Source organism: Microbacterium alcoholitolerans, from assembly GCF_050408615.1.
GTDB lineage: Bacteria > Actinomycetota > Actinomycetes > Actinomycetales > Microbacteriaceae > Microbacterium.
The window spans coordinates 2595747-2650622 of sequence record NZ_JBNTKD010000001.1 but is presented as its reverse complement, the minus strand read 5'-3'; the positions used below and the strand labels follow the sequence as shown (position 1 = coordinate 2650622).

62 protein-coding genes, 1 tRNA gene and 1 pseudogene (1 of these 64 cut by a window edge) are annotated in these 54876 nt (G+C 67.8%); 43 read left to right on the top strand and 21 right to left on the bottom strand.

Annotation, left to right across the window (positions count from 1 at the left end; translation table 11 throughout):
* Positions 1 to 73, bottom strand: partial view of a DUF6766 family protein gene (locus tag ACQUSX_RS12740; RefSeq protein ID WP_428907284.1) — the beginning only. Its footprint begins 605 nt before the window's first position; only the first 73 of its 678 coding nucleotides appear in the window; it begins with the start codon at positions 71 to 73; its stop codon lies off the left edge, out of view.
* Positions 74 to 354: 281 nt separating this feature from the next.
* Between ACQUSX_RS12740 and ACQUSX_RS12735 the strand changes: the two genes are divergently transcribed.
* The 15 genes from ACQUSX_RS12735 to ACQUSX_RS12665 all read left to right on the top strand — a co-directional run bounded on the left by ACQUSX_RS12735 (position 355) and on the right by ACQUSX_RS12665 (position 13396).
* Positions 355 to 768: a CBS domain-containing protein gene (locus ACQUSX_RS12735; protein WP_428907283.1), complete on the top strand. Its 414-nt coding sequence runs from the start codon at positions 355 to 357 to the stop codon at positions 766 to 768.
* Positions 769 to 807: 39 nt separating this feature from the next.
* Positions 808 to 1290, top strand: coding sequence for an FHA domain-containing protein (locus tag ACQUSX_RS12730; RefSeq protein ID WP_428907282.1), 483 nt, complete (start codon positions 808 to 810; stop codon positions 1288 to 1290).
* 13 nt (positions 1291 to 1303) lie between these two features.
* Positions 1304 to 1441 carry a hypothetical protein gene (locus tag ACQUSX_RS12725; protein ID WP_428907281.1) on the top strand — a complete coding sequence of 46 codons (138 nt, stop codon included), beginning with the start codon at positions 1304 to 1306 and terminating at the stop codon, positions 1439 to 1441.
* A gap of 12 nt (positions 1442 to 1453) precedes the next feature.
* Positions 1454 to 1726, top strand: a complete 273-nt coding sequence (locus ACQUSX_RS12720; RefSeq protein ID WP_428907280.1) for a DUF6412 domain-containing protein — start codon at positions 1454 to 1456, stop codon at positions 1724 to 1726.
* Between the two features lie 93 nt (positions 1727 to 1819).
* On the top strand, positions 1820 to 2560 hold the full coding sequence (locus ACQUSX_RS12715; RefSeq protein WP_428907279.1) for a YidC/Oxa1 family membrane protein insertase: 741 nt from the start codon (positions 1820 to 1822) through the stop codon (positions 2558 to 2560).
* 52 nt (positions 2561 to 2612) lie between these two features.
* Positions 2613 to 4220: an HNH endonuclease signature motif containing protein gene (locus ACQUSX_RS12710; protein WP_428907278.1), complete on the top strand. Its 1608-nt coding sequence runs from the start codon at positions 2613 to 2615 to the stop codon at positions 4218 to 4220.
* 70 nt (positions 4221 to 4290) lie between these two features.
* Positions 4291 to 5577 (top strand): M18 family aminopeptidase, encoded by a 1287-nt coding sequence (locus ACQUSX_RS12705; RefSeq protein ID WP_428907277.1) that lies wholly within the window; start codon positions 4291 to 4293, stop codon positions 5575 to 5577.
* Positions 5578 to 5773: 196 nt separating this feature from the next.
* Positions 5774 to 6121, top strand: a complete 348-nt coding sequence (locus tag ACQUSX_RS12700; RefSeq protein ID WP_428907276.1) for a metalloregulator ArsR/SmtB family transcription factor — start codon at positions 5774 to 5776, stop codon at positions 6119 to 6121.
* Positions 6122 to 6159: 38 nt separating this feature from the next.
* Complete coding sequence (locus tag ACQUSX_RS12695) at positions 6160 to 7638, top strand: purine-cytosine permease family protein (protein ID WP_428907275.1); 1479 nt, start codon at positions 6160 to 6162, stop codon at positions 7636 to 7638.
* Positions 7638 to 8228 (top strand): cysteine hydrolase family protein, encoded by a 591-nt coding sequence (locus ACQUSX_RS12690; RefSeq protein WP_428907643.1) that lies wholly within the window; start codon positions 7638 to 7640, stop codon positions 8226 to 8228. The genes ACQUSX_RS12695 and ACQUSX_RS12690 overlap by 1 nt, the downstream gene beginning before the upstream one ends.
* A gap of 53 nt (positions 8229 to 8281) precedes the next feature.
* Positions 8282 to 9331 carry an alpha/beta hydrolase gene (locus ACQUSX_RS12685; RefSeq protein ID WP_428907274.1) on the top strand — a complete coding sequence of 350 codons (1050 nt, stop codon included), beginning with the start codon at positions 8282 to 8284 and terminating at the stop codon, positions 9329 to 9331.
* A 64-nt stretch (positions 9332 to 9395) separates the two neighbouring features.
* A complete protein-coding gene (locus ACQUSX_RS12680) occupies positions 9396 to 10244 on the top strand; it encodes a tryptophan 2,3-dioxygenase (protein WP_428907273.1) in 849 nt (282 codons plus the stop codon).
* The gene (locus tag ACQUSX_RS12675; RefSeq protein ID WP_428907272.1) at positions 10241 to 11275 is read left to right on the top strand and encodes an amidohydrolase family protein; all 1035 of its coding nucleotides are present in this window, start codon (positions 10241 to 10243) and stop codon (positions 11273 to 11275) included. Before ACQUSX_RS12680 ends, ACQUSX_RS12675 begins: the two co-directional genes overlap by 4 nt.
* 1 nt (position 11276) lies before the next feature.
* The gene (locus ACQUSX_RS12670; protein WP_428907271.1) at positions 11277 to 12497 is read left to right on the top strand and encodes a kynureninase; all 1221 of its coding nucleotides are present in this window, start codon (positions 11277 to 11279) and stop codon (positions 12495 to 12497) included.
* Positions 12498 to 12604: 107 nt separating this feature from the next.
* Positions 12605 to 13396: a PaaX family transcriptional regulator gene (locus ACQUSX_RS12665; RefSeq protein WP_428929982.1), complete on the top strand. Its 792-nt coding sequence runs from the start codon at positions 12605 to 12607 to the stop codon at positions 13394 to 13396.
* A gap of 22 nt (positions 13397 to 13418) precedes the next feature.
* Here ACQUSX_RS12665 and ACQUSX_RS12660 read toward each other — a convergent pair whose 3' ends face one another.
* A complete protein-coding gene (locus tag ACQUSX_RS12660) occupies positions 13419 to 13901 on the bottom strand; it encodes an FBP domain-containing protein (protein ID WP_428907269.1) in 483 nt (160 codons plus the stop codon).
* A gap of 159 nt (positions 13902 to 14060) precedes the next feature.
* On the opposite strand from ACQUSX_RS12660, the gene ACQUSX_RS12655 reads away from it, so the two are divergent.
* From ACQUSX_RS12655 to ACQUSX_RS12615, 9 genes are all read left to right on the top strand, one after another.
* Complete coding sequence (locus ACQUSX_RS12655; RefSeq protein ID WP_428907268.1) at positions 14061 to 14498, top strand: nitroreductase family deazaflavin-dependent oxidoreductase; 438 nt, start codon at positions 14061 to 14063, stop codon at positions 14496 to 14498.
* Positions 14499 to 14555: 57 nt separating this feature from the next.
* The gene (locus ACQUSX_RS12650) at positions 14556 to 15932 is read left to right on the top strand and encodes an MFS transporter (RefSeq protein WP_428907267.1); all 1377 of its coding nucleotides are present in this window, start codon (positions 14556 to 14558) and stop codon (positions 15930 to 15932) included.
* Complete coding sequence (locus ACQUSX_RS12645) at positions 15929 to 16291, top strand: hypothetical protein (RefSeq protein WP_428907266.1); 363 nt, start codon at positions 15929 to 15931, stop codon at positions 16289 to 16291. Before ACQUSX_RS12650 ends, ACQUSX_RS12645 begins: the two co-directional genes overlap by 4 nt.
* Before the next feature lie 10 nt (positions 16292 to 16301).
* Positions 16302 to 17138, top strand: a complete 837-nt coding sequence (locus tag ACQUSX_RS12640; protein ID WP_428907265.1) for a nitroreductase family protein — start codon at positions 16302 to 16304, stop codon at positions 17136 to 17138.
* A 10-nt stretch (positions 17139 to 17148) separates the two neighbouring features.
* Complete coding sequence (locus tag ACQUSX_RS12635) at positions 17149 to 17994, top strand: transposase (protein WP_428907264.1); 846 nt, start codon at positions 17149 to 17151, stop codon at positions 17992 to 17994.
* 156 nt (positions 17995 to 18150) lie between these two features.
* Entirely contained in the window at positions 18151 to 18879 is a 729-nt protein-coding gene (locus ACQUSX_RS12630) for a hypothetical protein (protein WP_428907263.1), read from the top strand.
* Positions 18857 to 19270, top strand: coding sequence for a phage holin family protein (locus tag ACQUSX_RS12625; RefSeq protein ID WP_428907262.1), 414 nt, complete (start codon positions 18857 to 18859; stop codon positions 19268 to 19270). Before ACQUSX_RS12630 ends, ACQUSX_RS12625 begins: the two co-directional genes overlap by 23 nt.
* Entirely contained in the window at positions 19267 to 19830 is a 564-nt protein-coding gene (locus tag ACQUSX_RS12620) for a DUF3618 domain-containing protein (RefSeq protein WP_428907261.1), read from the top strand. Before ACQUSX_RS12625 ends, ACQUSX_RS12620 begins: the two co-directional genes overlap by 4 nt.
* 74 nt (positions 19831 to 19904) lie before the next feature.
* Positions 19905 to 20990: a YihY/virulence factor BrkB family protein gene (locus tag ACQUSX_RS12615; RefSeq protein WP_428907260.1), complete on the top strand. Its 1086-nt coding sequence runs from the start codon at positions 19905 to 19907 to the stop codon at positions 20988 to 20990.
* On the opposite strand, the gene ACQUSX_RS12610 is transcribed toward ACQUSX_RS12615, so the two are convergent.
* Positions 20956 to 21663, bottom strand: coding sequence for a TetR/AcrR family transcriptional regulator C-terminal domain-containing protein (locus ACQUSX_RS12610; RefSeq protein WP_428907259.1), 708 nt, complete (start codon positions 21661 to 21663; stop codon positions 20956 to 20958). The genes ACQUSX_RS12615 and ACQUSX_RS12610 overlap by 35 nt on opposite strands.
* A gap of 157 nt (positions 21664 to 21820) precedes the next feature.
* On the opposite strand from ACQUSX_RS12610, the gene ACQUSX_RS12605 reads away from it, so the two are divergent.
* From ACQUSX_RS12605 to ACQUSX_RS12595, 3 genes are read left to right on the top strand one after another with little or no spacing between them, the layout of a single operon-like run.
* Positions 21821 to 22030, top strand: coding sequence for a hypothetical protein (locus ACQUSX_RS12605; protein WP_428907258.1), 210 nt, complete (start codon positions 21821 to 21823; stop codon positions 22028 to 22030).
* Between the two features lie 3 nt (positions 22031 to 22033).
* Positions 22034 to 22510 carry an SRPBCC family protein gene (locus ACQUSX_RS12600; protein ID WP_428907257.1) on the top strand — a complete coding sequence of 159 codons (477 nt, stop codon included), beginning with the start codon at positions 22034 to 22036 and terminating at the stop codon, positions 22508 to 22510.
* Positions 22507 to 23982 (top strand): phytoene desaturase family protein, encoded by a 1476-nt coding sequence (locus ACQUSX_RS12595; RefSeq protein WP_428907256.1) that lies wholly within the window; start codon positions 22507 to 22509, stop codon positions 23980 to 23982. Before ACQUSX_RS12600 ends, ACQUSX_RS12595 begins: the two co-directional genes overlap by 4 nt.
* A gap of 44 nt (positions 23983 to 24026) precedes the next feature.
* On the opposite strand, the gene ACQUSX_RS12590 is transcribed toward ACQUSX_RS12595, so the two are convergent.
* Positions 24027 to 24566 (bottom strand): YaeQ family protein, encoded by a 540-nt coding sequence (locus ACQUSX_RS12590; protein ID WP_428907255.1) that lies wholly within the window; start codon positions 24564 to 24566, stop codon positions 24027 to 24029.
* A gap of 27 nt (positions 24567 to 24593) precedes the next feature.
* On the opposite strand from ACQUSX_RS12590, the gene ACQUSX_RS12585 reads away from it, so the two are divergent.
* Positions 24594 to 24791 carry a hypothetical protein gene (locus ACQUSX_RS12585; protein WP_428907254.1) on the top strand — a complete coding sequence of 66 codons (198 nt, stop codon included), beginning with the start codon at positions 24594 to 24596 and terminating at the stop codon, positions 24789 to 24791.
* A gap of 3 nt (positions 24792 to 24794) precedes the next feature.
* On the opposite strand, the gene ACQUSX_RS12580 is transcribed toward ACQUSX_RS12585, so the two are convergent.
* Entirely contained in the window at positions 24795 to 25871 is a 1077-nt protein-coding gene (locus ACQUSX_RS12580) for a 3-deoxy-7-phosphoheptulonate synthase (RefSeq protein WP_428907253.1), read from the bottom strand.
* A 315-nt stretch (positions 25872 to 26186) separates the two neighbouring features.
* Here ACQUSX_RS12580 and ACQUSX_RS12575 point away from each other — a divergent pair, with 315 nt between their 5' ends.
* The 11 genes from ACQUSX_RS12575 (at position 26187) to ACQUSX_RS12525 (ending at position 37225) form a co-directional block, all read left to right on the top strand.
* Positions 26187 to 27956 (top strand): ABC transporter substrate-binding protein, encoded by a 1770-nt coding sequence (locus ACQUSX_RS12575; protein ID WP_428907252.1) that lies wholly within the window; start codon positions 26187 to 26189, stop codon positions 27954 to 27956.
* A gap of 68 nt (positions 27957 to 28024) precedes the next feature.
* Positions 28025 to 29665 carry an ABC transporter ATP-binding protein gene (locus ACQUSX_RS12570; RefSeq protein WP_428907251.1) on the top strand — a complete coding sequence of 547 codons (1641 nt, stop codon included), beginning with the start codon at positions 28025 to 28027 and terminating at the stop codon, positions 29663 to 29665.
* The gene (locus ACQUSX_RS12565) at positions 29662 to 30618 is read left to right on the top strand and encodes an ABC transporter permease (RefSeq protein WP_428907250.1); all 957 of its coding nucleotides are present in this window, start codon (positions 29662 to 29664) and stop codon (positions 30616 to 30618) included. Before ACQUSX_RS12570 ends, ACQUSX_RS12565 begins: the two co-directional genes overlap by 4 nt.
* Entirely contained in the window at positions 30615 to 31580 is a 966-nt protein-coding gene (locus ACQUSX_RS12560; RefSeq protein WP_428907249.1) for an ABC transporter permease, read from the top strand. The genes ACQUSX_RS12565 and ACQUSX_RS12560 overlap by 4 nt, the downstream gene beginning before the upstream one ends.
* Positions 31581 to 31597: 17 nt before the next feature.
* A complete protein-coding gene (locus tag ACQUSX_RS12555; protein WP_428907642.1) occupies positions 31598 to 32899 on the top strand; it encodes an alpha/beta fold hydrolase in 1302 nt (433 codons plus the stop codon).
* On the top strand, positions 32896 to 34383 hold the full coding sequence (locus ACQUSX_RS12550) for an aminopeptidase P family protein (RefSeq protein WP_428907248.1): 1488 nt from the start codon (positions 32896 to 32898) through the stop codon (positions 34381 to 34383). Before ACQUSX_RS12555 ends, ACQUSX_RS12550 begins: the two co-directional genes overlap by 4 nt.
* A 54-nt stretch (positions 34384 to 34437) precedes the next feature.
* Entirely contained in the window at positions 34438 to 35343 is a 906-nt protein-coding gene (locus ACQUSX_RS12545) for a dihydrodipicolinate synthase family protein (protein ID WP_428907247.1), read from the top strand.
* 68 nt (positions 35344 to 35411) lie between these two features.
* Positions 35412 to 36086 (top strand): GntR family transcriptional regulator, encoded by a 675-nt coding sequence (locus ACQUSX_RS12540; RefSeq protein ID WP_428907246.1) that lies wholly within the window; start codon positions 35412 to 35414, stop codon positions 36084 to 36086.
* A 6-nt stretch (positions 36087 to 36092) separates the two neighbouring features.
* Complete coding sequence (locus ACQUSX_RS12535) at positions 36093 to 36497, top strand: arsenate reductase ArsC (RefSeq protein WP_428907245.1); 405 nt, start codon at positions 36093 to 36095, stop codon at positions 36495 to 36497.
* A gap of 102 nt (positions 36498 to 36599) precedes the next feature.
* On the top strand, positions 36600 to 36809 hold the full coding sequence (locus ACQUSX_RS12530) for a hypothetical protein (protein ID WP_428907244.1): 210 nt from the start codon (positions 36600 to 36602) through the stop codon (positions 36807 to 36809).
* Positions 36806 to 37225: a PRC-barrel domain-containing protein gene (locus ACQUSX_RS12525; protein ID WP_428907243.1), complete on the top strand. Its 420-nt coding sequence runs from the start codon at positions 36806 to 36808 to the stop codon at positions 37223 to 37225. Before ACQUSX_RS12530 ends, ACQUSX_RS12525 begins: the two co-directional genes overlap by 4 nt.
* Before the next feature lie 18 nt (positions 37226 to 37243).
* Here the strand turns inward: ACQUSX_RS12525 and ACQUSX_RS12520 are convergent, their stop codons facing one another.
* The 9 genes and pseudogenes from ACQUSX_RS12520 to ACQUSX_RS12480 all read right to left on the bottom strand — a co-directional run bounded on the left by ACQUSX_RS12520 (position 37244) and on the right by ACQUSX_RS12480 (position 45800).
* Positions 37244 to 38587 (bottom strand): serine/threonine-protein kinase, encoded by a 1344-nt coding sequence (locus tag ACQUSX_RS12520; RefSeq protein ID WP_428907242.1) that lies wholly within the window; start codon positions 38585 to 38587, stop codon positions 37244 to 37246.
* 134 nt (positions 38588 to 38721) lie between these two features.
* Positions 38722 to 39366 (bottom strand): vitamin K epoxide reductase family protein, encoded by a 645-nt coding sequence (locus tag ACQUSX_RS12515; RefSeq protein ID WP_428907241.1) that lies wholly within the window; start codon positions 39364 to 39366, stop codon positions 38722 to 38724.
* Positions 39367 to 39502: 136 nt separating this feature from the next.
* Positions 39503 to 39832: pseudogene (locus tag ACQUSX_RS12510) on the bottom strand (formate dehydrogenase accessory sulfurtransferase FdhD); the annotation flags it as partial.
* Between the two features lie 88 nt (positions 39833 to 39920).
* Entirely contained in the window at positions 39921 to 40985 is a 1065-nt protein-coding gene (locus tag ACQUSX_RS12505) for an HIRAN domain-containing protein (protein WP_428907240.1), read from the bottom strand.
* 174 nt (positions 40986 to 41159) lie between these two features.
* Positions 41160 to 41250 (bottom strand) — tRNA-Ser (locus ACQUSX_RS12500).
* A gap of 57 nt (positions 41251 to 41307) precedes the next feature.
* Positions 41308 to 41784, bottom strand: coding sequence for a Rossmann-fold NAD(P)-binding domain-containing protein (locus ACQUSX_RS12495; protein ID WP_428907239.1), 477 nt, complete (start codon positions 41782 to 41784; stop codon positions 41308 to 41310).
* A 1-nt stretch (position 41785) separates the two neighbouring features.
* Positions 41786 to 43567: an IlvD/Edd family dehydratase gene (locus ACQUSX_RS12490; protein WP_428907238.1), complete on the bottom strand. Its 1782-nt coding sequence runs from the start codon at positions 43565 to 43567 to the stop codon at positions 41786 to 41788.
* Positions 43564 to 44934 carry a family 4 glycosyl hydrolase gene (locus ACQUSX_RS12485; RefSeq protein ID WP_428907237.1) on the bottom strand — a complete coding sequence of 457 codons (1371 nt, stop codon included), beginning with the start codon at positions 44932 to 44934 and terminating at the stop codon, positions 43564 to 43566. Before ACQUSX_RS12485 ends, ACQUSX_RS12490 begins: the two co-directional genes overlap by 4 nt.
* A 29-nt stretch (positions 44935 to 44963) precedes the next feature.
* Positions 44964 to 45800, bottom strand: a complete 837-nt coding sequence (locus tag ACQUSX_RS12480; protein ID WP_428907236.1) for a fumarylacetoacetate hydrolase family protein — start codon at positions 45798 to 45800, stop codon at positions 44964 to 44966.
* Between the two features lie 69 nt (positions 45801 to 45869).
* Between ACQUSX_RS12480 and ACQUSX_RS12475 the strand changes: the two genes are divergently transcribed.
* Positions 45870 to 46559, top strand: a complete 690-nt coding sequence (locus ACQUSX_RS12475) for a hypothetical protein (RefSeq protein ID WP_428907235.1) — start codon at positions 45870 to 45872, stop codon at positions 46557 to 46559.
* Between the two features lie 60 nt (positions 46560 to 46619).
* Here ACQUSX_RS12475 and ACQUSX_RS12470 read toward each other — a convergent pair whose 3' ends face one another.
* From ACQUSX_RS12470 to ACQUSX_RS12440, 7 genes are all read right to left on the bottom strand, one after another.
* Positions 46620 to 47300: a polysaccharide deacetylase family protein gene (locus ACQUSX_RS12470; protein ID WP_428907234.1), complete on the bottom strand. Its 681-nt coding sequence runs from the start codon at positions 47298 to 47300 to the stop codon at positions 46620 to 46622.
* On the bottom strand, positions 47297 to 47680 hold the full coding sequence (locus tag ACQUSX_RS12465) for a hypothetical protein (RefSeq protein ID WP_428907233.1): 384 nt from the start codon (positions 47678 to 47680) through the stop codon (positions 47297 to 47299). Before ACQUSX_RS12465 ends, ACQUSX_RS12470 begins: the two co-directional genes overlap by 4 nt.
* Before the next feature lie 117 nt (positions 47681 to 47797).
* Positions 47798 to 48577 (bottom strand): DeoR/GlpR family DNA-binding transcription regulator, encoded by a 780-nt coding sequence (locus ACQUSX_RS12460; protein WP_428907232.1) that lies wholly within the window; start codon positions 48575 to 48577, stop codon positions 47798 to 47800.
* Positions 48561 to 49568 (bottom strand): D-2-hydroxyacid dehydrogenase, encoded by a 1008-nt coding sequence (locus tag ACQUSX_RS12455; protein ID WP_428907231.1) that lies wholly within the window; start codon positions 49566 to 49568, stop codon positions 48561 to 48563. The genes ACQUSX_RS12460 and ACQUSX_RS12455 overlap by 17 nt, the downstream gene beginning before the upstream one ends.
* Positions 49565 to 50476, bottom strand: a complete 912-nt coding sequence (locus tag ACQUSX_RS12450; protein WP_428907230.1) for a carbohydrate ABC transporter permease — start codon at positions 50474 to 50476, stop codon at positions 49565 to 49567. Before ACQUSX_RS12450 ends, ACQUSX_RS12455 begins: the two co-directional genes overlap by 4 nt.
* Before the next feature lie 9 nt (positions 50477 to 50485).
* Complete coding sequence (locus ACQUSX_RS12445) at positions 50486 to 51427, bottom strand: carbohydrate ABC transporter permease (RefSeq protein ID WP_428907229.1); 942 nt, start codon at positions 51425 to 51427, stop codon at positions 50486 to 50488.
* Positions 51427 to 52725: an ABC transporter substrate-binding protein gene (locus ACQUSX_RS12440; protein WP_428907228.1), complete on the bottom strand. Its 1299-nt coding sequence runs from the start codon at positions 52723 to 52725 to the stop codon at positions 51427 to 51429. The genes ACQUSX_RS12445 and ACQUSX_RS12440 overlap by 1 nt, the downstream gene beginning before the upstream one ends.
* A 177-nt stretch (positions 52726 to 52902) precedes the next feature.
* Between ACQUSX_RS12440 and ACQUSX_RS12435 the strand changes: the two genes are divergently transcribed.
* From ACQUSX_RS12435 to ACQUSX_RS12425, 3 genes are all read left to right on the top strand, one after another.
* On the top strand, positions 52903 to 53811 hold the full coding sequence (locus ACQUSX_RS12435) for an SIS domain-containing protein (protein ID WP_428907227.1): 909 nt from the start codon (positions 52903 to 52905) through the stop codon (positions 53809 to 53811).
* On the top strand, positions 53811 to 54158 hold the full coding sequence (locus ACQUSX_RS12430; protein WP_428907226.1) for a hypothetical protein: 348 nt from the start codon (positions 53811 to 53813) through the stop codon (positions 54156 to 54158). Before ACQUSX_RS12435 ends, ACQUSX_RS12430 begins: the two co-directional genes overlap by 1 nt.
* Positions 54134 to 54876 (top strand): carbohydrate kinase family protein (locus tag ACQUSX_RS12425; RefSeq protein ID WP_428929974.1); only part of this gene is annotated, 743 nt, incomplete at its 3' end. The genes ACQUSX_RS12430 and ACQUSX_RS12425, both read left to right, overlap by 25 nt.

Genomic DNA, 54876 nt, shown 5'->3' with positions numbered 1-54876 from the left:
GGCCGAGCAGGGCGAGGATGAACAGCGCGAAGAAGAAGAGACTGAGGCCCTGATCCCGGAGCACGCGACGCATGTCAGCGACCGCTCACGAGTATGACGGCCATGATCGCGAAGCCACCGACGATCACTCCCATCCATCCCCAGAACATCACCTTCGCGCCGATCTCAGCTCGTTCGGACATGTTTCCCCCTCTTCCTCCGTCTTCGCAGGATGCTCTCGGGACCGGATCCGCATCTGAAGGGGCTTGACGGCGTCGCTTCGGACTGTCAACCCCCTTCGATGTCGTCGGGCGGCTGGATAGCTTCGTCGACAAGAACCACGAGGGGCAAGCACCAGGAGGAAGGGACGAACCGATGACACTCACCCGAGAGGTCATGACGCCGAACGCTCTGTGCATCGGTGAGAACGATGCGCTTTCGATCGCAGCGGAGAAGATGAGCGAACTGGACGTCGGCGCCTTGCCCATCTGCGGCGAGGACGGTCGACTGAAGGGGATGCTGACGGATCGCGACATCGTCGTGAAGGCAGTCGCCGTCGGACTCGACCCCGATACGACCAATGCCGGACGGCTCGCCAACGGAGCGCCGGTCACCGCCGATGCGGACGCCGAGATCGAGCGGGTGCTCGCGCTGATGAAGGAGCACCAGATCCGGAGGGTTCCGGTACTGGAAGAGCACCGTCTGGTAGGGATCATCAGCCAGGCCGACATCGCCAGGCACCTGGAGGCCGCGACCACCGGCCACACCGTGGAGCAGATCTCGCGCTGAGCACACCGCCCGACCGACCACCCCGACCGAGGAGGAGACATGGACGACCGAACCGATGCCAACGAGCCCACCCGCACGCATGCGGAGTGGGGTGCAGGCCGACCGCATCTGCGCATCACCGGGCCCGGCGAGGAGCGCGCCGTGTTCTACATCGAACAGGATGAGGTGACGATCGGCTCCGGCGCAGGCGCCACGCTGCTGCTGCCCGGAGCGGATCCGGTGCACGCGACGATCGTCCACGACGACCGCGACGAGTACGTGCTGACCTTGCACGGTGCGGGTGAGATGAACGCGTACCGCGAAGAGGACGGCGACGCGCGCTCCGAGATCCTGCGCACCGGGGCGCACTTCCGGATCGGCGACTGGCAGCTCGCCTTCGGTCGCGAGGAGTTCGCCGATCACGGACGCCCCTACGGTGGCCGCCAGGGCGGGGAGCTCTCGGATCAGGACTCGCAGCCCGAGCGCCCCGACTACAGCGGCGAGCGCGACCGGCCGCGTCGCGAAGAGGTTCGCGACGGCTGATGTGAGAACGACGATGCGCACGGCGCGCATCGTCGTTCTCGGCGGAACCGGGCAGATCGGCGCGAAGACGATCACCCGGTTGCGCCGGCTCGGCCTGCTCGATGCATGGCTCACGGCCGGGCCAGCCGCGGATGCTAACCTCGCACTCTGACGGGAGGCGCACATGACCGACGTGCTGAGCACGCTGCTGCAGCTGATGCTGACAGCGCTCGGCGCGGTCGCCATGCCGCCGGACGGGATGCTGGGCATCGCCGCGATCCTGGTGACCATCGCGGTCCTCACCATGCTGGTCGCCATGCTTGCGCCGCTTACCGGCCTGCGTTCCTCCGCTCATCCGCGCCGCGCGATCGACGTGTCCATACGTCTCGCGCAGAGCCACCCTGATGCCGATGGGCACCCGCGTCCGCGAGCACCGGGAGTCGCACTCGCCGCGTGATCCTCTCCGCGATGCGCATCCGAGATGTGGCATCCGAGAAAGAGATCCGCGGTATTCGCCGACCCCTTCTCCTCTCTCGCGATCGGACATCTCTTGGACATCTTCGCCTTTCCTCCACTGACCCTTCTTCTCGACGGCGCGTACAACGCGCTGCTCTCGCTCTCGCATCTGGTCGAGCCACTGGCCGGCGGGAACGCCGCTGCCCTCGCCGTCGTGCTCGTCACGGTTCTCGTGCGCACCCTGCTCATCCCCGTTGGCGTCTCTCAGGCGAAGGCCGAGCAGATGCGAGCGAGAATCGCACCCAAGCTGCGCGAGCTGCAGAAGCGCCACGGCAAGAACGCCGAACGCCTGCAGCGCGAGACGCTGGCGCTGTACAAGGCCGAGAACGCGTCGCCGCTCGCCGGATGCCTGCCGCTGATCGTGCAGGGCGCCGTCGTCGGCATCCTCTACACGCTCTTCCTGCGGCCCGAGATCGCCGGGCATGCGAATGAGCTGCTCACCCACGATCTGTTCGGTGCGCCGCTGGGCACTTCGCTGCTCCATGCGATCAGTGGTCGGCTCGATGCGGCGACGGCGCTGGTGTGGGCGGTCGTGCTCGTACTCATCCTGATCGTCGCCGAGATCACCCGGCGGCTGTTCCGGCCGCAGGTGCCCGCCGAGGGCCCGCTCGCCTCACCGGGGATGCTCGGCATGCTCAACGCACTGCACTATCTGACCGCGGTGTTCGCGGTGTTCGTGCCGCTGGCCGCCGCGCTCTACCTCGTCGTCACCGTGAGTTGGACGCTGGTGCAGCGAGCCCTGCTGCGTCGCCGGTACCCGCTGCCGATCAGTTGAGAAAGCGGCAGTACACCCTTGCGTTTTCGAATCTTTGTACTAAACTAGACGCATGGCCAACGACGCGCAGCACTCTCTCGAACGGCAGGCCGACCTGCTCGACGAGTGGGTCGAGGCGCGCCGCCGCGTGGCGATGTGGGAGGCGCGGGCTGCAGCCCTGCTCGGCGAACGACTGGAGTCCCTGGATGCGGATGTCGCCGTTTCGCCCTTCGAGCGCGAGGCGATCTGGCGCTCCATGGTCTCCGAGTACGCAGCGGCGGGACGAATCGCGAAAGGCTCCGCCGAGATCGCGTTCACAGATGCCCGCTCGCTGCGCGATGACTTCCCCGGAGTCCGTGAGGCCTTCGATACCGGCGTGGTCACAGCGGCGCACGTCAGGGAGATTCTTCGCGCGGCCTCTCCTATCACGGCAGGAATCGCGGATGGCGCGGTCGAGCCGTCCGTGCTCGGCCTCTACGAGGCGGCCGCTCTCGAATTCGCCGAGAGAGAAGCACCGGCACGCACGCGCACGCATCTGAAGGAACTCGCTGCAGCGCTCGCGCCCCAGGTCGTCGTCGAGCAGCACCGGGCCGCCGAACAGGAGCGTCGCATGTGGGCTCGGTCCTTCGACGACGGTGTCAGCATTCTGCATCTGCTGGCGCCGACCGCGAAGATCGAGTTCATCATGGATCGCGCGCGTGCGATCGCCCGCGATGCGGCCCCCGACCCCGACTTCCCACTCCCCTTCGATGTCGAGGCAGAGCACGCCGCCTGGTTGGCGCGGGAGCACGAGCGGAACACGGGCATCGCCGACACCTACGTGATCGACCCGTTCCTTCCCGGTGAGCCGCCGATCGTGCACACCTGGGTTCCCTGCCCCTCGGGAGCCGACAACCCCGAGGCGGCCGCCGCGTGCGACGCCGCGATGGACGCGGCGATGGAAGCGGGATCCACGCCGATCATCATCGCGCCGGATCCCCGCACCGCCGACCAGCTGCAGGCCGACGTCGTCTGCGATCTGCTGCTGGGTGCGAATCCCACCGAGATGATGGGCACGGGGCTTGAGGGCATCCGAGCGCACGTGCAGGTCACCGTCGCCGCGACGACGCTTGCCGGACTGGACGATGCTCCGGCGCAGCTCGATGGCCACTGCGCCATCGACCCCGACATCGCGCGTGCGCTCGCCGGCCAGAACATCGGCTGGACTCGCCTCTTCCTCGACGCGGAAGGATTCGTCACGTCGACGGACACCTACACACCGACCGCGGGCATGCGCCGGTTCCTCAAGGCGCGCGATCAGCACTGTCGCTTTCCGGGATGCCGTCAGCCCGTGCACCGCAGTGAACTCGACCACAACCTCGACTACGCCCTCGGCGGCAAGACGGATATCCACAACCTCGCGCACCTGTGCCTCAGCCACCATGTGCTCAAGCACCCCGACATCCCCGAGCGATACCGCTGGACCGCGCGACAGCGTCCGGATTGGACGATCGAGTGGACCAGCCCGAGCGGGCGCTCGTACATCGATGCTCCGCCGCGGCGCGTGATGTTCGTGCCCAGCTGCGCCGAACCCACACCGGCTTCCGGGACGGCGACCGGTCCCGATGATGACCCACCGCCGTGGGACGACTTCCAGCCTGCCGCACCCCAACCTGCCGCACCCCAGCTCAGCAGCGCGTGATCGTCTGAGTGCGTGTGAACGTGAGCGCAGGCTCGCGATCGGCGGGGCGCCCGCCATTAGGCTCGAAGGCATGCCCGACACGTCTCCCGCCCTCTCGCACGCATCCGACCTGGCTGACTTCGTCGCCGCCTCGCCGTCGAGCTACCACGCGGCCGAAGAGGTCGCGCGGCGGCTGGAGAGCGCCGGTTTCACGCGCCTCGATGAGGCGGGTGCATGGCCGGCTCAGACCGGGGGACGCTATGTCATCGTGCGTGACGGCGCCGCGATCGCCTGGGCGGTGCCGTCGGATGCCACGGCGACGACGCCCGTCCACGTGCTAGGCGCGCACACCGACTCCCCCGGCTTCAAACTGAAGCCCAAGCCGACCACCGGAGCGAAGGGCTGGCTGCAGGCCGCCGTCGAGGTGTACGGCGGTCCACTGCTGAACTCGTGGCTCGACCGCGAGCTGCGCCTGGCAGGCCGTCTCGCGCTTGCCGACGGGCGGGTCGTGCTCGCCGCCACCGGGCCGCTGCTGCGCCTGCCGCAGCTGGCGATCCACCTCGACCGCGGCGTGAACGACGGCCTCGCCCTCGACAAGCAGACCGGCACGCAGCCGGTGTGGGGGCTCGGCGAGCCCGAGTCGGAAGACATCCTCGCCGAGCTCGCGGCTTCGGCTGGTGTGGACGCCGCGGAGATCCGCGGTTTCGACGCGGTCGTGGCGGATGCCGCGCGCGGCGCCGTCTTCGGCAAGGACGACGCGTTCTTCGCGTCGGGGCGACTGGATGACCTGGCCTCGGTGCACGCCGGAGTGGTCGCTCTGATCGAGGCAGCAGGCCAGACCAACAGTGCGGTGATCCCGATGCTCGCCGCGTTCGATCATGAGGAGCTCGGCTCCGAGTCGCGGTCCGGCGCGGCCGGCCCCATCCTCGAGGACGTGCTCGAGCGCGTCTACGCCTCACTGGGAGCCGGCGCTGAGGATCTGCGGCGCGCGTACGCTGCATCCTGGTGCCTGTCGAGCGATGTCGGGCACTCCGTGCATCCGAACTTCCAGCAGCGCCACGACCCGGTCGTGCAGCCGATGCTCGGCTCCGGCCCGATCCTCAAGATCAACGCCAACCAGCGCTACGCGACGGATGCCCTCGGCGCGGCCGCCTGGGCGAGCTGGTGTGAATCCGCTGGCGTCTCCTCGCAGGAGTTCGTGTCGAACAACGCGGTGCCGTGCGGCTCGACGATCGGTCCGATCACGGCGACGCGTCTCGGCATCCGCACGGTCGACGTGGGCATCCCGATCCTGTCGATGCACTCGGCCCGCGAGCTGGCAGGAGTCAGTGACCTCTACGACCTCTCCCGCGTCGCGCGAGCGTTCTTCGCCGGCTGAACCGGCGTCACCGGCCGAGTGCCTGCGGGGCCGTCGATCACACGATCGACGGCCCCTGTCCTGTGGTCAGCAGCAGCAGCCGGTGTCGCAGCAGTCGTCCATGTCACACCTCCTTCATCGATGCTCATCGATATTCGAACGATGCGATCGTGACGCAGATATTGACGAGTGTCAATGTTTTGCGCAGAATCGATGCATGCCCGCTCTCGAGCTCATCCCGCTGCGCGACCTGCAGTCCTGCTGCGCGCCGCTGACACGCGCGCCGATCAGCCACGACAACGCCGTATCGCTCGCCGCGTCGTTGAAGGCACTCGCCGATCCCGCCCGTCTGCGCATCCTGTCGATGATCTCCGCTCACGCCGACGGCGAGGCCTGCGTCTGTGACCTCACCGAACCGCTCGGTCTGAGCCAGCCGACCGTCTCGCACCACCTGCGCATCCTGACAGAGGCAGGATTCCTCGAGCGCGAGAAGCGTGGAACATGGGCGTTCTTCCGCGTCTCCGACGGGGCGATCGAGGCGATCGCCGCGCTGCTCGGGCGCTGATTCTCGCCACGACGCGGTGACAGTGCCAGGATGAGGGCATGACCGCAACGCCTCCGGCATCCAGCACGCCGCCGCCCGCCGCATCACCCGCGCTCATCGAGCGCGTCGGCATCGAGATCATCCCCGAGTCCGACCGCACGGCCAAGCCCCGCGACCTGTTCTGGCCGTGGTTCGCGGCGAACGTGTCGGTGTTCGGCATGAGCTACGGTTCGTTCGTGCTGGGCTTCGGCATCTCGTTCTGGCAGGCGACGCTCGTGTCGATCATCGGCGTCGTCGTGTCGTTCTTCCTCTGCGGCCTGATCGCGATCGCCGGCAAGCGGGGCTCCGCACCCACCATGGTGCTCTCCCGCGCCGCGTTCGGCGTGCACGGGCAGAAGGTGCCCGGAGTCGTGTCCTGGCTGACCTCCATCGGGTGGGAGACGTTCCTGGCGATCATGGCCGTACTCGCCACGGCGACGGTCATCACGCAGCTCGGCGGCGACGGCGACAGCACCGCTCTGAAGATCGTCGCCACCGTCGTGGTGGCGGCGCTGATCGTGGCCGCATCAGTGCTCGGCTATCACACGATCATGAAGATGCAGTCGGTGCTGACGTGGATCACCGGGGTGGTCACGATCCTCTACATCATCCTCGCGGCCGGCCACATCGACATGGCCGCGGTGATGGCGATCCCCGACGGCAGCATCGGCGCCGTGATCGGCGCGCTCGTGATGGTGATGACGGGCTTCGGCCTCGGCTGGATCAACATCGCCGCCGATTGGTCGCGCTATCAGAAGCGCACGGCGTCCGACGGGGCGATCATCTTCTGGAACACCTTCGGCGGCGCGATCGCCCCCGTGATCCTCGTCATCTTCGGTGTGCTGCTGGCAGCATCCGACCCTGTCCTGATGGATGCTGTCGCCGCCGACCCGATCGGCGCCCTCGCCACCATTCTGCCGATCTGGGTGCTCGTGCCCTTCCTGCTCACCGCCGTGCTCGCGCTGGTCTCGGGCGCCGTGCTCGGCATCTACTCCTCCGGCCTCACGCTGATCAGCCTCGGCATCCGCATCCCCCGCCCCAGCGCGGCGGCGATCGACGGCATCATCCTCACGCTCGGCACGATCTGGGTCGTCTTCTTCGCCACCGACTTTCTCGGGCCGTTCCAGTCGTTCCTCATCACGCTCGGCGTGCCGCTCGCGTCGTGGGCGGGCATCCTCATCGCCGACATCCTCCGGCGCCGCAAGGACTACGACGAGGATGCGCTGTTCGACGCCCGCGGCCGCTACGGCGCCTGGGACTGGACGGCCATCATCACCATGGTCGTCGCCAGCGTGATCGGCTGGGGCCTGGTGGTCAACAACTTCGCGGCCGAGGCGGCCTGGAACAACTGGCAGGGATACCTGCTGTTCCTGATCGGCGGCAAGGATGGCGACTGGGCGTACGCGAACCTCGGCGTCTTCTTCGCACTCGTGCTCTCGTTCCTGGTCACCTGGTTCGCCCGCGCGGGCAAGATCCGCCGGCAGGAGCAAGACGCGTGATCCCCTCGCCGGTCGTTGAGCGAGCGCAGCGAGACGAAACGCGCGACGCCGGATGGCTGGTCGTCATCGACCCGCAGAACATCTTCGCGTCGCCCGATTCCGAGTGGGGCTCGCCGTTCTTCGACAGCGCGATGACGAACATCGCGGCACTCGCGGAGAGCTTCGGCGAGAACGTGCTGGTGACCCGGTGGATGCCAACTGCCGACCGCTCCACGTCGTGGGGCGAGTACTTCGCCGCGTGGCCGTTCGCCGACAGGCCGGCATCCGACCCGCTCTACGACCTGGTCCCCGCCGCACGCGGGCTCTCGCCGCATCCCACGCTCGATCTGCCCACCTTCGGCAAGTGGGGCGACGAGATCGAGGCGGTCGTCGGTCGCAGCGCGCGCGTCGTGCTCACCGGCGTCTCGACCGACTGCTGCGTGCTCTCGACGGCGCTGCCTGGCGCGGATGCCGGCGCGCACCTGACCGTCGCGACCGACGCCTGCGCGGGCTCGACCGCCGAGAACCACGCCGCCGCCCTGCACGTCATGGGCCTGTACCCGCCGCAGATCACTCTCGCGACCACCGCTGAGGTGCTCGCGGCACGCTGACCTGAGTGCCGGTGATCCACGGCTCTGCCACACTGATTCCCGGAGGGGCACACATGACTGCGCTCGAGCAAGCCGACGAATCGACCGAACCGATACCGCACCGCAAGTGGCGCAAGACGAGGGTCGCACTCCTGAGCGTGATCGCGATCATCGTGGTCATCGGCATCGTCGGCGCCGTCACTCCCTGGCCGTCCGCCATGGTGATCCGCGCGGTGTTCACCCGCGGCGGCGAGGAGACGGCCGCGGAGATGAACCGACACGTGCCCGACACGAAGCTCACCGAGACGCTCGACGTCGCGTACGGCGAAGACGGCAGCGACACGACGATGGATGTGTACACCCCGGCATCCGCCACCGGCCCGCTTCCCGCGGTCGTCTGGATCCACGGCGGGGCGTGGATCTCCGGCTCCAAGGAGAACGTCGATCCGTATCTGCGCATCCTGGCATCCGAGGGCTACACGACGATCGGCGTGAACTACACGCGCGGGCCGGAGGCCGCCTACCCGACCGCCGTGAACCAGCTCAACGCCGCGCTCGCCCACATCGACGTCCACGCCGACGAGCTGAACGTCGACGCCTCCCGGATCGTGCTCGCCGGAGACTCCGCCGGCGCGCAACTGGCGAGCCAGCTGGCCGCGATCACGACCAACCCGGACTACGCGAAGATCATGTCGGTGGACCCGGCGCTGGACGCGGATCAGCTCGTTGCGACCGTCCTGAACTGCGGCGTCTACGATCTCGCGGCCCTCGCCGCACTCACGGGCGTAGTCGGGTGGGGGCTGAAGACGTCGATGTGGGCATACTCCGGCTCGAAGAACTGGGCCGAGGACGCCACGGGAGCGACGATGTCGACCGTGAACTGGGTCACCGGGGACTTTCCCGCCACCTACATCTCCGGCGGGAACGGCGACGACCTCACCTGGCTGCAGTCGATACCGATGGCGCAGCGACTCGACGATCTCGGTGTCGACGTGACGACGCTGTTCTGGCCCGCGGCGCATGAACCGGCGCAGCCCCATGAGTATCAGTTCCACCTCGACCAGCCCGAAGCGCAGACGGCGCTCAAGGAGACGCTCGACTTCCTGGACGCCCGCACCGGCTGAGAGACCCGCCCAGCAGGAGATTTCACCATTGTGACGGTCGCCGCGAAAGTGATATGTTCGCGGGATGGCCGACAACGAGCGCTCCCTGGAAGAAGGCATCGTCACGGATCTGAAGGATCGGATGACGTACGGGTCGTACCTCGACCTCGACAGACTGCTCAGCGCGCAGCATCCGGTATCGAAGCCCGAGCACCACGACGAGATGCTGTTCATCATCCAGCACCAGACGACCGAGCTGTGGCTCAAGCTCGTGCAGCACGAGCTCGGCACCGCGCGCGATCGCCTCGCCGGCGACGACCTGCGCGCCGCCCTCAAGCACATCGCGCGCGTCAAGCACATCCAGGAGGTGCTGACCCAGCAGTGGTCGGTGCTGGCCACCCTCACCCCCACCGAATACGCCGAGTTCCGCGGCGACCTCGGCAGCTCGTCCGGCTTCCAGTCGGTGCAGTACCGCTGCGTCGAGTTCGCGCTCGGCAACAAGAACGAGCGGATGCTGGGGCTCTTCCGCGACCACCCCGACAACCTCGCCATGCTCACCGCCGAGTGGGAGCGGCCCACGCTGTACGACGAGTTCCTGCGCTATGTCGCGCGCCGGGGCCTGCCGGTGCCGCGCGACATCCTCGAACGCGATGTGCGCCAGCCATACCGCGAACACCCCGAGCTCGTCGACGCGATCCGTGAGATCTACGAGCACCCGCACGAGCACTGGGACCTGTACGAGGCATGCGAGGAGCTCGTCGACGTCGAGGACAACTTCCAGTTCTGGCGGTTCCGGCACCTGCGCACCGTCGCCCGAACCATCGGGCACAAGGTCGGCACCGGCGGATCGAGCGGCGTCGGCTTCCTGCAGCGCGCGCTGGATCTGACGTTCTTCCCCGAGCTGTACAGCGTGCGCACGGAGATCGGCCGGTGACTGAATCGCGCGCGGTGCGGTTCTTCGACCGCGGCGAGATTCGTGAGGGGACGCTGATGTCGGATGCCGGCGGCCTGAGCCTTCTCGCCGAGCAGGCACCCGACGGCTCACCGCAGCTCGACGGACTGGTCACCGGCCTGTTCACCGACCACCACGTGCACCTGCAGCTGGTCGATCACACCGCGCTGCCCGGTTCCCGGCTGGGCGCGGTCATCGATCTGGGGGCCGAAATCGGCTGGATCAGCGACCTGGCATCCGACACCGCCCGCCACAACTCCGGAGAACCTGCGGTCCTACGGCCCGGATCTGCCGGATCCGCGACAGAAGCACCCGAATCTCCGGAGTTGTGGCCACGCATCCGATACGCCGGCCCGTTCCTCACGGCCGTCGGTGGATACCCGTCCGACCGGGAATGGGCGCCGACAGGCTCTGTGCGGCAGATCACCGATGCCGACGATGCGGCGGCCGTCGTCGCTGCACTCGCAGCCGAAGGCGTCTCGTTCCTCAAGATCGTCGGCAACAGCGATGTGGGCCCGGTGCTCGATGACGAGCTGATGCGCACGCTCGCCCGTCTTGCCGCAGAGCACCGCATCCCGCTGGTCGCTCACGCTGAGGGTCCGGGGCAGGCGCAGCGCGTCGCGAGACTGGGCGCCACCAGGCTGGCACACGCGCCGTTCTCGGAGCGGTTGACCGACGACGAGATCGCCGAGCAGGCGGCATCCGTCTCGTGGATCTCGACCATGGCGATCCATGACGGCGAAGCGCGCGACATCGTCACCGACAACGTGCGCAGGTTCGCCGCCACCGGGGGCGAACTCGTTTACGGCACCGACATGGGCAACGGCGCCACCCCCGTCGACCTGCGTGACGCCGAGGTCGACGCGCTGCGCGTCGCCGGAGTGAACGGCACCGACCTGCTCATCGCGCTCGCACCCGCCGACCCACTGGCGCCGGGCGCTCCCCTGCTTCTTCTTCCCGACGACGATCCGAACCGGTCCCGTCGACTCACGACCGCCGATCTGGAGTACTGAAATGACCGACACCGACGTCCTGCTCGCCGAGGCCATCAAGCTCGACGCCGCCGACCCGCTCGCGCACCACCTCGCGGAGTTCGCCGACGCGCCCGGCGTCACCGCGTACCTGGATGGCAACTCGCTGGGCCGTCCACTGCGGGATCTGCCCGAGAAGGCAGCGGCGTTCATCCGCGACGACTGGGGCACCCGCCTGATCCGCTCGTGGGACGAGCAGTGGATGGAATTGCCCATGCAGCTCGGCGACCGCATCGGCGCGGTGACGCTGGGCGCTGCCGCCGGCCAGACCATCGTCGCCGATTCGACCAGCGTGATGCTCTACAAGCTGATCCGCGCGGGTGTCGCGGCCCGCCCCGGGCGCGATGAGATCGTCATCGAGTCGGGCAACTTCCCCACCGACCGGTTCATCGCCGCCGGCGTCGCTGACGAGACCGGCATGACGGTGCGGTGGGTGCAGCCCGATGAGATCGCCGGTGTGAGCGCTGAGGATGTGGCATCCGTCGTCTCCGAGCGCACCGCGCTCGTCGTGCTCAGTCACGTCGATTACCGCTCCGGCGCGCTGGCGGACATGCCGCGGATCACGAAGGTGGTGAAGGATGCCGGCGCGCTGATGCTCTGGGACCTGTGCCACTCCGTCGGCGTCGTGCCGATGCATCTCGACGACTGGGGCGTCGACATGGCCGTCGGCTGCACGTACAAGTACCTCAACGGCGGGCCGGGCTCGCCCGCGTTCGGCTATCTGCGCGCCGAGCATCACGGCAACGTGCTGCAGCCGATCCACGGTTGGTGGGGCGCTGCCGACATCTTCGCCATGGGCCCGGAGTACGCTCCGGTCGCGGGCATCCGGCAGCTGCTCAGCGGCACTCCGCCTGTGCTGTCGATGCTCGCGATGCAGGGCATGCTCGATCTGATCGAGCTCGAGGGCATCGGCACCGTGCGGGCGAAGTCGATCACGCTCACCGACTTCGCCGTGCGCGCGTACGACGTCCTGCTCGCGCCCCTCGGAGTGAAGCTGCTCTCGACGCGCAACGCCGCCGAGCGCGGCGGGCACATCACCATCGGGCACGACTCGTTCCAGCAGGTCACGAAGGACCTCTGGGTGGACGGGGTGATCCCGGACTTCCGGTTCCCCGACGGCATCCGACTCGGACTGTCACCGCTGAGCACCTCGCACGAGGAGGCGCTGCGCGGCATCATCGCCGTGCGCGACGCCCTCGCATGACCGCTCCCGCGTCGCCGACACCCCCACCTGCCATCGAGACCCCCGGGTATCGGCGCCCACAGCCCGGGGTCTCGGCGGGAACTGGGGGTGTCGGCAGGCAGGCGTAGATCCTCGACGACATCGACGCACGGCCCGGCAGCACCACCTCGCTGCCGCGCACCGTGATCGGCGTGCACCTTCGTCCGCTCGGAGGCGAGATCTCATCCGCGGCTCTGGTGCGGTTGGTCGGCGACCTCGACATTCCGGCGGCCCAGGCTCGCATGGCGACCACCCGCCTCAAGCAGAAGGGACTTCTGCTCGCGGCGCCCGGGCGCCAGTACGCGCTGAACCCCGCCGCGATCGGGATGCTGGAGCGCGGCGATCGCCGCATCTTCGCGGTGCGCTCGATGACGCCGGACGAGCAGTGGCTGCTGGTCTCGGCGACGATCCCGGAGACGCGGCGCGACCTGCGTCACCAGCTGCGCCGGCGGCTGCAGTTCCTGGGGGCAGGGTCCGTGGCGGCCGGACTGTGGATCCTTCCCGGACACCTGCAGGACGAGGCCGAAGAGCTCCTCGGCGAGATCGGCGCGCGCGGGTACGCCACCCTATTCCGCGCCGACGATCCTGTGCCGGCGCGTCCGCTGGCGGAGGCGGTCGCCGGCTGGTGGGACCTGGCGGCGCTTCGCGCCGAGCACGAGCGCTTCCTGGCATCCGTCGATGCGCTCGATCTGGCAAGGCCGTTCGCGGCGCACCTGCGCCTGATCGACAGCTGGCGGGTGCTGCCATACGTCGATCCGGGCCTGCCGGCGGCGCTGCTGCCCGCCGACTGGCCCGGAGCTCGCAGCGTCGATACCTTTCAGCGCCTGTCAGCCGCGCTCGCCGACGACGCGTTGGCGCACGTGCGCGCCACGGTCGCCTGACGCGGCGGCCGCCCCGACCTGCTCAGCCGAGTTCGCCCAGGAAGGCGGCGACGTGCTCGCGCAGCCGCAGCATCCGCACCTGGCGCGCCAGTTCGCGATCGAACCCCTCGTAGGCGAGCGGCGGCAGCCGGCGCACGTTCGCCGAGCAGCCGAAGTTCTCGCAGATGAGCGTGCCGATCGTGTCGCCGTTGCGACCGGCCGCGCCGGCCTTGCGCGCCGAGAAGAACTGCACATCGTTTCGCAGCGTGACATCGTCGCACCACGAGCACTGGGCCCTGGCGCGGGTGCGCTGCTCGGTGCGCTGCAGCAGCACGCCGACGAGCTCGTCATCGACCTCAGCGATGACGTACGCCCGCTTGGGCATCTTGGGGTCGAACCAGCCGAGGTAGTCGAGCTGCTCGAAGTCGAGCTCGGCGAAATCGGCCGGCAGGGTCAGCGAGGAGGCCTCCTTGCGGGAGGCGTTGCGGAAGGACGCGCGGATGGCGCGCTCGTCGATGGGACGCATGATCGTGCTTTCTGTTCGAGACCGTCTGATCGATCTCAGCCTCTGCCGTCGGCGCGCGACGCGCCGATGATCACCTCTCGCCCCGCGAAGGCGCCCTCTGTTGATACAGGACATGGGAACAGCACGTCCCCAGTGTACGGCGCGGGTTAGGCTCGAGTCATGCCATTGCACGGAGAGTATCTGCCCAGCACGTCGGAATGGGCTCGCAAGCAGGCCGAGACCTTCGAGGAGTCACGGGGCGCCGAGGCGAACGAGCTGCAGGGAAAGCCGGTCATCGTGCTGACGACTGTCGGCGCCAAGACCGGAGGACTGCGCAAGACGGCTCTGATGCGCGTCGAGCACGACGGTCGCTACGCCGTGGTCGCCTCGCGCGGCGGTCAGCCGCAGCACCCGGCCTGGTACTGGAACATCATCAAGCACGCGCACGTCGAGCTGCAGGACGGCGCCGAGGTGCGCGACTACATCGCGCGCGAACTCGAGGGCGCGGAGCGCGAGGAGTGGTGGCGGCGCGCCACCGAGGTCTGGCCGCACTACGACGAGTACCAGCAGAAGACCGAGCGCGTGATCCCTGTGTTCCTGCTCGAGCCGATCAGCTGACGGGACGGGCGTCGATCGCGACCCCTCGCCGCTGCGCGCCGGGGTAGTGTTCTTGCCATGCCCGCGTTCGAGCCGATGCAGCGGCTGGTGGTCACCATCGCCATCATCGCCTCGTTCGTCACGTTCCTCGACGGAACGGTCGTCAACGTGGCCCTGCCCGCGATCAGCGAAGACCTCGGCGGCGGCATCACGACACAGCAATGGGTCGTCGACGCGTATCTGATCACGCTGAGCGCGCTGATCCTGCTCGCCGGCTCGCTCTCCGACGCCTACGGCCGCGTGTTCATCATGCGCATCGGCCTGATCGCGTTCGGCATCTCGTCGGTCGCGGTCGCTGCGGCGCTGGATCCGCTGACGCTGATCATCTCTCGCGCCGCACAGGGTGCCGCTGGAGCGCTGCTCGTGCCGAGTTCGCTCGCCCTGATCACCGCGGTGATGCGCGGCGAGGTGCAGGCCAGGGCGATCGGCGTCTGGACCGCATTCACCACCGGAGCGATGGTGGTGGGGCCGCTCATGGGCGGACTGTTCGTCGATTTCCTGTCGTGGCGCTTCGTCTTCCTCATCAATGTCCTCCCGATCGCGATCACGCTCCTGCTGCTCTCACGGCTGCACCTTCCCGAGCATCCGCGTGGTACGAGAGTGGACTGGTTCAGCGGAGCGCTGTGCGCAGTCGGCCTCGGAGCGGTGGTGTTCGCCCTCATCGAGCAGCCGAACCTCGGCTGGTCCTCCCCCGCGATCTGGCTCCCCGCCGTCGTCGGCGCTGCGCTGTTCGCCTGGTTCCTGCTGCGCCAGCGCCGTCCTGTCGCACCGATGATGCCGCTGTCGCTCTTCCGGGTGCGCAACTTCGGCTGGGGCAACATCGCGACGCTGTTCGTGTACGCGGCTCTGGCACTGAACGGCTTCGTGGTCAGCGTGTACCTGCAGCAGGGCGCCGGTCTCAGTGCGACTGCCGCGGGTCTAGCCAGTCTGCCGGTGACGGTGCTGATGATCCTGCTGAGCTCGCGGGTCGGATCGTGGGCGGGCCGGCTCGGACCACGACTGTTCATGACGGTCGGGCCGCTGCTGATGGCGGTCGGGGCGCTGCTGCTGCTCACCGTGGCCGAGGACTTCAGCTACTGGTGGCAGGTGCTGCCGTCGATGATCGTGCTCGGCCTCGGCCTCTCGCTCACCGTCGCCCCGCTGACCTCGACCATCCTGGGCGCGATCGACGAGGGGCACTCCGGCATCGCCTCGGCCGTGAACAACGCGATCTCGCGCGTCGCGGGCCTGATCGTCGTGGCGCTGCTGTCGACCATCGTCGGTGGCGTGCTCGATCTCGACGGCTTCCACAGCGCCGCGCTGGTCACCGCGGTGCTGTTCGCGGTCGGCGGTGTCGTGTCGTGGATCGGCATCCGGCGCAATCCCGTGGAGGCAGCAGAACAGGCACAGCGATGACTCGCAGTCGGCGCGCGGGCCGGCAGCATCGGCATCCAGCCCCACCGACTGCGGCGGTCAGGGCATCCGCCCTCTGCTATGCCGCGAACTGCGCCCTCGGCGCGGCCGTCGCCGCACGGCTGATCGACACGCGACGCATCCGCTGGCTGCACCACGCGCTCTACATCGCGACGACCACCACGACGGCCCTCGCGCTCGTCGCTGAGCTGCGTCATGACCGCCGGGTCGCGGCGGCGCTCTCCCCCGCCCTGATCCCGCTCGCCGTCATCCCCTTCGCGGGGACCCGCACCCGCCGGCATCCGGCCATCGCACTCTGCGCCGCGCCGTTCTTCGCCGCCGCCGTCCTCACCTCTCGTTGACAGGAGCACCATGGAACTTCTCGATGCCATCCGCCGTCGCAAGACGACCAACGGACCGTTCCTGCCAGACCCCGTCTCCGAAGATCACCAGCGGCTGCTGCTCGAGGCCGCAGGCCGAGCACCGTCCCAGCTCAACAGCCAGCCGTGGCGGTTCGTCGTCATCGAGCAGCGCGAGACGATCGAGCGCATCGCCCGCATCTCGGGTGAGAGCATGACCGAGGCGATGTCGAACGGCACGTTCTTCGAGCGGTACAAGCCGTACTTCCGCTTCAGCGAGGCCGAGATGGAGCAGAAGCGCAGCGGGATGCTGTTCGACAAGCTTCCCGCGGTGCTGCGCCCTTTCACGAGTCAGGTGTTCACCCGCCGCGGCCAGAAGCTGATGAACTCGCTCGGAGTGCCGAAGACGCTCGGATCCGAGAATGCCAAGCTCGTCGCCGGATCCCCGCTGCTGCTCGGCGTGATGCTGGATCGCAGCGAGTACCGCCCCGGCGAGCTGTCGTCGTTCTATTCGGTGTTCAGCATGGGCGCGGCGATGGAGAACGTCTGGCTGACCACTGTCGAGCTCGGCATGGGCATCCAGTTCATCTCCTTCCCGATGGAGGTGCCCGGGCGCTGGGACGAGATCGTCGACCTGCTGCATGTTCCGGACGATCTCGAGCTGATGGCCGTGTACCGGCTCGGCTACCTGCCGCCCGCGCAGCGCCGCCCGGCGATCGACTGGTCCAGTTCTCAACGACGGCTGATCTCGCAGTACGTGTTCCGCGAGACCTGCGAGGCGCCGCAGGAGGGGTGGGACGTCCCGTCGGCCACAGAGGATGCGCCGAAGAACGACCGTCAGGACGGGTAGTCTCGCTCGCATGAGCGACGCGGACGACCTCGACGACATCGCGGCCGCGCTGTACTCCGGTCCGCCGGAGGCTTTCATCGCGTCGCGGAACACGCGTGCGAAGGAGGCCGGCGACCGCGGCCTCGCCGAGCGGATCCGCGCCCTGCGAAAGCCGACCGTCGCAGCGTGGGTCGTGAACGTGTTCGCTCGTGAGCGTTCCGGGCGTCTCGGGCAGGCGCTGCAGCTGGCGGCCGAGCTGCGCGATGCCCAGGAGGATCTCGACGCCTCGACGCTGTCGCAGCTCGGCCGGCAGCGGCGTGCGCTGACGAACCAGCTCGCTGCCGAGGCGGCGGCACTCGCCTCATCGCAGGGAGCGCGAGTGACGGATGCCACGCTCGAGGCGGTCCGTCAGACGATCTCCGCGGCGTTCTTCGATCAGGGTGCGGCCTCGGCCGTCGCATCCGGGCGTCTGGTGCACGATCTCGAGCCGACGGGGTCCTTCGACCTCGACGTCGCGGTCGGCGGCGGTCGGCCGAGCTCGCCCGTGGCTGCGGAGCCGGTGACGGATGAGGTCGGAGCGCGGCGCGAGCGGCGGAAAGCCGAGCGCGCGCTTCGCGAGGCCGAGAAGTCGCACGAGCGCGCCGAGCGAGCCCGTCGTCGCGCAGACGAGGAGGCGCAGGAGGCAGACGCTCGCGTCGATCGTCTCGCGACGCGAGTCGCCGAGCTCGAGGATGAGCTCGCGCAGACTCGCGAGGATGCGGCGCAGGCGCAGCAGGATGCCGCATCTGCCTCGAATCGGCGCGAGCGTGCGGTTTCGGAGACGTCGGCCGCGGTGGAGGCCGTCGATGACGCGCGGAGGGCGCTCGACGAGCTCTAGCTGCAGTTCCCCCGCGAGCTCGTGAACACGGGCGCCGCTGCGGGCGCCCGACTTACACCGTAAGCCTGGTGAGTGCAAGGGGCCTTGCCGGTGGGCATCCGGGGTCTAGACATGGTGCACCGATCCGATCGAATCGGTCCGCGAAAAGGAGCACTCATGTCGGAAAATCTTGAGACGCCCAGCCCGAGCGGGTCGGGCACACCACCGCACGGTTCTTCGGGAAAGGTCGAGGAGGCGGGGCACGAGGCCGCCGATCTGAAGGACAGCGCCGCGAGCCAGGCGAAGGATGTCCTCGACACGGCCAAGCACGAAGCGGCCGGCGTCGTCGGTGAAGCGAAGATGCAGGCGAAGGATCTCTACGCGCAGACTCAGCGCGAGCTGAAGGAGCAGGCCGGCACGCAGCAGCAGCGCCTCGCAGCGGGGCTCCGCTCGGTCGGCGATGAACTCGGCTCCATGGCATCCAACTCCGATGGCAACGGCATCGCGAGCGATCTGGTGCAGCAGGTCTCGGGTCGCGTGTCGGCCGCGGCGAACTGGCTCGGTGAGCGCGATCCGGGTTCGGTCCTGAACGAGGTCAAGCGCTACGCCCGCCGCAAGCCGGGGACGTTCATCCTGGCCGCGGCCATCGGCGGGATCGTCGTGGGCCGGCTCACCCGCGCGCTCGCCTCGGCGGGGTCCGATGAGAAGCAGGCATCCGCACCATCCGTGCCGCCACCCGTGGCGCCGCCCACGCAGGTGGTGCCGGACCCCTCCATGCCGGTGCCGGTCTCCACCCCCACCGCCACCGGCACGACGGCGGAGACCCCTCTGCACACGCAGACCCGCTCGACGAGGGCGGGCGCTCTCGGGGAGGAGGACGGCTATGACCGACCCGACACCCTCTGAGGCGAAGGCCGCATCCTCGTCGCTCGGCGAACTGCTCGGCGAGGTGTCGCGTGACATCTCCACCCTCATGCGACAGGAGGTCGCTCTCGCCAAGGCCGAGCTGAAGGAGGCCGCGACGAAGTCCGCCAAGGGCGCGGGACTGATGGGGGCTGCCGGGTACAGCGCCCTGATGGCGGTGTTCTTCCTGTCCCTCGGCCTGTGGTGGGCGCTCGGCACCCTGATGGGCGGTGGCTGGGCGGGAGTGGTCGTCGCAGTCATCTGGGCGGTCATCGCGCTGGTCCTCTTCATGATCGGACGCGGTCAGTTGAAGCAGGTGGAAGGTGCTCCGCAGACAGCGGAGACCCTGAAGGAGATCCCGGAAACGCTGAAAAGAAATGAGGAGAACCGATGAGCGATTCACCCGATGAGATCCGGGCCGACATCGAGCGGACCCGCGACGACCTCGGCATGGATGTCGACGCGCTGGCCGACAAGGTGTCGCCGTCGAAGATCGTCGACCGGCAGATGGGCAAGGTGCGAGGAGCATTCAGCGCGGTGCGAGAGCGCGTCATGGGCGCGGCCGACGATGCCGGCTCGTCATTGTCGGAGGCAGGCTCGCACGTCGGCGAGATGAAGGACCGTGCCGTGGCGAAGGCCGAAGGCAACCCCCTCGCCGTCGGGCTGATCGCCTTCGGCGCCGGCCTTGTTCTCGCGTCATTGATCCCCGCCTCTTCGAAGGAGAAGGAGATCGCGTCGACGGTCAAGGACGAGGCCCAGCCCCTGATCGACGAAGCCGCCGATGTCGCGAAGGACATCGGCGAACACCTCAAGGAGCCGTTGCAGCAGTCCGTCGAGTCCGTGAAGGCATCGGCGCAGGACTCGGTGGCGGCCGTCAAGGATGAAGCGCAGACCGCGGCCGGTGAGGTCAAGGACCAGGCACGGGATGCTCGCGACAACCTGACCAGCAGCTGACCGGCAGCCGATCAGAATCCGACACGGGCGGGTCCACCGGAGGGTGGGCCCGCCCGACTCACGAAGGAAGCGTCATGACCCCCAGCGACCACAGGATCGACCGCGATGCGCCCGCCGCCGACGACAGCATCAAGCCCGATTCCCCCAACGACCTGCACAAGCGGTCGTGGAAGTACGTGCTCCGGAAGACGATCCGCGAGTTCTCCTCGGACCAGTGCATCGACATCGCGGCGGCCCTGACCTACTTCGCCGTGCTGTCGATCTTCCCCGGCATCATCGCGGTGTTCTCACTCCTCGGCGTGTTCGGGCAGAGTGAGGCGGCGAGCAGAGCCGTGCTCGATGTCGTGAGCGAGGTCGCCCCGGGCGACACCGCGGACACCATACGCGGACCGGTGGAGCAGGTGGCGAACTCTCCTGGTGCCGGCTTCGCCCTGATCGCAGGAATCGTCCTGGCCGTCTGGTCGGCGTCGGGCTACGTGGGGGCCTTCAGCCGCGCGATGAACCGGATCTACGAGATCGAGGAGGGGCGCCCCTTCTGGAAGCTGAAGCCCGTTCAGCTGCTGGTCACCGTCGTCACCATCGTGCTGTTCGTGATCGGCGCCGTCATCCTCGTCGTCTCCGGCCCCGTGACGGATGCCATCGGCGATGTGCTCGGGCTCGGCGACGTTCCCAAGACCATCTGGTCGATCCTCAAATGGCCCGTTCTCGCCTTCGTCGTGATCCTGGCGGTGGCGATCCTGTACTACGCCACTCCGAACGCGAAGCAGCCGAAGTTCCGATGGATCAGCATCGGCGCCTTCCTCGCCATCGTGATCCTGGCCATCGCGACTCTCGGATTCGGCTTCTACGTCGCGAACTTCTCCAACTACGACCGCACGTACGGCTCCCTCGCCGGGATCGTGGTCTTCCTGCTCTGGCTGTGGATCGCCAATCTCGCCCTGCTGTTCGGTGCCGAGTTCGATGCCGAGCTCGAGCGCGGTCGCCAACTGCAGGCGGGCATCGCCGCTGAGGAGGACATCCAGCTCCCTCCGCGCGACACCCGCAGAAGCGAGAAGGCCGCCGGCCAGGAGCGGAAGGACGAGGAGGAGGGTCGCCGACTCCGCCTGCAGGCGGAAGACGATCCCGCTACCGGCTCAGCTCGCTCTCGAGACGATCGATGAGAGCCTCGAGCGATATCTCGAACTCCTCTTCGCTGTGGTCTTCGCTCAGCAGCCCGCGCAGACGCAGCACCTGTGGTGCGCGCTCGAGACCGATGGTCCCGTCGCGCTCGGGCAGGTCCGCACCTCCCTCGTCCAACGGCTCGGTCGCGGAGCCGGTCTCCGCCCCGCGGGAAGCGGACTCGAGAAGCAGCTGACCGAGCAGGAAGCTGCTGAACGACCGATACGTCCCCACCGCCTGGTCGTCGGTGAAGCCACGGTCGATCAGCGCGGACAGGAACGCATCGACGAGCTCGACGCTGCGAAGCGGCGGACGCAGCCATGGCGCTGCAGGATGCCGTGAAGCGACCAGAGGAAAGGCGCGCGGATGCTCGACGGCGATCCGCCTCACGTGATGTGCGACCGCCTGCAGGAAACCCTGCCAGTGCTCGCTCGCCTCCTGGTCGAGAACCGCGGTCAGGTCGCCCATGAGGCGAGCGATGATGCCTTCCAGGAGATCCTCCCGGCCGTGGACGTACCGGTAGAGCGACATCGCCTCGACGCCCAGCTGCTGCGCGAGCGACCTCATCGAGAGCGCCTCGATGCCGACCATGTCGATCTGCGCGAGGGCTGTCTCGATGATCAGCTCTCGGCTGAGACGCCGGGCGCCCGAGCCGGATGACGGGAAGACGGCCACGTGCCGATCATATCCGGCGCGGTGATCATACCCGCGACGAACCCGGGCGTCACCGCCCTTCCGCATGCCGGTCGGATCGGGTGTGCTCGGATGTGACAGGCGGCGACGGGATCTTGAGCCCGTCGCTCGCACACCATCAGGCAGGCAAGGAGCAGAGATGACCGAGAAGCGACCAGACCGCGACCGCGACGAGCAGGGTCGCGATCGCAGCGAAGACCCGGCGTCGGAGAGCGATTCGGAGGGCACGACCAAGGCGGACGGCCTCGGCGAAGATGGCACCATCCCCAGTGACCCCGACGGCGTCGCAGCCGGGCACACCGGCACCGCATCGACGTTCGAGCCCGAAGAGGACGAACTCGCGGAGTGACCCATGGCCCGGAATGTCAGGACGCTGCATTGCACACCCCAGGATGTGTTCGAGGTGCTGGGGGACGGATGGCTGTATCCGTCATGGGTGGTCGGGGCGTCGCGCATGCGCGACGTCGACTCCGGCTGGCCGCTGCCGGCATCCGAACTGCATCACTCCTTCGGCGTGTGGCCGATGCTCATCAACGACAAAACCGTCGTCGAGCGCTGCGACCCTCCGCGCAGCATCACGCTGCGGGCGCGGGGATGGCCGGTCGGCGAGGCGCGCGTCACGATCGAGATCCGGCCGAGGGGTGAGGATTCGCTGGTGCGCATCCAGGAGGAGCCCACCGCGGGACCGGCCAGATTCGTCCCGCGGCCCGTCATGAACGCCGTCATGCGCTGGCGAAACGCCGAGACGCTGCACCGGCTCGCCTACCTGTCCGAGGGCAGGGCCGCTGCTCGATCCGGGCGAGAGGCATCGGAGGAGCCGACATCGTGATCGACCGGCGCCGCGGCGGCGAGGACCTCGACGTCGTCGTGGTCGGAGCAGGGCCCAACGGTCTCGCGGCCGCGGTGACCCTCGCCCGCGCGGGGCTTCGCGTGCGAGTGTACGAACGCGAAGCCCGCCCAGGCGGTGGCGTGGCCACGCGTGAGCTGACTCTGCCGGGCTATCACCATGACGTCTGCTCGGCCGTGCATCCGATGGCCTTCGAATCGCGGTTCTTCCGTGATTTCGGCCTGCAGGATCGGGTGGAATTCGTCACTCCGGAGGTGTCGTTCGGGCACCCGCTGGACGGCGGCCGGGCAGGTATCGCGTATCGCGACCTCGGCCGCACGCGCGACGCGCTGGGTGTCGACGGCCCGGCATACGAGCGACTCCTGCGCCCGCTGGTCGAGCGGGCGACGCAGGTCGCCGACTTCACCGGCTCATCGCTGCTGCGCATCCCGCGGCACCTGCGCACAGCCGTCGTCTTCGGACTGCGCTCGCTCGAGCAGGGCACTCCGGCGTGGGACATGCGCTTCCGCGAGGGTGCCGCACCGGCGATGCTCACGGGCGTCGCAGCGCACACCATACTGAGGCAGCCGAGCATCGCCGGTGCCGGCGCGGGTCTCGCCCTCACCACTTACGCCCACGCGCGCGGCTGGCCGATCCCGGTCGGCGGCAGCCAGGCGATCGCCGACGCGATGGTCGACGATCTTCGAAGCCACGGCGGCGAACTCGTCGTCGGCCACGACGTCGAGACGCTGACCGAACTGCCATCCGCATGGGCGATTCTCCTCGACGTCACACCGAAGGCCCTCCTGCGCATGGCGGCCGACGGCATGCCCGACCGCTACCGCCGGGCGCTGCAGCGGTTCCGCTACGGTGACGGCGTCGCCAAGGTCGACTTCGCACTGAGCGAGCCGGTGCCCTGGACGAACTCCGAGCTCCGGCGCGCCGGGACGCTGCACATCGGAGGCACTCGGGCCGAGGTGGCGGACGCCGAGAACCAGGTGCACCGTGGACGCCTCCCCGAGCGCCCGTACGTGCTCGTCTCGCAGCCGTCGCTGTTCGACCCGACCCGCGCTCCCGCCGGCAGGCACACGCTGTGGGCGTACACGCATGTGCCGGCCGGCAGCTCGGAAGACCGCGCAGAAGCGGTGGTCCGCCAGATCGAGCGGTTCGCGCCCGGGTTCCGGGACACGATCCTCGCGACGAGCTCTCGGAGCGCGCGGGAACTCGAACAGCACAACCCCAACTACCCGGGCGGAGACATCGCCGCCGGCGCGCCGAACCTGTGGCAGCTGCTGCGCAGGCCGGTGCTCAGCCCCGACCCGTGGCGCACGCCGATCCCGGGCGTCTACCTCGCCTCCGCCTCGACCGCCCCGGGACCGGGCGTGACCGGGATGCCGGGGTGGCTGGCCGCTTTGAGCGCGCTCCGGCATGAATTCGGCATGCGCGAGCTGCCCGACCTGTCGCCGTCTCCCTGACCCCTGCGACGCCCTCGGAGGGCGGGCCGGTGCTCCTGCCGACGTTACTGGATCGGCTGCTGGTGCACGGCCGAGCTGAGGTTCGTCCCGTTCAGCTCGAGGTACAGCTGCCCCTCGGTCACCGACAGGGTCATGGTGTTGCGCCGGTCGAGCGCGGCGGCCGCGTCGTCGATGAAGCCCGGGTCGAAGCTGTGCAGCACGATGGCGTCCGCATTGTGGATGGTCTTGCCCGCCCACTGCAGCACCACCCGCGCAGGGTCGCGCTGCGTGTAGATGGTCGTGCGGTCGGCGAGCTTGCTGCCGTAGTGCAGGCGGGTGGCATCCGGTGCACCCACCTCGATCCACGCGGTGACGCGGCCGGTGAGGTCGCGCACGAGCACCGCGGGCTCATCGGTGGCGGCGACGCCCTCGGTGAAGACGATGCCCTCCTCGTATTCGAGGCAGTACGCCAGCATGCGGGTGAGCATGTAGACGTCGGTCTCGGACGGATGCCGCGCGACGCGCAGCCTGAGATCCTCATACACGCCGCGGTCGACATCGGCCAGCTGCACCTCGAACGTGTGGATCATCGCGCCTGTCGCCATAGCGATCGAGCTTACGCGGTGGCGGGGATGCCGTCGGCGCGTCGGCCCGGCATAGAAGCTGCTCCACCGACCGGGTTCCCGAAGATCGAGCTGATCGAAGAGACGCCGCCGGGGCTGGCGCTTGTCGGCTCAGAGGAGCTCGAAACCCTCGGCGATGCGCTGGGCAGATCCGACATCCCCGTGCGCGTCGAGATCTCCGGCGCTGTGATCCCGATCAGCGGGTGACGATCATTCCCGCCGCGCCCGGACGGCTGCCGCGAGCTGATCCAGAGCGGTTGCCGTGGCATCCCATCCCATGCAGGCGTCGGTGACGCTCTGCCCGCGCACGAGTCCGGCAGGCCCGGTCTCGACGTCGAGGCGCTGCGCGCCGGCGACGAGGTTGCTCTCGAGCATCACCCCGGCGATCGCGTCATCAATCGAGATCTGCGCGGCGAGCTCGGCCGCCACCTCCGCCTGACGAAGGTGATCCTTGCCGCTGTTCGCGTGACTGGCGTCCACGATCACGCGCGCCGTCAGCGCGGCCGCGGCCAGACGCTCGGATGCCCGACGCACGTGCTCGGAGCAATAGTTCGGGCCGTCCGCGCCGCCGCGCAGGATCACCGAGGTGTCGGGGTTGCCGGTGGTGCTGACCAGGCTGGCGCGCCCATCGGCGCCGATGCCGAGGAACGCCTGAGGTGCGGATGCCGCGGCCGCCGCATCCAGAGCGACCTGCAGTCCGCCGTCAGTGCCGTTCTTGAATCCGATGGGCATCGACAGGCCGGATGCGAGCTGACGGTGGATCTGGCTCTCGGTCGTGCGGGCGCCGATCGCGCCCCACGTGACCAGGTCGGCGGTGTACTGCGGGCTGATCGGCTCGAGGAACTCAGTGCCGCACGGCAGCCCCAGCGCGGTGACGTCACGCAGGAAGCCCCGCGCCAGACGCAGGCCGGACTCGATGTCGTGACTGCCGTCCAGGTGCGGATCGTTGATGAGACCCTTCCAGCCGACGGTCGTGCGCGGCTTCTCGAAGTAGGCGCGCATCACGATCAGCAGGTCGTCGCGGTGACGGTCCGCCTCGCGCACCAGCCGTCCCGCGTATTCCATGCCGGCATCGACGTCGTGAATCGAGCAGGGACCGGCGATCACGAGGAGCCGGTCGTCGCGCCCGTCCATGATCGCGCGCACCTCATCGCGTGTGCGGGCGACGAGCGCGCCGCGCTCGGCGCCGAGTGGCAGCGCCTCGGCGACGGATGCCGGTGAGGGAAGCGCTGTGAAGCCGGTGACGTGCAGGTCGTTGGTGGTGTCGACTGTGTGAGTGCTTGGCATGGGTCCTGTCCTGTTCGTGAGATTCACGACGGACCCGGATGCAGAGCCCGCCGAAACGGCGAAAGCCAGAGCAATTGCTCTGGCTTGTCGGCTCTGAAGGTGTCGGTGCGCGCTACATCGGCGCCGGCCCCTCCAGAGCCGACTCGAAATACGCATACCAACGGGTGTTCATGGAGCTACCGTACCGCATCTCCAGGCACCTTCTGTTCGATATCTGACATGTGCTATGTTACTGGCGAGCCGGTGCCACAGCTGCGGCTCTGCGCCCGCCGACGGCGCGGCGATCACCCGAATCAAGGCCTCAAGGATGACCCTATGACTCGCAAGATGAAAGCTCTGCTCGTCCCGTTGGCGGCGGCGTCCGCGCTCGCCATGGTGCTCAGCGGCTGCTCGACCACGGACGGCGGCCCGACCGGCGGCGAAGGGGAGCCGCAGACCGGCGGCACTCTCAAGGTGCTTTCGAATGGCGACGTCGATCACCTGGACCCGCAGCTGATCGCCTACGTCCCCTCCAACAGCGTCACGCGCACGATCTCCCGATCGATCCTCAGCTACGAAGCATCGAACGACGCCGATGAGCGCTCGAAGCTCGTCGGCGACCTCGCCACCGAGGTGCCCAGCCCGGAGAACGACGGACTCAGCTACACGATCACTCTGCGCGACGGCGCATCGTGGGATGCGCCCGACGGCGCACGCGACATCGTCTCGGCGGACGTGGAGCGCGGCATCAAGCGCATCTGCAACCCGTACATCGGCGCCGCCCTGGGCGGATACTTCATCTCGCTCATCGACGGCATGGCGGAGTTCTGCGAGGGCTTCGCGTCGGTCTCCCCCGAGATCGAGCCGATGAAGGAGTACATCGAGTCCAACGACATCCCCGGCGTCGAGACGCCCGATGACAAGACCGTGATCTTCCACCTCGTCGAGCCGGCATCCGACTTCACGAGCATGCTGAGCCTCGCCACGGCCAACCCGGCGCCGATCGAAGTCCTCGACTACATCCCCGACTCCCCCGAGTACCGCAACAACTTCGTCGCGTCGGGCCCCTACACCGTCGCCGAGCACAAGCCCGACGTGAAGATGACGCTCGAGCGCAACCCCTCGTGGGATGCGGATAGCGACCCGCTGCGCAAGGCGTACGTCGACTCGATCGAGATGACGATGGGCATCGAGGTGGATGCCGCGATGCAGCAGGTGCAGGCAGGATCGGCCGACATGCTGTTCGACCTCCAGCCGAGCCCGGCGAACATCCAGCAGCTGACCAGCGTCAATGACAAGAAGTTCTCGACTCTCGAGAACGGCGGCATCGATCAGTTCCTGTGGTTCAACACCAAGACCGACAACAACGGCGGCGCTCTTCAGCAGCTCGAGGTGCGCCAGGCCCTGCAGTACGCGATCGACAAGGCCGCCGTGGTGCAGGTCATGGGCGGCACCGACATCGCCTCGGTGACGAACGGCCTGTTCGGGCCCGGGATCAACGGCTACGAGGAGTACTCGCCCTACGGCGAGGGTGACGGCAAGGCCGACCCGGAGAAGGCCAAGGAGCTGCTCGCAGCCGCCGGCGTGGAGAACCTCACCCTGAAGTTCCCGTACCGCAACCTCGGCTCGCAGCCGGACATCGCGCAGACCGTGCAGGCGAGCCTCGAGGCCGCCGGCATCACCGTCGAGCTGTTCCCGGTTCCGCCGACGGACTACTACGCGAACTTCATGACCAACCCGGAGAACACCGCCGGCGGGGAGTGGGACATCGCGCTGGTCGGCTGGTCGCCGGACTGGGTCGGCGGCGCCGCACGCAGTGTCTTCCAGCCGCAGTTCAGCTTCGACGGCGTCCCGCAGGCGTACAACTACGTCGACTACAACAACGACGAGGCGAACGCCCTGGCAGCGCAGGCCCTCGCCGCCGGCTCCCCCGAGGAGGCAGGCGAGCTGTGGCACCAGGTGGATGAGACCGTGATGAAGGACTCCCCCATCGTCAGCATCGCAGCCAAGAAGAAGGCGAACTACCACTCCGAGCGCGTGCAGAACTTCTCCATCTACGCGCTCGCGCAGAACGGCGACTGGGCCAACGTGTGGCTGAGCAAGTGAACGCACGCTGACGAAGCTGCTGCGGCACCGGAGCGGTGCCGCAGCAGCCTCACCTGAGGAGGGATCGCATGTCGATTCTCGAAGTATCCGGTCTGCGCGTCGACATCCCGACCGAGAACGGCACCGTGCACGCGGTCAAGGACGTCTCCTTCGATGTGAAAGAGGGTGAGTTCTTCGGCATCGTCGGCGAATCCGGTTCGGGCAAGTCCGTGCTGGTGCAGTCGGTCATGGGGCTCATCCCGAACGCGCGCACCACAGGTTCCGTCCGATTCCAGGGCGAGGATCTGCTCTCGCTCAGCGCCGAGCGCCTGCGACGCAAGCGCGGCAAGGACATCAGCATGATCTTCCAGGATCCGCTGTCGAGTCTGCACCCGCAGTACACCGTCGGCTGGCAGATCGTCGAGCAGATCCGCGCGCATGAGAACGTCTCCACGCAGGCAGCGAAGGCTCGAGCCATCCAGCTGCTCGAGAAGGTGCACATCGCCGACGCCTCGTCGCGGTTCGACGCCTATCCGCATCAGTTCTCCGGCGGCATGAGACAGCGCGTGATGATCGCGATGAGCCTGTCGCTCGATCCGGCGCTGATCATCGCCGATGAGCCGACCACAGCACTCGACTCGACAGTCCAGGCGCAGATCCTGCAGCTGCTCGGTGAGATGAAGGAGGACTTCGGCGCGACGGTCCTCATGATCAGCCATGACCTGAGCGTCATGGCCAGCGTCGCCGACCGGGTGATGGTGATGTACCGGGGCGAGCAGGTCGAACTGGGCAAGAGCACCGAGGTGCTCACCCGTCCGCAGGATCCCTACACCGTCTCGCTCATCGAGTCGTCGTCGTTCACGCAGAGTGCACGCCAGAGCCCCGTCGAGCCGGTCGCCGAGGAGACGTCCGCACCCATCGCCGAGGTCTCAGGCGTCAGCCTGTCGTTCACGCAGCGACGCGGCGTCAAGCGCAAGGTCCTCGACGGCATCGACCTCGAGGTCCGGCGCGGCGAGACGCTCGGCCTCGTCGGCGAGAGCGGATGCGGCAAGACGACTCTCGCGCGGACCATCGCCGGTCTGGTGCAGCCCTCGGAGGGCACCGTGCGCTTCGACGGCATGGATCTCTCGCAGGTCAAACGCGCACAATGGCGCCGGATGCGACAGCGCGTCCAGGTGGTCTTCCAGGACCCGTTCTCCTCTCTCAACCCCAAGCGCCGTGTCGGATCGATCATCGAGGACCCGCTTCGCGTGCACGGCATCGGCAGTGCCAGGGAGCGGCAGCGCCGCGTACTGGAGCTTCTCGAGCTGGTCGGCCTCGACCCCGATCACTACAATCGCTTCCCCTCGCAGTTCTCCGGTGGCCAGCGTCAGCGCATCGGCATCGCCAGGGCCATCGCGCTGAACCCGGACCTGGTCATCCTCGACGAGCCGGTCTCGGCCCTCGACGTCACCGTGCAGGCACAGGTGCTGCAGCTGCTCGACGACCTGCAGCGCGACCTGGGCCTGACGTACCTGTTCATCTCGCACGACCTCGCCGTGGTGAGGCACATGTGCGATCGCATCGCCGTGATGGAGAACGGTCGCATCATCGAACTCGACGACGCGGACACGATCTACAACTCGCCGCGAGAGCCCTTCACGAGGCGTCTGCTGGCCGCATCGTTCCTGGAGACTCTGGCCGGCGAGACTCCCGACCTCGAGCTCGCCGCGCAGGAGGTGACGCCGTGAACGTCTTCTCCAAAGAGACGATGACGCTGCTGCCCTCGCGCGGCGCCGAGAAGGCCGCCGCGGCGCCGAAGAGCTCATGGCACCTCACCATGAGGCGACTGCTCCGGGATCCGGCGAGTGTGGCATCCGCCATCCTGATCGTCCTCATCATCCTGTTCGCCGTCTGCGCGCCGCTCATCGCTCAGTGGACCGGCCACGGACCGACCCAGCAGTTCCGCGAGACCGGCCTCTCGCCTTCGGGCATGCCGGTCGCGCCGAACGCAGAGTTCCTGCTCGGCACCGACCAGCTCGGCCGCGACGTGCTGGTGCGCCTGGCATACGGCGCACAGGTGTCGCTGCTGGTCGGGGTCGTCGCCTCGCTCGCAGCCGCAACGATCGGCATCCTGATCGGAATGACCGCCGGCTTCGCCGGCGGCATCGTCGACACCGTGCTCAGCCGCCTGATCGACCTGGTGATGAGCGTGCCGTTCCTCCTCGTGGCCATCGCGACGGTCTCGGTGCTCGGACCGAGCCTGCAGCTGTCCATCTGGGTGATCGTGTTCTTCAGCTGGGCAGGTCTCGCCCGCGTCATCCGCGGGCAGGTGCTCGCGCTGCGGGAGCGCGAGTTCATCGAGACGGCCCGATCGATCGGCCAGTCCGGTGTCGTGACGATGTTCCGTGACGTCCTGCCGAACCTGGTCGTGCCGATCGTCGTCTACACGACGCTGATGATCCCCGCCGCGATCGTGTTCGAGGCGACGCTCTCGTTCCTCGGACTCGGCATCGTGCCGCCGACGCCCAGCTGGGGCAACATGCTGGCGGATGCGGCGAACGGATCGATGTACATGGTGGCGCCGTGGATGGTGCTCGTGCCCGGACTCGCGCTGCTGGCGCTGACGCTCACGTTCAACCTGCTGGGCGACGGGCTCCGCGACGCCCTCGATCCGTCCTCGACGAAGGGAGCCAGGGCATGATCCGCTACCTGCTGTCACGTGTCGGCTTCGGACTGCTCGTGCTGTTCCTGCTCAGCGTGTTCGTCTTCGTGCTGTTCTACGTGACGCCGTCCGACCCGGCGCGCATCATCGCCGGCGACAAGGCCACCGAAGAGCTGATGGCGCAGATCAGGGTGAATCTCGGTCTCGACAAGCCGATCTGGGAGCAGTACATCATCTTCCTCGGTGGGCTGCTGCAGGGCGATCTCGGCTACTCGTACCGTTCGAACCTGCCGGTCGCCGACCTCGTGCTCGCGCGCATCCCGGCGACGATGTCGCTGGTGTTCGGTGCGGTCGTGGTGTGGCTGGCCATCGGCATTCCGATCGGGCTGGCATCGGCCAAGCGCCCCGGGAGCGTGCGCGACCGGCTCGGACAGGGCTTCGCACTGGTGGGCATCAGCTTCCCCACCTTCGTGCTCGGCATGCTGGCGCTGTACCTGCTGTACTTCCTGCCGACCCGGTTCGGAGTGATCCTCTTCCCGCCGTCGGGCTACGTTCCGCTCACCCAGGATCCGCTGCAGTGGGCGTGGCACCTCGCGCTCCCGTGGCTGACGCTGGCCATGGTGACTGCCGCAGTCTACGCACGCCTCACCCGCGGGCAGATGCTGGACGTCCTCGGCGAGGACTACGTGCGGACGGCGCGGGCCAAGGGACTGACGGAGCGTCGCGTGATCTACGTGCACGCGTTCCGCAGCGCGATGCCGCCGCTGGTCACTCAGCTGGGCATCGACATCGGACTCATGCTCGGCGGCGTGATCGTGATCGAGCAGGTGTTCGGGCTGCAGGGCGTCGGCGCGCTCGCCATCACCAGCGTGTCGATGCAGGATCGCCCCGTGATCATCGCGATCGTGCTGCTCGGCGGGCTGTTCGTGGCGCTGTCGAACCTGATCGTCGACCTGTTCTACGCGCTGCTCGACTCGCGAGTGCGCACGAGGGCGAAGTGAAAGGCAGTCGCACGCACATGAGCGCGGAGTACTTGATCGGCAGGGACATCGTCGCCCGGGACGTCTGGACCACGGTTCCGCTGGACTGGAGCGATCCCGAAGGCGAGACGATCGAGCTGTTCGCCCGCGAGTTCGTCGCCGCGGAGCGCCGCAGCGACGATCTGCCGCTGCTGCTCCACCTGCAGGGCGGCCCGGGCGGCAAGGGCGTGCGTCCGCTCGGACGCGACGCATGGGTGGACGCCGCGCTCTCGCGATTCCGGCTCATCGTTCCGGACCAGCGCGGAACCGGCCGCTCGACCCCGCTGGCCGGCGCGCAGTTCGCGACGCTGCCGGCCGATGAGGCGGCGCGTCGGCTCTCGCTGCATCGCGCGGACTCGATCGTGCGCGACTTCGAGGCGCTTCGCGCCGCGCACTATGAAGGTCGGCAGTGGTGGACGATCGGTCAGAGCTACGGCGGCTTCCTGACCCTGCACTACCTCTCCACCGCGCCGGATGCCATCGTCGCCTCCGCCGTCGCCGGCGGCCTGCCCTCCATCGCACCCGACGCCGCCGAGGTGTACCGGCGCACCTTTCCCCGCGTCGCGGAGAAGAATCGCCGGTTCCGCGAGCGCGCACCGCACCTCGCGGAGCGCATCGGGAAGGTCGCGGACCTGCTGCAGAGCGAGCAGGTGCTGCTGGCCGATGGCGACCGCCTCACGGTGCGGCGCCTGCAGACCCTCGGGCTCGACTTCGGCATGGGACCCGGCTTCGAGCGGGTGCACTGGCTGTTCGACGAGGCCTTCGCCGACCGGGCGGAGACGCGGCTGAGTGACACGTTCCTCGCCACCGTCGGATCCGCGACGGCCTTCGCCGCCAACCCGCTGTTCATCGCCCTGCAGGAGAGCATCTACGGCCCGGGACCGACCGGCTGGGCCGCGCAGCGCGAGCGCGACCGGCATCCGGGGTTCGACGAGTCCGCCCGTCCGCTGCAGCTCACCGGCGAGATGGTGTTCCCGTGGATGTTCGACGAGATCCGCGCGCTGCGCGGGTTCCGCGCCGGCGTCGAGGCGCTCGCGACGCGCGAGTGGCCGATCGACCTGTACGACAGCGCACGCCTGGCATCCAACGTCGTTCCCGTCGAGGCGGTCGTGTACTTCGACGACATGTACGTCGACGCGGGGCTGTCCCTGGAGACGGCGCGCAGTGTCGGCGGGGTGAACGCCTGGGTCACCAACGAGCACGAGCACGACGGCATCGCTCGGGACGGGGTCGCAGAGCGCCTGTTCACCGCGCTGGAGCATCGCCTCGGCGGCACAGCGAAGGAAAGAGCATTGTCATGACGAGCAGCCACACCCACTCGCCCCGCTACGACGACACCGTGCACGTCGTGGACTGGGAGGGCAGCATCCCGAACGCGCGCGCGAGTGCGAATGATCCGCGGATGCCGTCGCTGGCGCAGGCCCCCGGCTTCTCGGAGTGGATGCGCACAGGATGGGGCGACGCCGATCGCGCGCCTCGTGTCGAGCCCGGCGCGGCGGACGCCGCCCGCCACCATCGGGAGCGACTGTCAGCCGCTCTTCCCGGTCGGATGCTCGTGGTGCTGGCAGGGCGGGCGCACGCCCGGCTGAACGATTCGTTCTTCGACTTCCGCGCGCACAGCGACTTCCTGTGGCTGACCGGATTCGCCGTCGAGGACGGCGTGCTCGTCATGACGCCGACCTCCGGCGGCCATGACGCCACGCTCTACATCACCCCGCCGGCGCGGCCGGGGGCAGCGGCGTTCCACGCTGACGCCGCTCATGGCGAGCTTTGGGTCGGCCCGCAGCCGGGTGTTGCCGAACTGGCATCCGCTCTCGATCTGCGCGTGCGTCCGATCGATGAGTTCGACGCTCCGGACGATGCGCTGATCGCCGGCCACTCCGTCGTCGGCAGAGGGCCCGGCGCGCGACTGGGTGGGCGCGCGCGGTCGGTGCTGCTCGCGCGCACGCTCGCCGAGCTGCGGATCGAGAAGGATGCCTGGGAGCTGACCGAGCTGCGATCAGCCGTTCAGCACACCGTCGACGGCTTCGCCGCGGTGCGCAGAGAGATTCCGCGAGCTGTGGAGTTCGGCGGCGAGCGCTGGCTGCAGGGCACGTTCGATCGGCACGCGCGCACCGTGGGGCAGGCGCCGGGTTACGCGTCGATCGTCGGGTCGGGCTCGAACGCGCCCATCCTGCACTGGGTGCGCGCGGAGAGCCCTGTCGATCCGGATGCCCTGCTGCTGCTCGACATGGGAGTGGAGAACCGCAGCGGATACACCGCTGATGTCACACGCACGATTCCAGCGAGCGGGCGCTTCAGCACCGCGCAGCGCGAGGTGCACGATCTCGTCGAGCGATCGCACCGTGCGGGTCTTGACGCGGTCGCCCCTGGGCGGGACTGGCGCGATTTCCACACCGCGTGCATGGAGGTGCTCGCGAACGGGCTGTCGGATTGGGGCATGCTGCCGGTCTCGGTCGATGAGGCGCTGTCGGCCGAGGGCCAGCACCACCGCCGGTACATCGTCTGCGGTGTCGGTCATCATCTCGGCCTGGACGTGCACGACTGCGGTGCGTCCTCTTACGACCAGTACTTCGAGGCGAAGATGCGGCCGGGCATGGCGCTGACCGTCGAGCCGGGTCTGTACTTCCACGCCTGGGATGAGACGGTTCCGCCGGAGCTGCGGGGCATCGGGGTGCGGATCGAGGACGATGTGGTCGTGACGGACGACGGCCACGAGGTGCTCAGTTCTGAGCTGCCGATCGATGCCGCCGGCGTGGAACGGTGGATGACTTCGGTCATGTAGTATGTTACATGTTATGCACGGCGCTCATGCCGCATCAGCTGGAAAGGAACAAGGATGTCTCAGAAGGCTCCCTGGCACGGCGTGATCGTCGCGTCCGCCCTCCCGTTCAAGGAGGATCTCTCGGTGGACTACGACCGGTTCGCCGATCATGTCCGCTTCCTCGCAGACAACGGATGCGACGGCATCGCCCCCAACGGCTCGCTCGGCGAGTACCAGACCCTCAGCGAGCAGGAGCGCGCGCAGGTCATCAAGACCGCCGTGGATGCCGCACCCGAGGGCTTCTCGGTCATGGCCGGCGTCGGCGCGTACGGCGCGCTGCAGTCAGCGCACTGGGCCGAGCAGGCCGCTGAAGCCGGCGCGGACTGCGTCATGCTGCTGCCGCCGAACACCTACCGTGCGAACCGCGAGCAGGTGAAGCACCACTACGCCACCGTCGCCGAGGTCGGCCTGCCCATCGTCGGGTACAACAACCCGATCGACACCAAGGTCGACCTCGTCCCCGACCTCATCGCCGAGATCCACGCCGACGGACACATGGTCGGCGTCAAGGAGTTCACCGGCGATCCGCGCCGCATCTACGAGATCAAGGAGCTCGCGCCGTCGATCGACATCCTCATCGGCACCGATGACAGCGTGCTCGAGGTCGGCATCGCCGGCGCTGTCGGCTGGGTCGCCGGCTACCCCAACGCGATCCCGAAGGCGACCGTCGAGCTGTTCCGTCTCTCGACCTCTGGCGACGTGCGCGACCTCGAGCGGGCGAAGGTCATCTACCGCGACCTGCACAAGCTGCTGCGCTGGGACACCAAGACCGAGTTCGTCGAGTCGATCAAGCTCTCGATGGACGTGCTGGGTCTGTACGGCGGCCCGAGCCGCCCGCCGCGTCTGGCGCTGCCGAAGGATGTCGCCGACACCATCATCGCCGACACGAAGGAAGCTGCGGCGAAGGGCTACGGCGCCTGAGCGGGTGCTAGTTTCGTAGGCAGTGCCATACCAAATGGCACTGCCTACACTTCTCCGATCGGCAGCACATGAACTCTTCCGTCGTCACCCCGCTTCAGCCCGTGCTGAATCTGCGCGAACGCGTGGAGGTCGCGCTCGAAGCCGCGATCCGCTCCGGCGAGATGGCCCCCGGCGAACTGTTCTCCGCGCCCGCGCTCGCGGCGCGGTTCAACGTCTCGGCGACACCGGTGCGCGAAGCCATGCTGAACCTCGAGAAGCTCGGCTTCGTCGAGGCCGTGCGCAACAAGGGATTCCGCGTGACGACCATCCGTGACGAGGACGTCACGAACATCGTCGCCGTGCGCCGGCTGCTCGAGCCGGCGCTGATGCGCCAGCTCGCCGGCGACATCCCGGCCGACGCGTACTCCGACCTGCGGGCGACGGCGGATGCCATCGTCGAGGGCGCCGCGAAAGGTGACCTGACGACCTACCTGGAAGCCGACCGCGCCTTCCACGAGGCCGTCAACGCGCACAGCGACAACCCCCGGCTGACCAGCCTCATCTCACAGCTTCGCAAAGAGACCCGCCTGCCTGGGCTCGCGAGCATGCTGGCCACCGAAGAGCTGTCGAAATCGGCCGCCGAACACCACGAGCTGCTGGATCTGCTCGAATCCGGCGACGCCGAGAAGGCCGAAGCCGTGATGCACCGCCACATCGGCCACGTCATCGGCTGGTGGGCCGGGCGCGACGAGAGCGGATCCTGAACTCACGTGACTGGTCAGAGACCCTCCGTGCTCTTCGTCTGCGTGCACAACGCGGGGCGATCCCAGATGGCCGCCGGCTTCCTGCGTCATCTCGCGGGCGACCGCATCGAAGTGCGGTCGGCGGGCTCGATGCCGGCGGATCAGATCAATCCCGTCGCCGTCACCGCGATGCGCGAGGCGGGCGTCGACATCACCGCCGAAGCACCCAAGATCCTCACCACCGACGCTGTGAAGGCCTCGGATGTCGTCATCACGATGGGCTGCGGCGACGCCTGCCCGATCTTCCCCGGCAAGCGCTACGAGGACTGGGCGCTCGAGGATCCGGCCGGCCAGGACATCGACTCGGTGCGTCCGATCCGAGATGAGATCCGGGCGCGGATCGAGACGCTGGTGGCCGACCTGCTCGACTGAACCTGGCACCGTTCGATAGCCGTTCGCTCGCGGAGTGTCAACGGGGACCACAGCACGATGGCTTGCTGAGACCCTGATGCCAGACAGAAAGGAGCCGGAGTCATGGGCGAGAACGAGCACAGCGACGACGACGCCACAACGCCGGGCGAGTACGCGGAGGACGTCGAGGAGCCGAGCACCGAGAAGGAGCCCGGCGAAGAGCCGAAAGCCCCGGAGAAGCACGATCCGGACCCGGATCACCAGGCGGTGGGCATCGGGGTCGTCGGCGGACCGCAGACAGACCTGGAAGACACTGGGAGGGAAGCACCATGAACGCACAGGACCCAGGAACGCTGGTCAAGCTCAGCGAAAGCGCCGAGCGCATCAGCACTACCGATGAGGACATCCGCGGACGGCGCGTGCTCGACCGCGACGGCGAGGAGTTCGGCACGATCAAGGATCTGCTCATCGACGAAGACGAGAGCAGGGTGAGGCTCGTCGAGGTCGCCTCGGGCGGGTTCCTCGGCATCGGACAGGAGAAGGTGTTCGTGCCCGTCGACGCGATCACCTCGATCACCGATGACGAGGTGCGCATCGACCAGACCCGTGAGCACGTCTCGGGCGCCCCCGTGTACGACCCGGAGCTCGTCATCGAACGGGAGAATTACGGCGGCATTCTCGACTATTACGGGGTCGGGCCGTTCTGGGTGCCGGGGTACCAGTACCCGAACTATCCGTACTACCGCTGACCGCGGCGCAGCGCGCGCCTACCCGCCGTCGCCATTGCCTCTGGGGGGCCGATCGCTGCCGGAGCCGTTGCCGGAGTTGTTCCCCGGGCCCTTGTTCGGGTTGGGCGCGTTGTTCTGGTTCTGGACGCTCGCCGGCTCCTGCGGGCTCTGGGCATCGGTTCCGGCAGTCGTCGCGTCGACGGACTCGTCGGGCTCGACAGCGTCATCGGATGCCACCTCACTGGCATCCGGCTGCGGAGAATCCTGCACCGGACTCGGAGAATCCTGCACGAACGTCACAAGGCGCGTCGCCGGCGGTGAGGCAAGGGAAGCCGACCACGAGATGACCGCAGCGGACACCGCGATGACGCCCGCCGCGGCGACAGCCGCGTAGCGCAGCCCGCGGCGCCCTCCGGGGCTCGCGACTGAAGACGTCGGGTATTCGCGCGTCGCCGGAGGCGCCGCGGCGCCCGGCTCTTCCGCCGATCCTCCCAGCAGAAGCGGCAACGGCAGCGCCGGCGCTGTGTCCGTTCGGCCGGACGCGTCTCCCATGAGCGCGGCCGCCGCTTCGGCGACTTGGTCGGCGGAGGGACGCGCGCTCGGCTCCGCGCGAGTCATCCAGGTGAGCAGCTCTCGCCATTCCTCATCGATCGACTCAGGAATGGCAGGCTCGTTGGTGAGCCTGCTCAGGGCCGTCTGGATTCCGTTGCAGATGGGGAACGCAGGCTCCCCCGCGAGCGATTCGATGAGCACGAGCCCGAGTGAGTAGATATCCACGGCCGGCGTGAGCTCCTCGGCCCGCACCTGCTCAGGCGCCATGTATGCGGCGGTGCCGATGATGATTCCCGGTGACGTCGAGCGCGCATCCTCGACCTCGTGCGCGATGCCGAAGTCGGTGAGCTTCGCGGTCCAGCGCCGCCCGGCCTGAAGCGGTGGCGCGAGCAGCACATTGGACGGCTTGACGTCACGATGGACGACCCCGGCGGCGTGCACGACCTGAAGGGCTCTGGCGACATCGTGAGCGAGCGCCGCCGCCTCTTCCCGGGAGAGCACGCCCTTGTCGAGGCGCGCCGCCAGAGTCGGGCCGTCGACGTACTCCATGGCCAGGTAGCGCGGGTGCCCGGGGTCCAGGCGAGCGTCGTAGAGGGTGACCAGCGACGGATGGTTCAACCCGGCGAGCACGCCCACTTCGCGGTGCGCGCGCTCGGTGTCCGACGGTGTCTCGTCGGCGCCCTGTCGCAGAAGCTTGACGGCGACCGTGCGCCCGAGAGATCTGTCCTCCGCCCGGTAGACGACGGCTGTTCCGCCGCGTCCGATGCAGGGGCCGAGATGGTATCGGCCGTCGAGCAGGGCCTCGGTGGGATGCTCCCCGATCGTGCTCATCGATCGCTCCTTGACCGCGCGGTTGTTCTTACCGGCTGGCATCGACGTTAGGCGCAGGCGTCGCCGCTGTCCCCCGCCTTGACGTCTCGCGAGAAACCTGCAAGCCCGGGCTCTCTGGGATGACAGCCGGTGCCTCAGAAGAACGCGCCGAGGACATCCAGGCGCAGCTGGGCCGATACCGCGATGGCGGCGTAGTCGAGCACGACGATCAGCACGATCCAGCGGCCGATGAGCGCACCAGCACCGCGCAGTGCCCTGCCCCACACGCCCGCGCGCAGGCTCCACGCCGCGACTGACCAGAACAGCGGGATGGTCATCAGCCAGACGACCATGCACCACGGGCAGAGCGATCCGAACTCGAACACGCTGCGATAGGCGAAGACGTGCACCAGCGCGAATCCGCCGAGCACGCACACCGCATACACCCGCCAGTACCAGGCGCGCAGCCCGCTCGGGGCGGCGAGCACGCCGATCCCGGCGAGGATCGGGCCGACGAAGGCGACCATGCCGATGATGGCGTTCGTGAAGCCGAGCAGGTTGCCGGCGGGCGCCAGCAGATTGGGCCCGCAGGTGACGACCGGGTTGATGTCGCATGACACGATCGGGGCGGCGTCGGTCAGCTGTCCGATGTACTCCAGGTACAGCAGGAACGACACGACCCACGCGATGAGAGCCGCCGCGATCCAGAACAACGCCGTGCCGGCGCCCGGTCGGAACAGACGCGCGCCTCGGTCGGGCGCGACGGCGTCGGATGCCTGCGTGCTGAGTTCAGAAGACATGGCCGCCCCTCGTGGTCGTCACTGCCAGGGTACGGCGGCGCGCTCGCGTGCCGCCGCTGTGCGGCCGTGGAAATGGCGCTTGCGCTGTCGCGGTCGGATCAGGCTGTCGCGGTCGGATCAAGCTGTGGCGGTCGGATCAGGCTGTGGCGATGCGGCGATCGTGCGCGTAGACCACCAGCGACGGATCGCGCACGAAGCCGAGGAGCGTGAGGCCGGCCGAGTCGGCGAGATCGACCGCGAGTGAGGACGGCGCCGAGACTGCGGAGAGGATCGGGATGCCCGCCATCACCGCCTTCTGCACGAGCTCGAAACTCGCCCGCCCCGACACCTGCAGCGCCGTGCGTCGCAGGGGCAGGCGTCCCTGCTGTGCAGCCCACCCGATCACCTTGTCGACGGCGTTGTGCCGGCCGACGTCCTCGCGGACGGCGATCAGCTCACGCGCGTCGATGTCGAAGAGCGCAGCCGCTACCATGAGACACTCGTGACCAAGTGAGTCTCGGGTCGACTGAGTAGTCGAACGACGCGAGAGGCCCGAGGTGAAGCAGTACCTGGCGTCAGGTGGTCGCTGGCCCCGTGCTTCGGTTCAGGGCCGGAACCGTACTGGGCTCCGCGAACCAATCTGCTGGCAACTCGTGCGCCTTGGCAGCTTGGATCGTGGCTTGGGCGGCGATCGCGCTCCCCTTCACCCTGATCCAGGCCGCTGCTCTCAGTCCCTGCGATTCGAGGTGACGAACGGTCGGAACGAAGTGCTGGCTCGACGCCGAAGTGAGCTGACCGATCCGCTCGCCATCGAGCCGAATCTCGATCAGCGTCTTCGGCGCACGCACGGACCCGCTTTCGATCACGGCTAGCGTGCCAAGGGCGATTCCATCGCCAGCTAAAGTTACGAAGTTCGAGAGGACATCCTGATGCTGTTCTTCGCCTGTGACCTGAAGCGCGGTACCCCAGGGCAAAATGCTGTAATCGATGGCCGGCGGTTCATTCAACGGCAGCACGAGATGTGGCTCGTTCAAGGCGATCGAGACGCGTGCCACATACTTCAGTTTTCGTGACGAGTCCCACGACTGCCGTGCCGATGCCCAGATGCGCGCTCCAGTCGCCGCAACGTGTCCGGAGTCCCACACATCGCGGATCGCGGATACGTACAGCGCTGCAGTTTCCTTTTCCAGGTATCCGACGTGCTGACCGTTGATCTGCACCATGACTGCGTTCTTGTCATGCGGATTGGTCGGTTCTGGAACAAGAGCGGCAATCAGATCCATGCGCTCGATCTCTTCGTCTCGCCTCGGCTTCCGGCCAATCGCCTTGTGAATGCTGGCCATGCGGGCGAACTCACCGGCGACCTCCGTGTTCGGGTATCCGTCTCCGCCCAGCAGTAGATACCCGCTTCGAGTCCGTCGCTGCGGTTCCATGGTCTTCTCGCGCTCGACCGGTTCTTCCACAGCGGCCTTTCCCACAGCTGTGGAAGGTACGAGAGGCTGGATGAGCGGGTCGTTCCCTTGAACACCGTCGTTTGCAATCCAGTCAGTCCAGATGACACCGTCCCAGTAGCGATACTGATTCCGCCCGGAAGGATCGGTGTGCCAAGCGGCGGGAACCGATTGAGTACCGTTGGTCATGTTCGTTCCCCCGCCTGGTGAGGCATTCTGCGCCGACGCGAATCTACCGGCTTGAGGCCCCTCGCGGGGGCGGCGACCACGACCTGTTACCACTGCGTTACCGCTCGTCGTGAACCGATCATGACGAAGGCCCCGCCTCCCTAGTGTTTTCTAGGGGAGTCGGGGCCTTCGATCTGGCGGTGACGGTGGGATTTGAACCCACGGTAGGGGGTTACCCTACACAACTTTTCGAGAGTTGCACCTTCGGCCGCTCGGACACGTCACCGTCGTCCAGCTTACGACATCGCGGGCACCAGGCGCGAATCGAAGTGCTGCGCTCACGTCACGGCCTGCGGCTCCATGGCCGGATCTCGCCGAGAACGCGCGGCTGCCCGTCAACGAGCACCTCCAGCGCGGCCGCGGAGACCTCCTCCGGCGTGTGCCAGCGGGCGGGTCCGGGTCCGCACGTCCAGCCGAGCTGAAGCACCTCGGATGCCGAAGCGGGTTCCCCACGGGACGGGCCGACGGCCGCAGTCGTCCGCACGAGCACGATGCGGTCCACCGCGGACGTGATCAGTTCGAGCGTGAGCGGCGACACGGCCGGCTCGTACACGATTGCGGCCGACCACCGCCTGTCGCCGAGTGCAGCAGACAGCGCGTCTTCCGATGCGGCGTCGATGTACAGCGGTTCGACGCCAGCGGGCATCCGTCGAGTGCGCGCCACACCCGTCACCTGCGTCCCGCGCGACGCAAGCGCCGCGGCAGCCGGCGCGAGTATGCCGGATGCCCCGATGACCAGCACCGCGTCCATACGCTTCACACTAGAACGCCTGTGGTCCGACCGCCGCACCCGAGCGCCCCTGCAAGAAGTCCAGGTCGAGCCCCTCGTCCGCCTGTGTCACGTGCTCGATGTACAGGCGGGTCCAGCCTCGCTCGCTGCCCGGCACCTCCGGCACACGCCATGCGGCTCGGCGGGCCGCGATCTCAGCGTCCTCCACGTGCATGTGCAGCGATCGGCCGGCGACATCAATCGTCACCAGGTCGCCGGTGCGGATCAGCGCGAGCGGTCCGCCGACAGCAGCCTCAGGCACCACATGCAGCACGACCGTTCCGTATGATGTGCCGCTCATCCGGGCATCCGAGATGCGGATCATGTCGGTGACCCCGGCCTCGAGGATCTTTCTCGGCAGGGCGAGGTTGCCGACCTCTGGCATGCCGGGATACCCCTTCGGCCCGACATTGCGCACGACAAGGATGTCGTCGGGCGTCACGTCGAGGTCCGGGTTCTCGGCATCCGCTAGATAGGCCTGTAGCGAGTCCCACACGAGCGCACGACCCGTGTGCTGCATGAGCTCCGGGGCGGCGGCGGACTGCTTGATCACCGCACCGCGGGGAGCCAGGTTGCCCTTCAGCACCGCGATGCCCGAGCCGACCGGCTTCACCGGGCGCTCCAGCGGACGGATGACCTCGCGGTTGAACACCTCGGCACCCTCGTAGTTCTCGCCGAGCGTGGAGCCTGTCACTGTGAGCGCATCGCGATGCAGCAGGTCGCCGAGGGTCTCGGCGAAGCCCGCCGTGCCCCCGGCGTACTCGAAGTCCTCCATGAGGAACCGGCCGCTGGGCATGAGGTCGGCGAGCACCGGTACGTCACGCACGAGGGTGTCGAAGTCGTCGATCGTAAGTTCGACGCCGACCCGGCGGGCGAGTGCCAGCAGGTGAATCACAGCATTCGTCGATCCACCGAGTGCGGCGTTCGCCCGCACGCCGTTTTCGAACGCCTCGCGCGTGAGGATCTTAGAGGGCCGCAGATCCTCGGCGACCATCTCCACGATCCGTCGCCCCGCGAGGTGCGCGGCCGTCGCGCGGCGCGAGTCGTTGGCGGGCAGCGAGGCCGTGCCCGGAAGCTGCATGCCCATGTACTCCGATACGCAGGCCAGCGTCGATGCCGTACCCATCGTCTGGCAGTGCCCCTGGCTGCGCGCCATGCACCCCTCTGCTTCGGTGATCGCCGTGTCATCGATCAGCCCGGCACGATACGCCTCGGTGAACTTCCATACCGACGTTCCCGAACCGATATCCGCACCGCGGTGCTTGCCGTTCAGCATCGGCCCGCCGGTGATCAGCAGGGCGGGGAGGTCGACGGATGCCGCGCCCATCAGGTACGCCGGCGTCGTCTTGTCGCAGCCAGCGAGCAGCACGACGCCGTCAAGCGGATTAGCCCGCAGCGTCTCCTCGAGGTCCATCGCCATCAGGTTTCGCAGCAGCATCGCGGTCGGACGCGCGATGGGCTCTCCCGCCGATGTCGTGGGGAACTCGAACGGCACACCACCCGCCTGCCAGATGCCCCGCTTGACATGCTCCGCAAGCGCGCGGAGGTGGATGTTGCAGCTGGTCAGCTCGCTCCACGAGTTCGCAATGCCGATGATCGGCCGTCCGCGGAACGAATCGTCCGGCAACCCCTCACTGCGCAGCCATGAACGGTGCATGAAGCCGGTCTTGCCCTCGGCGCCAAACCACTGCTGACTGCGCAGGCCCTCGCCCCACTGCCGCGCGACGAGTGGATCATGCGGCTCCGACGTCGATCCGAGATTCCTCGCGCTCATGCGAACCTCGGCAGATGCTGCGACTGTGCGGCGATCAGATCATCGGTGAGAGCGGCCGCACGGTCGGCGTCGAAGATCGCGCCGTCGGCGATCATCGCCTCGACGACGAGGTCACGGTCGCCGTTCAGCGCCGCCTCGACCGCCAGATCCACGGACGTCAGGCGCCGGGCGAGGATCGCGGTGAGCGGCTTGCCGAGATCGGGAACCGAGACAGGGCGGATGCCGCGTGCCGTGGCAACCCCAGGGATCTCGACGGCCGACCATTCCGGGAGGCCGGGCACGGCGCCGCCGTTCACGACGTTGCAGCTGAACATCTCACGCGAGTCGAACGTGATCGAGCGGATGATCGCGATCAGCTGCTCCTGTTCTCCGCCCGATCGCTCGAAGATCGACTGGTCGAGCGGCTCCTCGCCGAGTGCTTGGCGCTTCATGCCCTGGTAGCGGCTCTCGCCCCACTCCAGGATCTCCGGCAGGCTGAATGCGTCGATACCGAGCTTCTTGCCGTAATAATCCCCACTCGCGAAGCGCTCGGGGAAGAACTCCACGACGTGCCGGTCCCCGGCCGCCGCGAACGCGCCATAGCGGTCGAACAGCTCCCAGGCGAACGGATTGTGCCATGCGGTCGGCTTGTCGTAGAAGATGTTGCCGATGTCGGCCGGATCGGGCGCTTCGGCGAGTTCACGTTGCACGCGCTCGCGAATCAGCGGCCACGCGTCCCGTCCCTTCCACCGGAAGTCGTAGATGAACGTGAGGTGGTTGATGCCGGCGTACAGGGTCGACGTCTCTTCGAAGGGAGCATCGATGAGCTGCGCGAGCTCGCGCTGGATGTGGTGCATGCCGTGGCACAGCCCGACGACGTCGACGCCGGTCTCCTGGTGGATGGCCTGCACGTTCGCAGTCATCGGGTTCGAGTAGTTGAAGAAGAACGCATCAGGGGCGAGGTCGGCGATGTCCTGCGCGATCTCCACGAGCACGGGGGTCGTGCGCAGCAGCCGCGAGATGCCGCCGGGCATGATCGAGTCGCCGACCGGCTGGTGGACGCCATGGCGCTGCACGATCTCATGGTCGAGCTGCCACGCGGGCCGCCCGCCCACGCCGACGCACGTCACGATGAAGTCGGCCCCCGGCAGCACCGCCCGTCGGTCTGTCGAACGGACAACGCGGATGGTCTCGCCGGCACCGCGCGCTGCGACCATCGCCTCGGCGAGGTCCGCGGCCACGTTCAGGGCGGTCTCATCGACGTCGACGAGGCGGATCTCCCACGCGCCGAGATCCTCTGCGCTGATGAGATCCGCGAGAAGTCCGCGGGTGAAAACGGCGGATCCGGCGCCGATGAGGACGAGGATGCGGCGGTCTGAGGTGTTCATCGTGGTACTCCGATCGCTGGACATGACGGTCAGGCGGTGAGCTGTGAGCGGTGGACGAAGCGGTTTCGCAACTCGCCGATGCCCTCCACACCGGCGACGACGACCTGCCCGTGTCGAAGGTACTGCGGCGGAGTGCGGAATCCGCCCGCTCCGGCGGGGGTCCCTGTGAGGATGAGATCTCCCGGCTCGAGCGTGACCCCGTCGCTGACGAATGCGAGGATCGTGGGCACGTCGAAGATCATCTCGGCCGTGTCGTCCTCTTGGAAGAGCATGCCGTCGACCTCGGCGTAGATGCGGTGTCCGCCTGGGGATCCGAACTCGTCGGCGGAGATCAGCCACGGGCCGAGGGGGGTGAACGTGTCGAACGACTTTCCTCGCGTCCACTGCACATCGCCGAACTGCACATCCCGTGCCGACACGTCGTTGGCGACTGTATAGGCGACGACGTCGTCGAGGGTGGCCGGCGTATCACCACCGCAGCGACGCCCGATGACGAGAGCGAGCTCCGCTTCGAAATCGACGCCCTGGGTGAGATGGTCGGGGATCACGACGTCAGCGGTCGGGCCTGTCAGCGAGGTGACGTACTTGGCGAAGGTGAGCGGGCGCTCCGGCTGGGCGATGCCGGTCTCGGCTGTGTGGTCGACGTAGTTCAGTCCGACCGCGATGATCTTTCCGGCGCCGGACACCGGTGCGAGGAGTTCCAGGCTGTCGAGATCCGCCTCAGTCCAGCCCGCAACCGCCTCCGCGGTCTCGCCGAGCGCGATCAGCGCGTCGTCGGGATACGACTCCGGTGCGACCCGTGACACACCGGCATGGGTGACGACGATGCGGGGCTGCCCCTCGACGACGGCTCTGGCGACTCTCATGTTTCTCCTTCGAAAGGGTGATGGACACCATGTTGTCATAAACATCCACAAATGAGCAAGAATAAGCATATGCATTCAGAGAACGTCATTGTGGTCGGCGCTGGGCGCCCCACCTCGGGCCCAGTCAGTCTCACCCAGGGCCGGTACGGGGCTCGCGGAAACCTCGAACTCCTCGCGTGCGATTCGCGCGACGGCCTGTGGGTCTTCTGGTTCAACGCCGACGAGGCCGAAGATCCACTGCAGTCACCGGACGTGCCCGCCGGGTGCTGGAGCGCCGGCCTCGCCTTCGCCAGCGGGCGACACTTCGTCGACGCACAGATCGTCCAGTCGACGCTCGGCCCGGACCACCTCGAAGTCGTAGCCCTGACGGATGCGGGCACGCTGGAGAGCTGGTACTGGTCCCCTGGACCGGGCTTCCAGCGCCGTGTGCGCGACGTCGCGGCATCCGTGCGGCGGTTCCGTCTTACGCACGACGGCGGCGTGCTCCACGTCTCACTGGAGCTCACAGGCGGCTCATCCGCGTCGCTGGTCTCTGGGACAGATGGCTATCCCGACCGCATGTGGCGTGCGTCATCGCAGCCACCCGTCTTCGACGACGGTTCGGCGGAGCGGGCACTGCAAGGTCAGGGCATCACGGACGTCGCGAGCGGCACTGCGCGGGCAGCGCAGTCGACGCGCAACGGAGGTACGACCGAGCTCGCTTGGCGTGACCGGAGCGGCCGGGTCCGTCACCTCGCCGTCCCTGACTCCGGCATCTGAGAACCGCAGGCGCGCGTCGAGTGCACGACGCGCGCCCCCGGTCGATCGACACAGTTGCGGTCAGTTGACGCGGTGGATCATCGTGTTCGCGAACTGGTAGCGATAGCCGGCATCCTTCACCGCTTCGTCATGGCGAGGACTCTGGCCGTACGACGAGCCGTGCAGCCACACGAAGGCCGGCGCCTCTTTTCCCGTCACTGCCTCGAGCTGCGCCTTGGAATCGACGACCTCTCGACGGATGTCCTCCTCGGACAGCGCGCTGTCGAATCCTTCGTGATGCGCGGTGTGCGGGAACACGACGTGACGTTTGGAGACCTCAGCCACCTCATCCCAGTTCATCGCGATCCGGCCGCCCTTGGTGTCCTCCTCCACGAGCGAGATCCAATGCGCTCGGGCGAAGGCCTCCTGGTGCTCCGGGGCACAGTCGACGAAGGAGGTCGCGATCGGAAACCAGCCCGTCAGGCCGTACTCGTCGCACAGCGGCGCCGCCACTGAGACCGAGTTGCGGTAGCCCTCGTAGAACACGGGGATCAATCCCGGCTTGTCCTTGTGCCACACGCCGGTGTCGAACAGCCGGTCGAGGTCGGCGAGCGTGACCGGCGCATAGTCGCGCGCGAAGCCTGCCAACTCCCGCTCGAGTTCGGCGCGTGCGCCGCGGGGCGTGGAGTGATAGTTGACGACGCGGATGAAATGACCATTGGCCAGCTGTTCCCGCTGAGCGTCGAACGAGGGGCGAGTCATGCGGATGTTCCTTCCAGATCCGATGCGGGGGCGTCCGAGAGGGGTCGAGCGCCCGGCGCGAAGTGCGTGTAGGCGAGCACCTGCATCGCCGTGATGACCGCGCCCTCGTCGTCTGGGCGCGCCCAGGGCACCAGCGCGTCGCGGTAGCGATCGAGAACCTCGAGGAATGCCGTGCCTTCGGCTCGTTGAGCACCAGACGCGGCGGTCGGGATGGCGGTGCCACGCTCGTCGGCGAGCCCGAGCACCATGGGGATGCCCTCGCGCTCGAGGCGACGGTCGTGGCATGCACGCATGAGCCCGACGATGTCACCGGCCTCCAGCAGCGCGGCTGCGCTCGGCTCGCCGTCGTGAGACGACGGTCCCTGCACGGTTGCAGACATGTGTTCCTACCTCCGATTGTGTGTGGATGACGATCCTGTGGATGTCGAGAAGTGTGTCGGGCGCGTCGTTCGCGGGCAGGCTCACGCCGGCTCCTGCGGTCGAGACTGCGGGCGGGATCAGCAGGTCTCGACGGTGACCCCTGCACCGCGCATGCGCTCCAGCACGTCGGCATCCGCTCCGTCGTCGACGATCAGGCGGGAGATCCCGTCGGTCGGAACCAGGCGGGCGGGGCCGCGGCGCGCCAGCTTGGAGTGATCGGCCAGCACGAGCAGCTCTCGCGCCGACGAGGCGAGCGACCGGTCGGTCTGCGTCTCGGACAGGTTCGTTCCGGTCAGTCCCATCTCCGGATCGACGCCGAACGCACCCGTGAACACCCGATCGATTCCGAACTCGTCCAGGCCTGCGATCGTCAGATGGCCGAGCAGACTCATCTCACTGCGGCGCAGAAGGCCTCCGAGCACGATGACGTCGATGTCGACCAGTTGCGACAGCCTGCTGACGACCGTCAGGCTGTTGGTGAGTACGGTGAGACCGCGAATGCCGCTGAGGAACGGCAGCATCGCCTCGGTGGTCGTGCCGCCGGTGATCAGGACCGTCGAGTTCGGCGTGATGTGCGCGGCGGCCGCTCGCCCGATGCGCTGCTTCTCTTCCGCGAAGGCGATCTCGCGCTGGGGCCGCAGCGGCTCCACATCGTCCTCGACCTGGGCGGCGCCGCCGTGCACGCGCGCGATGAGCTTCCTGTCCTGCAGCTCGTTGAGATCGCGCCTGACGGTCGACGTGCTGACGCCGAGCATCTTCGCCATCTCACTGACAGACCCTGCACCATAGGTGCGGATGTAGTTGAGAAGCTCGCGCTGGCGCTTCGGCCCGATCAGATGCTCAGTAGCCGGCTGCACGGTCCACCTCATTCAGCAGGGGCCGATTCTCGGCCAGTCGAGTCAGGTTCTCGACAACGAGGTCGAGTGTCTGTGCATGATACTGCGGTGCGAGTCCGGCCACGTGTGGCGTCACCAGCGCGCCTGGTTCCGTCCACCAGACCGAATCGGATGGAAGCGGCTCCTCGTCGAACACGTCCAGCGCCACGCCGCCCAGGCTCCCATCCCGCAGGCGCTCCAACAGCGCCGTCTCATCGACGATGCCGCCGCGGGCGATGTTCACCACACATGCTCCCGGCGGGAGCAGATCGAGCTGCGCCTGCCCGATGAGCCCTCGGGTCAATTCCGTGAGCGGCACCACGACGACAAGGTAGTCACTGCGTCGCAGCACCTCGTCGATGCGTTCGACAGGGAACAGCTCGGCGAGATCGCCCTCGATCGACTGGCGCCCGGTGTCGAACTTCTCCCCCGCGACCACGCGGGTGCCCGAACGACTGACGCCCAGCACCTGCATCCCGAACGCGGTGGCCAACCGTGAGATCTCGCGGCCGATGCGGCCATAGCCGACGATCCCCACGGTCGCGCCGGGAAGGCTGCGCGGCGTGAGCTTCGCGAGGCGATCCGAGTTGGAAGGCCAAGTGCGAGCCTGCCGGTGGCCGGCGATGAGTGGCATCCGGTGCGCGAGCTCGAGGATCGACATGAGCGCGTACTCTGCCATCGGCACCGGCGCGATCCCGCCGAGCGTCGCGATGGCCACCCCGCTCTCCCACACCGATGACCCGCGCACGTGGTCTACTCCGGAGGTATCCAGCTGCACGAGCTTGAGCTCTGGGGCATCCGCGGCGTGCGGGAGCCACTCGCTCGTGTGCAGCAGGTCCACCTGAGCGAGCACGTCGGCATCCGGATCATCCTCCGGCCTCATCCGATGGATGTCGACCTCGGGCATCCGACTGCGCAACTCATCGAACCACGCATCCGGCAACGGCAGTGTGCAGAGATAGGTGAGTGTCATTTGATCCCGCTCCGGGCGAAGCCCTGCACGAAGTAGCGCTGGAAGAAGATGAACAGCAGCACCATCGGCAGCACCGAGATCAGCGCGAGCGCCATGATCGCGTTGTAGTCGGGCGACGTCTGATTCTTCAGGTACAGCAGTCCGATCGGAAGGGTGAACAGTGCGTTGTCCTTGAGCGCGATCAGCGCCCAGGCGAACTCATTCCAGCTTCCCATGAGAGTGAGCAGCGTGAGCACCGCGATCAGCGGCTTGCACAGTGGCAGCACCACCTGCAGGAAGATGCGCGGGTGGCCGGCGCCGTCGATGCGGGCCGCTTCGATGATCTCGTCGGGGATGCCGATGAAGAACTGGCGGGCGAGGAAGATGCCGAAGGCCGCTGCGGCGGCGGGGAAGATCACACCCCAGTACGTCCCGTAGATCCCTAAGCCCGAGACGAGCTTGAACTGCGCGACCATGATCGCCTGCACCGGGATCATCATGGTCGCCAGAGCCAGGAGGAACACTGCGTTGCGTCCGCCGAAGCGCAGCCGCGCGAATGCATAGCCCGCCAGCAGATTCACAGTCACAGTCAGCACGGTGACGAACGCGCCGATCACGATGGAGTTGCCGAGCCAGTCCAGGACCGGCACGCGATTGAACACCTTGACGAAATTCTCCAGTGTCAGGGTGCTCGGCCACAGGCGCAGTCCAGGCTGGAATACCTCGCCGCGGGGTGAGAAGGCGACGACGAGCATCCAATACAGAGGGAAGACGACCAGGAGCGACACGACCGACGCGATGAGTGTGCGCCATACGATGCCCTTGCGCCCGTCGGCGTGTCGGCGTCGACGCCGCTGCACCCTGGCGGCGCCCTTGTCTCCGAGGATCGCAGCGTCCGCGATCTGGACGACGGTGGTGGTTTCAGCCATGATGCGTCCTTACTCCGCGAGGTCTCTGGTCCGGCTCGTCTTCCACTGGATGAAGGTGAAGAGGAGCGTGATGAGCAGGATGACGATGCCGATCGCGGCGCCGTACCCCTGCTCCCTGATCTGGAAGCCGTTGCGATACGCGTAGGTCACGAGGACCGAGGTGGCGTTTCCGGGGCCGCCACCGGTCATGACGAAGATGAGATCGAAGACCTGGAACGAGGCGATGACGTTCATGATGAGGAGGAAGAACGTCGAGGGGCCGACCAGTGGAACGGTGACGGAGCGGAACTGCTGCCAGCGGCTGGCGCCATCGATGCGGGCGGCCTCGTACAGTTCGGGCGAGATCGACTGGAGCCCGGCCAGGTAGATGATCATGTTGAAGCCGAGCCGCAGCCAGATCGCTGCGATGATCACCGAGATCATCGCCGGCGTGCCCTGGGACTGCCAGCCGATCGAATCGAGACCGATGGCCTGCAGCACCTTGTTCACGAGGCCGTTCGACTCGTAGAACAGGATCACCGCGATCATGCCCGACGCGACGCCGGAGATGACCATCGGGAGCACGATGATCGTGCGGAACAGCCCTCGAGCCGGGAGCACCGAGTTCAACAGCACCGCGAGACCGAGCCCGCCCAGGAGCTCGATCGGCACAGTCGCGATCGTGAAGACCATCGTGTTCAGCAGGCTCTGCCAGAAGACCGGGTCTGTGACCAGGGTGGCGTAGTTGTCGAGGCCGACCCAGTCGGGATCGCCAAAGCCCTTCGTCTCCTGGAAGGAGATGATGAGCGCCCAGACGATCGGGACGAACAGGAACAGCGTCATGAGGACGAGGTTCGGCGCGGCGAAGCCCCAGCCGACGAGCGATTCGCGCAGCCGGGCCTTGCGCCGGGCCGCCCGCGGTCGGGTCGACGTCGCTGCGCCGGCCCGATCGCGGGTGGTCAGGACAGTCATTACTGCGCGGCCTCCTCGATCGCTGTCGACAGCTTCGCCAGCGTGTCCGCTGTCGACTGACCACCGATGAAGGCCGCCTCCAGCTGATCCTGCAGGGCGGTATTCACCGCTGACATGGCGGGAGAGGTGAGTTGTTTGACGTCCTGCGGCTCGATGGTTGCCGCCTGGTCGACGAAGACGGGCATGACATCCGGACGGACCTTGAACTCCACGGCGTCTCCCTCGAGGTCGATGCGCGTGGGGAGCTCGTTCGTGTTCGCGCAGAATTCGCTCATGGCCTCGGTCGACACCATGAACTTGAGGAACTCGGCCGCGAGATCTGCGTTGCCGGTGTCCTTCGTGGCGACCAGTGCGTTGCCCCCGAGGTCCGTCGCACCGCGCTCATCCTTCGGCATCGGGATGGCCGTCCATTCGAATTCCGCGAGGTAGTCGATGTCGGGCACGAGGAACGAACCGATGAACGCCATCGCGGCGGTGCCTTCGGTGAACAGCGAGTCGGCGTAGACCGTGCCCTTGGTGGAGCTCGTCGGCGGGACCCAGTCATTCTCGAAGAAGCTCTTCGTGAAGTCGAGCGCCTTGGCCCCCTCGGCGGAGTCGATCGTCGCCGTCGTTCCATCGAGGAACGTCCCGTCCGCCTGGAACAGCCAGCTGAGCCAGCGTGGCGCGCCGCCGAGCTGCCAGTTGTACACGAAGGGGTACTTGTCCGCCGGGAGCGCGGTACGCAGCTCCTCGGCCACGTCGGCGAACTCCTCCCAGGTCCAGGCATCCTCCTGTGTGGTGGGCAGGGCGGACGGATCGATGCCGGCATCGGACAGCATGGCGGTGTTGACGAGCAACGCCGATACGTCCGTCTGGTGCGGGACTCCGTAGGGCGCCCCATCGTACGAGATCGCCTCCCACATCGCCGGCGTGAACTCGGCGATCTCGTCCTGGGTGAAGTACTCGCGGAGGTCGAGCAGCTGGCCCTGGCTCGAGTACACCCCGAGGTTGCCATAGTCGACACGGAAGATATCCGGCGCATCGCCCGACGACAGCTGCGCGTCGATGTTGGAGAACATCTGGTCGTAGGGCACGACGTTGAGCTTGATGTCCACGCCTTCGTGCTCCGCCTCGAAGTCGGAGATGAGTTTCTTGAAGCTGGTCTCCTCAGCCTCGCTGCCCCACGTGGTGAAGGTCAGGGTCTGATCGTCTCCCGCGCCCGAGCCGCCCCCGCCGAAGCCCGCGCAGCCCGAGAGCACCAGTGCGCTCGCGGCGCCGAGCCCGACGATGCCGACCAGGCGCTGATTTCCGATTCTCACGCTTGGATCTCCTTCTCCGTGATCGCGCTGCAGCCTCGATGCTGCGGCGTCTGCCTATGCAGTATTCAACAATCAGCGCGTTCCGTCAAGAACTTTCATTCTTTGCTCATTTCTGATTGACTTTGCGCAGATCGCTACCAGATGTGTGGCGGCCGAGAGACTCGAAGGACCACCCAGATGAACGACACCAACGCCGAACCGGGCAGGATCACCCGCGCCGAGCTCGCCAGCCAGCCACACGTCTGGCAGCAGGCCCTCGACCTCGCAGAGGAGCATCGTGAGCTCTTGCCCTCCTCAGGTGAGAAGGTGCTCGTCGTCGGCTGCGGCACGTCGTACTACGTGGGAGACGCCTACGCCTACCTCCGCAACGACGCGGGCCTCGGGCGCACACGGGCCGCGATCCCCAGCGAGCTCGACTGGATCGACGACGACGAGCACATCGTCGTCATCTCGCGTTCAGGGACAACCGCGGACGTGGTCGAACTCGTCGAACGCTACGGTGCGACCCACCGCGTCACCGCCATCATCGGCGACGCGGACACGGCGCTCGGCCGCCTGTGCGCCGATCGCACCGTGCACCTCGCGTTCGCTGATGAGAAGTCCATCGTGCAGACCCGGTTCGCCACCACCGGTCTCACCGTGCTTCGTGCGTCCATCGATCAGACACCGTCGTCGCTCGTGGACGATGCCCGCGCCGCACTCGCGGCCTCGCTCCCCGCCGACCCGTCTCGGGTGCAGCACATCGTCTTCCTCGGTCACCGGTGGACGAACGGCCTTGCCCAGGAGGCCGCGCTCAAGGTCCGCGAATCCGCGGGGTTCTGGACTGAGGCGTATTCCATGTGGGAGTACCAGCACGGGCCGATCTCCTGCGCGGGACCGCACACCCTCGTGTGGTTCCTGGGAGACGCCCCAGATGTCGTCGTCGACGATGTGCGCTCGACCGGAGCAACCGTCTATGTGAATGATCTCGATCCGCAGGCGAATCTGCCTCTCGTGCACCGCCTGGCTGTCGAGCTGGCCGCACTGCGGGGGCGGAACCCCGACACCCCGCCGTTCCTGAACCGCTCGGTCCTCGTGACAGACTGATGCCCCTCATCACGGTCGCCGCGCATCCGCACGCCGAGGAGCGGGGTCTCCTGAGGAGCATCGCCGATGCAGTCGCGAAGAGCCTCGGCCTCGGTCCCGGCGACGTCATCGCGATGTCGGTGCCGGTGCGCGAGACCGTCGCCAACACCGACAGCGTCATCGCCGGCAGCGATAACGTGGCAGCGGGATCATGGATGCTCGTCAGCATCCACGGGTCGGATCGCGGCTCTGACAAGATGCGCGCGGCGTGCGCGTCAGCAGAGACCGCGGCGAATGAGTGGAGTCGTCGGCTCGGCGTCGACGGGGAAGGGGTGTGGTGCGAATGGCTGCTGCCTCAGCATCCGTAGGTCAGCTGCTCGTCGTCGGCGAGCTGTGCGTCGACCTGATCGTCGAGGTCGACGAGATCCGGTTCGGTCAGCACGAGCAGATCGTGCCGCGCACGACGCTGACGATGGGGAGCTCGTCCGCCATCACCGCGTGCGGAGCGGCAGCCCTCGGCGTGCCCACCCGACTGGTAAGTGTGCGCGGCGACGATGCGTTCGGCCGCTTCCTCGACGATGAGCTCGTACGGCGCGGTGTCGACACATCCCGCGTGCGGGTGGACGCTTCCATCCCGACCGGCGCCTCGACTCATCTGACCCGTCCAGGCGGTGACCGCGCCATCCTGACCTCGCTCGGTTCGATCGGCACCGTCACCTCATCGGACGTGCACGCTGAGGATCTCGCCGCCGCGGCTCATCTGCACGTGGGCAGCTACTTCCTGCAGTACGCCCTGCACCAGGAGGCTCCGGCTCTGTTCGCAGCGGCCCGCGCCGCCGGGATCCGCACGTCGCTCGACGGCAACTTCGATCCGGAAGAGTGCTGGGACTGCGGCATCCTCGACGTGATGCCGCACGTGGACGTGTTCTTCGGGAACGAGGAGGAACTCACCGGCGTCACGGGCACCGCCGACATCGACTCTGCCGTCGAGCGTCTGCTGGCGATCATGCCGGACGGCGCGATCGTGATCGCGAAGCTGGGCGCGGACGGTGCCGCGGCGGTGCGTCGTGCCGGCGCCGGCACGAC

Bases quoted from the DNA above. Each gene is read 5' to 3' on its own strand.
- ACQUSX_RS12735 (WP_428907283.1), top strand. From the start codon at position 355: ATGACACTCACCCGAGAGGTCATGACGCCGAACGCTCTGTGCATCGGT.
- ACQUSX_RS12730 (WP_428907282.1), top strand. From the start codon at position 808: ATGGACGACCGAACCGATGCCAACGAGCCCACCCGCACGCATGCGGAG.
- ACQUSX_RS12725 (WP_428907281.1), top strand. From the start codon at position 1,304: ATGCGCACGGCGCGCATCGTCGTTCTCGGCGGAACCGGGCAGATCGGC.
- ACQUSX_RS12720 (WP_428907280.1), top strand. From the start codon at position 1,454: ATGACCGACGTGCTGAGCACGCTGCTGCAGCTGATGCTGACAGCGCTC.
- ACQUSX_RS12710 (WP_428907278.1), top strand. From the start codon at position 2,613: ATGGCCAACGACGCGCAGCACTCTCTCGAACGGCAGGCCGACCTGCTC.
- ACQUSX_RS12705 (WP_428907277.1), top strand. From the start codon at position 4,291: ATGCCCGACACGTCTCCCGCCCTCTCGCACGCATCCGACCTGGCTGAC.
- ACQUSX_RS12700 (WP_428907276.1), top strand. From the start codon at position 5,774: ATGCCCGCTCTCGAGCTCATCCCGCTGCGCGACCTGCAGTCCTGCTGC.
- ACQUSX_RS12695 (WP_428907275.1), top strand. From the start codon at position 6,160: ATGACCGCAACGCCTCCGGCATCCAGCACGCCGCCGCCCGCCGCATCA.
- ACQUSX_RS12685 (WP_428907274.1), top strand. From the start codon at position 8,282: ATGACTGCGCTCGAGCAAGCCGACGAATCGACCGAACCGATACCGCAC.
- ACQUSX_RS12680 (WP_428907273.1), top strand. From the start codon at position 9,396: ATGGCCGACAACGAGCGCTCCCTGGAAGAAGGCATCGTCACGGATCTG.
- ACQUSX_RS12670 (WP_428907271.1), top strand. From the start codon at position 11,277: ATGACCGACACCGACGTCCTGCTCGCCGAGGCCATCAAGCTCGACGCC.
- ACQUSX_RS12660 (WP_428907269.1), bottom strand. From the start codon at position 13,901: ATGCGTCCCATCGACGAGCGCGCCATCCGCGCGTCCTTCCGCAACGCC.
- ACQUSX_RS12655 (WP_428907268.1), top strand. From the start codon at position 14,061: ATGCCATTGCACGGAGAGTATCTGCCCAGCACGTCGGAATGGGCTCGC.
- ACQUSX_RS12650 (WP_428907267.1), top strand. From the start codon at position 14,556: ATGCCCGCGTTCGAGCCGATGCAGCGGCTGGTGGTCACCATCGCCATC.
- ACQUSX_RS12645 (WP_428907266.1), top strand. From the start codon at position 15,929: ATGACTCGCAGTCGGCGCGCGGGCCGGCAGCATCGGCATCCAGCCCCA.
- ACQUSX_RS12640 (WP_428907265.1), top strand. From the start codon at position 16,302: ATGGAACTTCTCGATGCCATCCGCCGTCGCAAGACGACCAACGGACCG.
- ACQUSX_RS12635 (WP_428907264.1), top strand. From the start codon at position 17,149: ATGAGCGACGCGGACGACCTCGACGACATCGCGGCCGCGCTGTACTCC.
- ACQUSX_RS12630 (WP_428907263.1), top strand. From the start codon at position 18,151: ATGTCGGAAAATCTTGAGACGCCCAGCCCGAGCGGGTCGGGCACACCA.
- ACQUSX_RS12625 (WP_428907262.1), top strand. From the start codon at position 18,857: ATGACCGACCCGACACCCTCTGAGGCGAAGGCCGCATCCTCGTCGCTC.
- ACQUSX_RS12620 (WP_428907261.1), top strand. From the start codon at position 19,267: ATGAGCGATTCACCCGATGAGATCCGGGCCGACATCGAGCGGACCCGC.
- ACQUSX_RS12615 (WP_428907260.1), top strand. From the start codon at position 19,905: ATGACCCCCAGCGACCACAGGATCGACCGCGATGCGCCCGCCGCCGAC.
- ACQUSX_RS12605 (WP_428907258.1), top strand. From the start codon at position 21,821: ATGACCGAGAAGCGACCAGACCGCGACCGCGACGAGCAGGGTCGCGAT.
- ACQUSX_RS12600 (WP_428907257.1), top strand. From the start codon at position 22,034: ATGGCCCGGAATGTCAGGACGCTGCATTGCACACCCCAGGATGTGTTC.
- ACQUSX_RS12590 (WP_428907255.1), bottom strand. From the start codon at position 24,566: ATGGCGACAGGCGCGATGATCCACACGTTCGAGGTGCAGCTGGCCGAT.
- ACQUSX_RS12585 (WP_428907254.1), top strand. From the start codon at position 24,594: ATGCCGTCGGCGCGTCGGCCCGGCATAGAAGCTGCTCCACCGACCGGG.
- ACQUSX_RS12580 (WP_428907253.1), bottom strand. From the start codon at position 25,871: ATGCCAAGCACTCACACAGTCGACACCACCAACGACCTGCACGTCACC.
- ACQUSX_RS12575 (WP_428907252.1), top strand. From the start codon at position 26,187: ATGACTCGCAAGATGAAAGCTCTGCTCGTCCCGTTGGCGGCGGCGTCC.
- ACQUSX_RS12570 (WP_428907251.1), top strand. From the start codon at position 28,025: ATGTCGATTCTCGAAGTATCCGGTCTGCGCGTCGACATCCCGACCGAG.
- ACQUSX_RS12560 (WP_428907249.1), top strand. From the start codon at position 30,615: ATGATCCGCTACCTGCTGTCACGTGTCGGCTTCGGACTGCTCGTGCTG.
- ACQUSX_RS12555 (WP_428907642.1), top strand. From the start codon at position 31,598: ATGAGCGCGGAGTACTTGATCGGCAGGGACATCGTCGCCCGGGACGTC.
- ACQUSX_RS12550 (WP_428907248.1), top strand. From the start codon at position 32,896: ATGACGAGCAGCCACACCCACTCGCCCCGCTACGACGACACCGTGCAC.
- ACQUSX_RS12545 (WP_428907247.1), top strand. From the start codon at position 34,438: ATGTCTCAGAAGGCTCCCTGGCACGGCGTGATCGTCGCGTCCGCCCTC.
- ACQUSX_RS12540 (WP_428907246.1), top strand. From the start codon at position 35,412: ATGAACTCTTCCGTCGTCACCCCGCTTCAGCCCGTGCTGAATCTGCGC.
- ACQUSX_RS12530 (WP_428907244.1), top strand. From the start codon at position 36,600: ATGGGCGAGAACGAGCACAGCGACGACGACGCCACAACGCCGGGCGAG.
- ACQUSX_RS12525 (WP_428907243.1), top strand. From the start codon at position 36,806: ATGAACGCACAGGACCCAGGAACGCTGGTCAAGCTCAGCGAAAGCGCC.
- ACQUSX_RS12520 (WP_428907242.1), bottom strand. From the start codon at position 38,587: ATGAGCACGATCGGGGAGCATCCCACCGAGGCCCTGCTCGACGGCCGA.
- ACQUSX_RS12515 (WP_428907241.1), bottom strand. From the start codon at position 39,366: ATGTCTTCTGAACTCAGCACGCAGGCATCCGACGCCGTCGCGCCCGAC.
- ACQUSX_RS12505 (WP_428907240.1), bottom strand. From the start codon at position 40,985: ATGACCAACGGTACTCAATCGGTTCCCGCCGCTTGGCACACCGATCCT.
- ACQUSX_RS12490 (WP_428907238.1), bottom strand. From the start codon at position 43,567: ATGAGCGCGAGGAATCTCGGATCGACGTCGGAGCCGCATGATCCACTC.
- ACQUSX_RS12485 (WP_428907237.1), bottom strand. From the start codon at position 44,934: ATGAACACCTCAGACCGCCGCATCCTCGTCCTCATCGGCGCCGGATCC.
- ACQUSX_RS12480 (WP_428907236.1), bottom strand. From the start codon at position 45,800: ATGAGAGTCGCCAGAGCCGTCGTCGAGGGGCAGCCCCGCATCGTCGTC.
- ACQUSX_RS12475 (WP_428907235.1), top strand. From the start codon at position 45,870: ATGCATTCAGAGAACGTCATTGTGGTCGGCGCTGGGCGCCCCACCTCG.
- ACQUSX_RS12470 (WP_428907234.1), bottom strand. From the start codon at position 47,300: ATGACTCGCCCCTCGTTCGACGCTCAGCGGGAACAGCTGGCCAATGGT.
- ACQUSX_RS12465 (WP_428907233.1), bottom strand. From the start codon at position 47,680: ATGTCTGCAACCGTGCAGGGACCGTCGTCTCACGACGGCGAGCCGAGC.
- ACQUSX_RS12455 (WP_428907231.1), bottom strand. From the start codon at position 49,568: ATGACACTCACCTATCTCTGCACACTGCCGTTGCCGGATGCGTGGTTC.
- ACQUSX_RS12450 (WP_428907230.1), bottom strand. From the start codon at position 50,476: ATGGCTGAAACCACCACCGTCGTCCAGATCGCGGACGCTGCGATCCTC.
- ACQUSX_RS12445 (WP_428907229.1), bottom strand. From the start codon at position 51,427: ATGACTGTCCTGACCACCCGCGATCGGGCCGGCGCAGCGACGTCGACC.
- ACQUSX_RS12435 (WP_428907227.1), top strand. From the start codon at position 52,903: ATGAACGACACCAACGCCGAACCGGGCAGGATCACCCGCGCCGAGCTC.
- ACQUSX_RS12430 (WP_428907226.1), top strand. From the start codon at position 53,811: ATGCCCCTCATCACGGTCGCCGCGCATCCGCACGCCGAGGAGCGGGGT.